At 68.3% G+C, this 57,182-nt stretch carries 51 protein-coding genes and 1 pseudogene (1 of these 52 running past the window's edge); 22 read left to right on the forward strand and 30 right to left on the reverse strand.

Annotated elements, in window-relative coordinates:
• A partial coding sequence (locus Tfont_RS14535) for a hypothetical protein (protein WP_221934277.1) occupies positions 1-223 on the reverse strand: 223 nt, incomplete at its 3' end.
• Positions 224-237: 14 nt separating this feature from the next.
• Here Tfont_RS14535 and tsaB point away from each other — a divergent pair.
• From tsaB to Tfont_RS07835, 3 genes are read left to right on the forward strand one after another with little or no spacing between them, the layout of a single operon-like run.
• Positions 238-1,008 carry a tRNA (adenosine(37)-N6)-threonylcarbamoyltransferase complex dimerization subunit type 1 TsaB gene (tsaB, locus tag Tfont_RS07825; RefSeq protein ID WP_068607774.1) on the forward strand — a complete coding sequence of 257 codons (771 nt, stop codon included), beginning with the start codon at positions 238-240 and terminating at the stop codon, positions 1,006-1,008.
• A gap of 11 nt (positions 1,009-1,019) precedes the next feature.
• Positions 1,020-1,604 (forward strand): GNAT family N-acetyltransferase, encoded by a 585-nt coding sequence (locus Tfont_RS07830; protein ID WP_143969017.1) that lies wholly within the window; start codon positions 1,020-1,022, stop codon positions 1,602-1,604.
• Positions 1,601-2,494, forward strand: coding sequence for a uracil-DNA glycosylase (locus Tfont_RS07835; protein ID WP_143969018.1), 894 nt, complete (start codon positions 1,601-1,603; stop codon positions 2,492-2,494). Before Tfont_RS07830 ends, Tfont_RS07835 begins: the two co-directional genes overlap by 4 nt.
• Positions 2,495-2,500: 6 nt before the next feature.
• Here the strand turns inward: Tfont_RS07835 and Tfont_RS07840 are convergent, their stop codons facing one another.
• The 7 genes from Tfont_RS07840 to mltA form a co-directional block, all read right to left on the reverse strand.
• A complete protein-coding gene (locus Tfont_RS07840) occupies positions 2,501-3,556 on the reverse strand; it encodes an ABC transporter ATP-binding protein (RefSeq protein ID WP_082955363.1) in 1,056 nt (351 codons plus the stop codon).
• Complete coding sequence (locus tag Tfont_RS07845) at positions 3,553-4,557, reverse strand: ABC transporter ATP-binding protein (RefSeq protein WP_068607777.1); 1,005 nt, start codon at positions 4,555-4,557, stop codon at positions 3,553-3,555. Before Tfont_RS07845 ends, Tfont_RS07840 begins: the two co-directional genes overlap by 4 nt.
• 16 nt (positions 4,558-4,573) lie before the next feature.
• Positions 4,574-5,485, reverse strand: a complete 912-nt coding sequence (locus Tfont_RS07850; RefSeq protein ID WP_068607780.1) for an ABC transporter permease — start codon at positions 5,483-5,485, stop codon at positions 4,574-4,576.
• A gap of 36 nt (positions 5,486-5,521) precedes the next feature.
• On the reverse strand, positions 5,522-6,502 hold the full coding sequence (locus tag Tfont_RS07855; RefSeq protein WP_143969019.1) for an ABC transporter permease: 981 nt from the start codon (positions 6,500-6,502) through the stop codon (positions 5,522-5,524).
• Between the two features lie 103 nt (positions 6,503-6,605).
• Positions 6,606-8,177 (reverse strand): ABC transporter substrate-binding protein, encoded by a 1,572-nt coding sequence (locus Tfont_RS07860; protein ID WP_143969020.1) that lies wholly within the window; start codon positions 8,175-8,177, stop codon positions 6,606-6,608.
• A gap of 128 nt (positions 8,178-8,305) precedes the next feature.
• Positions 8,306-9,412, reverse strand: a complete 1,107-nt coding sequence (locus tag Tfont_RS07865; RefSeq protein ID WP_068608271.1) for a 6-phosphofructokinase — start codon at positions 9,410-9,412, stop codon at positions 8,306-8,308.
• A gap of 27 nt (positions 9,413-9,439) precedes the next feature.
• Positions 9,440-10,537, reverse strand: coding sequence for a murein transglycosylase A (mltA, locus tag Tfont_RS07870; protein ID WP_390612393.1), 1,098 nt, complete (start codon positions 10,535-10,537; stop codon positions 9,440-9,442).
• A gap of 211 nt (positions 10,538-10,748) precedes the next feature.
• Between mltA and Tfont_RS14495 the strand changes: the two genes are divergently transcribed.
• The gene (locus Tfont_RS14495) at positions 10,749-10,919 is read left to right on the forward strand and encodes a hypothetical protein (protein ID WP_185974499.1); all 171 of its coding nucleotides are present in this window, start codon (positions 10,749-10,751) and stop codon (positions 10,917-10,919) included.
• A gap of 30 nt (positions 10,920-10,949) precedes the next feature.
• On the opposite strand, the gene Tfont_RS07875 is transcribed toward Tfont_RS14495, so the two are convergent.
• Both Tfont_RS07875 and Tfont_RS07880 read right to left on the reverse strand, forming a co-directional pair.
• Positions 10,950-11,756 (reverse strand): carbon-nitrogen hydrolase family protein, encoded by an 807-nt coding sequence (locus Tfont_RS07875; RefSeq protein ID WP_143969022.1) that lies wholly within the window; start codon positions 11,754-11,756, stop codon positions 10,950-10,952.
• Positions 11,753-15,895 (reverse strand): YhdP family protein, encoded by a 4,143-nt coding sequence (locus Tfont_RS07880; RefSeq protein ID WP_143969023.1) that lies wholly within the window; start codon positions 15,893-15,895, stop codon positions 11,753-11,755. The genes Tfont_RS07875 and Tfont_RS07880 overlap by 4 nt, the downstream gene beginning before the upstream one ends.
• Before the next feature lie 11 nt (positions 15,896-15,906).
• On the opposite strand from Tfont_RS07880, the gene glnE reads away from it, so the two are divergent.
• Positions 15,907-18,696 carry a bifunctional [glutamate--ammonia ligase]-adenylyl-L-tyrosine phosphorylase/[glutamate--ammonia-ligase] adenylyltransferase gene (gene glnE / locus Tfont_RS07885; RefSeq protein WP_260682314.1) on the forward strand — a complete coding sequence of 930 codons (2,790 nt, stop codon included), beginning with the start codon at positions 15,907-15,909 and terminating at the stop codon, positions 18,694-18,696.
• 39 nt (positions 18,697-18,735) lie between these two features.
• Positions 18,736-19,329: a glutathione peroxidase gene (locus tag Tfont_RS07890; protein ID WP_143969025.1), complete on the forward strand. Its 594-nt coding sequence runs from the start codon at positions 18,736-18,738 to the stop codon at positions 19,327-19,329.
• 6 nt (positions 19,330-19,335) lie between these two features.
• Here Tfont_RS07890 and Tfont_RS07895 read toward each other — a convergent pair whose 3' ends face one another.
• Positions 19,336-19,887 carry a C40 family peptidase gene (locus Tfont_RS07895; protein ID WP_068607804.1) on the reverse strand — a complete coding sequence of 184 codons (552 nt, stop codon included), beginning with the start codon at positions 19,885-19,887 and terminating at the stop codon, positions 19,336-19,338.
• A 50-nt stretch (positions 19,888-19,937) separates the two neighbouring features.
• Positions 19,938-20,993 (reverse strand): DNA polymerase III subunit delta, encoded by a 1,056-nt coding sequence (holA, locus tag Tfont_RS07900; RefSeq protein ID WP_143969026.1) that lies wholly within the window; start codon positions 20,991-20,993, stop codon positions 19,938-19,940.
• Between the two features lie 60 nt (positions 20,994-21,053).
• Between holA and rocF the strand changes: the two genes are divergently transcribed.
• On the forward strand, positions 21,054-22,010 hold the full coding sequence (rocF, locus tag Tfont_RS07905) for an arginase (RefSeq protein WP_143969027.1): 957 nt from the start codon (positions 21,054-21,056) through the stop codon (positions 22,008-22,010).
• Between the two features lie 12 nt (positions 22,011-22,022).
• Positions 22,023-23,111: pseudogene (locus Tfont_RS15025) on the forward strand (ATP-binding protein).
• Here the strand turns inward: Tfont_RS15025 and Tfont_RS07915 are convergent.
• From Tfont_RS07915 to Tfont_RS14725, 4 genes are all read right to left on the reverse strand, one after another.
• Complete coding sequence (locus tag Tfont_RS07915) at positions 23,069-23,608, reverse strand: LPS-assembly lipoprotein LptE (protein ID WP_260682315.1); 540 nt, start codon at positions 23,606-23,608, stop codon at positions 23,069-23,071. The pseudogene Tfont_RS15025 and the gene Tfont_RS07915 sit on opposite strands and share 43 nt — an antisense overlap.
• Before the next feature lie 2 nt (positions 23,609-23,610).
• A complete protein-coding gene (leuS, locus tag Tfont_RS07920; protein WP_143969028.1) occupies positions 23,611-26,313 on the reverse strand; it encodes a leucine--tRNA ligase in 2,703 nt (900 codons plus the stop codon).
• 99 nt (positions 26,314-26,412) lie between these two features.
• On the reverse strand, positions 26,413-27,228 hold the full coding sequence (dapB, locus tag Tfont_RS14720) for a 4-hydroxy-tetrahydrodipicolinate reductase (RefSeq protein ID WP_231960212.1): 816 nt from the start codon (positions 27,226-27,228) through the stop codon (positions 26,413-26,415).
• Positions 27,229-27,246: 18 nt separating this feature from the next.
• Complete coding sequence (locus Tfont_RS14725) at positions 27,247-27,828, reverse strand: outer membrane protein assembly factor BamE (protein WP_068607823.1); 582 nt, start codon at positions 27,826-27,828, stop codon at positions 27,247-27,249.
• A 130-nt stretch (positions 27,829-27,958) separates the two neighbouring features.
• Here Tfont_RS14725 and fur point away from each other — a divergent pair, with 130 nt between their 5' ends.
• Entirely contained in the window at positions 27,959-28,399 is a 441-nt protein-coding gene (fur, locus tag Tfont_RS07930; RefSeq protein ID WP_068607825.1) for a ferric iron uptake transcriptional regulator, read from the forward strand.
• 30 nt (positions 28,400-28,429) lie between these two features.
• Here the strand turns inward: fur and hprK are convergent, their stop codons facing one another.
• The 3 genes from hprK to hpf form a co-directional block, all read right to left on the reverse strand.
• Entirely contained in the window at positions 28,430-29,380 is a 951-nt protein-coding gene (hprK, locus tag Tfont_RS07935; RefSeq protein ID WP_068607827.1) for an HPr(Ser) kinase/phosphatase, read from the reverse strand.
• Between the two features lie 37 nt (positions 29,381-29,417).
• Entirely contained in the window at positions 29,418-29,888 is a 471-nt protein-coding gene (ptsN, locus tag Tfont_RS07940; RefSeq protein ID WP_068607829.1) for a PTS IIA-like nitrogen regulatory protein PtsN, read from the reverse strand.
• Positions 29,889-30,020: 132 nt separating this feature from the next.
• Positions 30,021-30,353 carry a ribosome hibernation-promoting factor, HPF/YfiA family gene (hpf, locus tag Tfont_RS07945; protein WP_068607832.1) on the reverse strand — a complete coding sequence of 111 codons (333 nt, stop codon included), beginning with the start codon at positions 30,351-30,353 and terminating at the stop codon, positions 30,021-30,023.
• 363 nt (positions 30,354-30,716) lie between these two features.
• Here hpf and corA point away from each other — a divergent pair, with 363 nt between their 5' ends.
• The 10 genes from corA to Tfont_RS07995 all read left to right on the forward strand — a co-directional run bounded on the left by corA (position 30,717) and on the right by Tfont_RS07995 (position 41,451).
• Positions 30,717-31,703 carry a magnesium/cobalt transporter CorA gene (corA, locus tag Tfont_RS07950; protein ID WP_143969029.1) on the forward strand — a complete coding sequence of 329 codons (987 nt, stop codon included), beginning with the start codon at positions 30,717-30,719 and terminating at the stop codon, positions 31,701-31,703.
• A gap of 223 nt (positions 31,704-31,926) precedes the next feature.
• A complete protein-coding gene (locus Tfont_RS07955; protein WP_143969030.1) occupies positions 31,927-34,386 on the forward strand; it encodes an adenosylcobalamin-dependent ribonucleoside-diphosphate reductase in 2,460 nt (819 codons plus the stop codon).
• Positions 34,387-34,397: 11 nt separating this feature from the next.
• Positions 34,398-35,396, forward strand: a complete 999-nt coding sequence (ubiU, locus tag Tfont_RS07960) for a ubiquinone anaerobic biosynthesis protein UbiU (RefSeq protein ID WP_143969031.1) — start codon at positions 34,398-34,400, stop codon at positions 35,394-35,396.
• Between the two features lie 3 nt (positions 35,397-35,399).
• On the forward strand, positions 35,400-36,317 hold the full coding sequence (locus Tfont_RS07965) for a U32 family peptidase (RefSeq protein WP_143969032.1): 918 nt from the start codon (positions 35,400-35,402) through the stop codon (positions 36,315-36,317).
• A 47-nt stretch (positions 36,318-36,364) separates the two neighbouring features.
• Entirely contained in the window at positions 36,365-36,847 is a 483-nt protein-coding gene (gene ubiT, locus Tfont_RS07970) for a ubiquinone anaerobic biosynthesis accessory factor UbiT (protein WP_185974500.1), read from the forward strand.
• Complete coding sequence (locus tag Tfont_RS07975) at positions 36,834-37,253, forward strand: putative zinc-binding protein (RefSeq protein ID WP_143969034.1); 420 nt, start codon at positions 36,834-36,836, stop codon at positions 37,251-37,253. Before ubiT ends, Tfont_RS07975 begins: the two co-directional genes overlap by 14 nt.
• A gap of 31 nt (positions 37,254-37,284) precedes the next feature.
• On the forward strand, positions 37,285-37,872 hold the full coding sequence (locus Tfont_RS07980; protein ID WP_313906461.1) for a UbiX family flavin prenyltransferase: 588 nt from the start codon (positions 37,285-37,287) through the stop codon (positions 37,870-37,872).
• Positions 37,869-39,356, forward strand: coding sequence for a UbiD family decarboxylase (locus tag Tfont_RS07985; RefSeq protein WP_143969036.1), 1,488 nt, complete (start codon positions 37,869-37,871; stop codon positions 39,354-39,356). Before Tfont_RS07980 ends, Tfont_RS07985 begins: the two co-directional genes overlap by 4 nt.
• 132 nt (positions 39,357-39,488) lie before the next feature.
• Complete coding sequence (ccoG, locus tag Tfont_RS07990) at positions 39,489-40,898, forward strand: cytochrome c oxidase accessory protein CcoG (RefSeq protein WP_143969037.1); 1,410 nt, start codon at positions 39,489-39,491, stop codon at positions 40,896-40,898.
• Positions 40,899-41,049: 151 nt separating this feature from the next.
• Positions 41,050-41,451, forward strand: coding sequence for a SirB2 family protein (locus tag Tfont_RS07995; protein WP_143969038.1), 402 nt, complete (start codon positions 41,050-41,052; stop codon positions 41,449-41,451).
• On the opposite strand, the gene Tfont_RS08000 is transcribed toward Tfont_RS07995, so the two are convergent.
• Complete coding sequence (locus tag Tfont_RS08000) at positions 41,412-41,909, reverse strand: Rrf2 family transcriptional regulator (RefSeq protein WP_260682317.1); 498 nt, start codon at positions 41,907-41,909, stop codon at positions 41,412-41,414. The genes Tfont_RS07995 and Tfont_RS08000 overlap by 40 nt on opposite strands.
• A 100-nt stretch (positions 41,910-42,009) precedes the next feature.
• On the opposite strand from Tfont_RS08000, the gene ytfE reads away from it, so the two are divergent.
• A complete protein-coding gene (ytfE, locus tag Tfont_RS08005; protein WP_143969039.1) occupies positions 42,010-42,672 on the forward strand; it encodes an iron-sulfur cluster repair protein YtfE in 663 nt (220 codons plus the stop codon).
• 61 nt (positions 42,673-42,733) lie between these two features.
• Here the strand turns inward: ytfE and Tfont_RS08010 are convergent, their stop codons facing one another.
• From Tfont_RS08010 to Tfont_RS08055, 10 genes are read right to left on the reverse strand one after another with little or no spacing between them, the layout of a single operon-like run.
• On the reverse strand, positions 42,734-43,303 hold the full coding sequence (locus Tfont_RS08010) for a hemerythrin domain-containing protein (RefSeq protein ID WP_143969040.1): 570 nt from the start codon (positions 43,301-43,303) through the stop codon (positions 42,734-42,736).
• Complete coding sequence (locus Tfont_RS08015) at positions 43,300-43,974, reverse strand: nitroreductase family protein (RefSeq protein WP_260682318.1); 675 nt, start codon at positions 43,972-43,974, stop codon at positions 43,300-43,302. The genes Tfont_RS08010 and Tfont_RS08015 overlap by 4 nt, the downstream gene beginning before the upstream one ends.
• Before the next feature lie 41 nt (positions 43,975-44,015).
• Positions 44,016-45,299 (reverse strand): NnrS family protein, encoded by a 1,284-nt coding sequence (locus Tfont_RS08020; RefSeq protein WP_260682319.1) that lies wholly within the window; start codon positions 45,297-45,299, stop codon positions 44,016-44,018.
• Between the two features lie 8 nt (positions 45,300-45,307).
• Positions 45,308-46,567, reverse strand: coding sequence for an NAD(P)H-dependent flavin oxidoreductase (locus tag Tfont_RS08025; protein WP_143969041.1), 1,260 nt, complete (start codon positions 46,565-46,567; stop codon positions 45,308-45,310).
• Positions 46,568-46,581: 14 nt separating this feature from the next.
• Positions 46,582-47,388: a peptidylprolyl isomerase gene (locus tag Tfont_RS08030; RefSeq protein WP_260682320.1), complete on the reverse strand. Its 807-nt coding sequence runs from the start codon at positions 47,386-47,388 to the stop codon at positions 46,582-46,584.
• A 22-nt stretch (positions 47,389-47,410) separates the two neighbouring features.
• On the reverse strand, positions 47,411-48,118 hold the full coding sequence (gene narI / locus Tfont_RS08035; RefSeq protein WP_143969043.1) for a respiratory nitrate reductase subunit gamma: 708 nt from the start codon (positions 48,116-48,118) through the stop codon (positions 47,411-47,413).
• A 21-nt stretch (positions 48,119-48,139) separates the two neighbouring features.
• A complete protein-coding gene (narJ, locus tag Tfont_RS08040; protein ID WP_143969044.1) occupies positions 48,140-48,817 on the reverse strand; it encodes a nitrate reductase molybdenum cofactor assembly chaperone in 678 nt (225 codons plus the stop codon).
• A gap of 27 nt (positions 48,818-48,844) precedes the next feature.
• Positions 48,845-50,377 (reverse strand): nitrate reductase subunit beta, encoded by a 1,533-nt coding sequence (gene narH / locus Tfont_RS08045; protein ID WP_068607855.1) that lies wholly within the window; start codon positions 50,375-50,377, stop codon positions 48,845-48,847.
• Positions 50,378-50,416: 39 nt separating this feature from the next.
• A complete protein-coding gene (locus Tfont_RS08050; protein WP_143969045.1) occupies positions 50,417-54,202 on the reverse strand; it encodes a nitrate reductase subunit alpha in 3,786 nt (1,261 codons plus the stop codon).
• Between the two features lie 25 nt (positions 54,203-54,227).
• Complete coding sequence (locus Tfont_RS08055) at positions 54,228-55,586, reverse strand: MFS transporter (RefSeq protein WP_185974501.1); 1,359 nt, start codon at positions 55,584-55,586, stop codon at positions 54,228-54,230.
• A gap of 257 nt (positions 55,587-55,843) precedes the next feature.
• On the opposite strand from Tfont_RS08055, the gene Tfont_RS08060 reads away from it, so the two are divergent.
• Both Tfont_RS08060 and Tfont_RS08065 read left to right on the forward strand, forming a co-directional pair.
• Positions 55,844-57,109, forward strand: a complete 1,266-nt coding sequence (locus tag Tfont_RS08060) for an MFS transporter (protein WP_231960213.1) — start codon at positions 55,844-55,846, stop codon at positions 57,107-57,109.
• A 3-nt stretch (positions 57,110-57,112) separates the two neighbouring features.
• Positions 57,113-57,182 carry the 5' portion of a sodium-dependent bicarbonate transport family permease gene (locus Tfont_RS08065; RefSeq protein ID WP_143969047.1) on the forward strand. It continues 878 nt past the right edge of the window, so only the first 70 of its 948 coding nucleotides appear in the window; the start codon lies at positions 57,113-57,115; its stop codon lies off the right edge, out of view.

A 57,182-nucleotide genomic window follows, 5' to 3' on the forward strand; every position in this document is an offset into this window, starting at 1 on the left:
CACGCTTGCGGGTGCGCTTGGCGCGCAGCTCAAAGCCCGTATACATCGGCGCCTCCAGACTCATCTGCTTCATGTCGCTATTGTCCCATCCCGGCAGTCTGGCAGGAAGGTTTTGCAGACCTTCCCTAGAAGCGGATACTCGCCCCCATGACTTTCCACGGCCGGAACGCTGACGGCCGCGGATCTTCAGCCCGGCCAGGTGCCACGGCGCCCGCCCCACCAAGGATAATCACCAGCATGGACAACGCCGCCACCCCGCCCCCGCGCCCCGGCCTGCAGCGCTGGCTGGCGCTGGACACGAGCGCCTCGGTGCTGAGCGTGGCCGTCGGCGCAGCCGGCGCCGCCGAGCCGCTCGCGTGGCACGAAGGCGAGGGCGGCGCGCAGGCCTCGGCCACCTTGCTGCCCGCGATCATGGCGCTGCTGCAGCGCGCCGGCTGGCGGCTGGCGGAGCTGGACGGCATTGTCTTTGGCCACGGGCCGGGCTCGTTCACCGGGCTGCGCACCGCGTGCGCGGTGGTGCAGGGGCTGGCCGCAGGGGCGCGGCCGGGCGGCGTGCCGGTGCTGCCGCTGAGCACCCTGCTGGCGGTGGCGGAGGCCGCGCGCGCGCGCCACGCGCCAACCGTCCCGCAGCTGACCGTGCACGCGGCGCTGGACGCGCGCATGGACGAGGTCTACGTGGCCCGCTATGCGTGGGATGCCGCGCAGGGCTGGCGCGAGCTGACCGCGCCGCACCTGCGCCGCCCCGAGGACCTGCCGCACGCGGACGGCGCGCTGCACGCCGGCAACGTCGCCGGCGTCTACGGCGAGCGGTTGCCCCCCGTCTGGCGCGCCGAGGCCGGTGGCGCGACGCTGCCGTGCGCCCGCGCCCTGCTGCGCCTGGCGGCCGCGGGCGTGGCGGCGGGGCAGTGCGTCGGCGCGCACGGGACGCAGCCGCTCTACGTGCGCGACAAGGTGGCGCTGACGGTGGACGAACAGGCCGCGCTGCGCGCCGGCCGCGCCGCCGGTTGACGGGGCGGGCGATGGACCCGGTGACGGACGACACCCGGCCGGCGGCCCCGGCCGACGCCGCGGAGTGGATCTGGCGGCCGATGACCGCCGCCGACCTGGACGTGGTCGCCGACGTGGCCAAGACCGCGCACGCGCATCCGTGGAGCCGGCGCCATTACGAGGATTCGCTGGCCGCCGGGCACTGGGCGCGCGTGCTGGCGCGCCGCCCGGATCCGCGCCACGACCCGCCGCACTGGGTGCACGCCCCGGTCACGCCCGAGGGCGACTGGCTGCTCGGCTTCCTGGTGGCGATGCCGGGGGTGGAGGAAGGGCATCTGCTCGACGTCACGGTGGCGCCGGTGCACCAGCGCCACGGCTGGGGCCGCTGGATGCTGCGGGCGCTGGCGGACTGGGGCCGCGCGCAGGGCTTTGCCCAACTGTGGCTGGAGGTGCGGCGCAGCAACGCCGCCGCGCGCGCGCTCTACGCCCGCTGCGGCTGGGTGGAAGCCGGCGTGCGCAAGGGGTACTATCCCGACACGGCGCAGCGCCGCGAGGACGCCATCGTCATGCGGCTCGACCTGTGCCCCGCGCCCGACGCCACCGCCCCGACCCGATGAACCTGCCGCGCGCCCTGCCCTGGCTCGACGAGCGCCGCTCAGCCCTGCTGGCCGAGATCGGCGTGCCCGCGTGGTGGCAGCCGCGCGCGCTGCTGCCGCGCCCGGCGGCACCGGTTGAAGCCCCGCCACCGGTCGAGCCCGCCCTCCCTGTCCGCACGGCGCCCCTACCCAAGATACCGACCCCGGAAGCGCCCGCTCCGGTACCGATCGAGCGCCCCGTCACTCAGCAACCCGCCACCGAACCCACCCACGCCGACATCGCCACACTCGATTGGCCCGAACTGGAAGCGGCGATCCACGCCTGCCAGCGCTGCGGGCTGGCCGCGTGCCGCCAGCGCGCGGTGCCGGGCGTCGGCGACCGCCGGCCCACCTGGCTGATCGTCGGCGAGGCCCCGGGCGAGGAGGAGGACCGCCAGGGCGAGCCGTTCGTCGGCCGCGCCGGGTGGCTGCTGGACCGGATGCTGGCGGCGCTGGACCTGCAGCGCGGCCACGGTGTCTACATCGCCAACGTGCTGAAATGCCGCCCGCCGCGCAACCGCAACCCGGAGCCGGAGGAGATCGCGCGCTGCGCGCCGTACCTGCTGCGCCAGATCGCGCTGCTGCAGCCGCGCATCGTGCTGGCGCTGGGGCGCTTTGCGGCGCAGACGCTGCTCACCGAAGGCGGCTGCCTGCCGCCGGCCGAAGCCGCGCGTGCGCCGCTGGGCCGGCTGCGCGGACGCGTGTTCCAGGCGCGCCTCGGGGAGCTCACGCTGCCGGTGGTCGTGTCCTACCACCCGGCCTACCTGCTGCGCAACCCGGTGGACAAGGGCAAGGCGTGGGCCGACCTGTGCCTGGCGGCAGAAACGCTGGCATCGGCCGACGGCGCTGCCCCGGGCGCACCGACGGCCTGACGCCGCTCAGATCCGCCCTTCCTGCACCGCGTGGCAGGCCACGCGCACGCCGCCGATCGTCTGCAGCGCCGGCCGCTCGGCCTTGCAGCGCGCATCCGCATGCGGGCAGCGCGGGTGGAAGGCGCAGCCGCTGGGCGGGTTGAGCGGGTTGGGCACCTCGCCCTGCACCGGCGTGCGCGCCTGGCCGGTGGCGTGCAGCTTGGGGATGGCCTCCAGCAGCATGCGGGTGTAGGGGTGGCGCGGCTGCGCGAACAGCGTGCGCTTGTCCGCCAGCTCCACCAGCCGCCCCAGGTACATCACGCCAACCTGGTCGCTGACATGGCGCACCACCGCCAGGTTGTGGCTGATGAACAGATAGGTCAGCCCCTGCTGGCGCTGCAGGTCCTTCATGATGTTGAGCACCTGCGCCTGCACCGACACGTCCAGCGCCGAGGTCGGTTCGTCGCAGACCAGAAAATCGGGCTTGGTGGCCAGCGCGCGCGCGATCGAGATGCGCTGGCGCTGCCCGCCCGAAAACTGGTGCGGATACTTGACCATGTCGTGCGGGCTCAGGCCCACCGAGCGCAGCAGCTCGCCGACGCGCTCGCGCAGGGCCGCGGCGTCACTCAGCAGCCCGTGCTCGCGCAGCGGCTCGGCGATGATGTCCTCCACCCGCCAGCGCGGATTGAGGCTGGCGTAGGGGTCCTGGAAGATCATCTGGATGCGCCGGCGCAACTGCCGCCCCTGGGCGCTGCCATAGGCGGCGTGCGCGTCCTGCCCGTCGAAGACGAAGCGCCCGCGCGTCGGGCGGTACAGCCCCACCAGCAGGCGGGCGACCGTGCTCTTGCCACAGCCCGACTCGCCCACCAGGGCCAGCGTCTGACCGCGCGGGATGTCGAAGCTCACCCCGTCCACGGCGTGCAGCCATTGGCGCGGCTTGCGCTCCAGCACGCGGTTGAGCCACGGCGCCGACACGTCGAATGTTCGGGCCAGATCCTCCACCACCACCAGCGGGGTGGCCGGGGTCGGGGACGCGGCGTGGGACGGCGCCGTGCGCGCCGGGTCGATGACCGGGGTACTCATCGGGGGACCTCCGCCGTGGCCGGCACCTGCGCAATGGGGGCCTCGGCATGCAGCCAGCAGGCGGCGCGGGTGGCGCCGGCGGGCATCAGTTCGGGGCGCTGGTCGTGGCAGCGCAGCATGACTTTTTCGCAGCGCGGGTGGAAGGCGCAACCGCGCGGAATCTCGTTGAGGCGCGGCATGGCGCCGTCGATCTGGTGCAGCCGTTCGCGCTCCATCTCCATGTCGGGGATGCAGCTCATCAGACCAGCGGTGTAGGGGTGCGCGGGGCGGTGGATGACCTCGTGCACCGGACCGATCTCGGCCACCCGCCCCGCGTACATGACGGCCACGCGGTCGCAGGTCTCGGCGATCACGCCCATGTCGTGCGTGACCAGCATCACCGCCGCGCCGCGCTGGCGGCAGATGCGCTTGAGCAGCGTGATGATCTGTGCCTGGATCGAGACGTCCAGCGCCGTGGTCGGCTCGTCGGCCACCACCAGCTGTGGCTCGGCCGCCAGCGCCAGGGCGATGACGACGCGCTGGCGCATACCGCCCGAGAACTGGTGCGGATAGTGGTCGATGCGCTCCTCCGCGGCCGGAATGCCGGTGTCCTTGAGCAACTGGATGGCGCGCTGCCGCGCCTCGGCCGGCGAGACGTCCAGGTGCGTCAGGATGGTCTCGGTCAACTGGCGACCGATCGAGTACAGCGGGTTGAGCGAGGTCAGCGGATCCTGGAAGATCGCGCCGATGCGCCGGCCGCGGATGCGGCGCATCTGCGCCGGCGGCAGGTGGTCGATGCGCTCGCCTTGCAGGCGGATCTCGCCGCCGGCAATGCGCCCCGGGGGCTCCAGCAGGCCAATGATGGCCGCGCCGGTGAGCGACTTGCCGGCGCCGGACTCGCCTACCACGCCCAGCACCTCGCCAGGGGCGATGTCGAACGAGACGCCGTCGAGCGCGCGCAGCACGCCGCGGCGGGTGGGAAACTCCACCACCAGGTCCTTGACTTCGAGCAGTTTGTCCATGGGTGGGGCCTTTCGGTCAGCGCAAGCGCGGGTTGAGGGCGTCGCGCAGCCAGTCGCCCAGCAGGTTGACCGACAGGGCGATGATGACCAGCATCACCCCGGGGAAGATGGTGATCCACCACTCGCCGGAGAACAGGTAGTCGTTGCCGATGCGAATCAGCGTGCCCAGCGAGGGCGAGGTGGGCGGCGCCCCCACGCCCAAAAAGCTCAGCGTCGCCTCGGTGATGATGGCGGTGGCCACTTGGATGGTCGCCAGCACCAGCACCGGCCCCAGCACATTGGGCAGCACATGCCGGCGCATGATGCGCAGCGGCGCCACGCCGATCACGCGCGCGGCCTGCACATACTCCTTTTGCCGCTCCACCAGCGTGGAGCCGCGCACCGTGCGCGCATACTGCACCCAGCCGGTCAGCGTGATGGACAAAATCAGCACGCCAAAGGCCAGCGTCTCGTGCGCATTGGGGAACAGCGCCCGCCCCACACCCGCGATCAGCAGCGCGATCAGGATGGCCGGAAACGACAGCATCACGTCGCACAGGCGCATCAGCAGGGCGTCCACCCAGCCCCCCAGAAAGCCCGCCAGCAGCCCCAGCGTGACGCCCAGCAGCACCGACAGCACCACCGACGCCAGCCCGACGAACAGCGAAATGCGGGCCCCGTAGATCAGCGCCGACAGAATGTCGCGCCCCTGGTCGTCGGTGCCCAGGGGAAAGGCCCATCGGCCCTCGTCGTACCACGCGGGCGGCAGCCGGGCATTGCCCAGCTCCAGGCTGGCCAGATCGAACGGATTGTGCGGCGCCACCCACGGCGCCAACAGGGCGGCGAGCGCGCACACCAGCGCGATCAGCGCCGCGACGATCGCCGTGGGCGACGCGCGAAAGCTGTAGCCGATGTCGCTGTCCCACCAGCGCATCCACCAGGATTTCATGAGTGTGTCCTTCCTTTTTGGGGAACGGGTCCGCCGTCAATGGCCGCCGGCCTTGTCCAGGCGCAGGCGCGGATCGACGGCGAAATACAGCAGATCGACGATCAGGTTGATGACCACGAAGATCAGCGCGATCAGGCACAGGTAGGCCGCCATCACGGGGATGTCGGCAAACGTCACGGCCTGGATGAACAGCAGCCCCATGCCGGGCCACTGAAAGACCGTCTCGGTGATGATGGCAAAGGCAATCAGGCCACCGAGCTGCAACCCGGTGATCGTCATCACCGGCACCAGCGTGTTCTTCAGCGCATGGCCGAAGTGCACCACGCGATCGCTCAGGCCGCGCGCGCGCGCGAACTTGATGTAGTCGGTGCGCAGCACCTCCAGCATCTCGGCGCGCACCAGGCGCATGATGAGCGTGAGCTGGAAGATCGCCAGCGTCACCGCCGGCAGCACCAGGTGGTGCCAGCCCTTGGCGGTCAGCAGGCCCGTGGTCCAGCCGCCCAGATGCGTCACCTCCCCCCGGCCGAAGCTGGGGAACCACCCCAGATGCACCGCAAACACCAGGATCAGCACGATGCCGATCAGAAAGGTCGGCAACGACACGCCCAGCAGCGACAGCGTCATGAACACCTGGGCCAGCCACGTCCCGCGGCGCAGCGCGGCATACACCCCCATGGGAATGCCCACCGCGAGCGCCAGCGCCGCGGCCACCAAGGCCAGCTCCAGCGTGGCCGGGAAGCGCTCGGCGATCAGCCGCGCCACCGGCACACCCTGGTGGATGCTCATACCGAAGTTGCCCTGCACGGCATGCACCACGAACTGCCAGAACTGCACGAAAAAGGGTTGGTCCAGCCCCAGTTCGGCCCGCACGGCGGCGACTTGCTCGGGCGTGGCGTCCTGCCCCAGGATCTGCAGCACCGGATCGCCCACGTACTGGAACAGCATGAAAGCGACGAAGGCCACGGCCAGCATGACCAGCGCCGCCTGCGCCAGGCGTCGCAAGATGAAGGCAAGCATGCAAAAACTCCTGCGGGCGGCACTGCCGTGCCGCCCGCGCATCACAGGTTGTCGTCGGACACGACCGCTCGGCGTCAGGCCGTGGGCCGCTCGCCGGGGACGATCAGTTGACCTTGACCAGACGCCAGTCGATGCGGTTGTCGGCGCGGTGCACCACGTCGATCGACTTCTTCATCGCCCAGGGGATGATCTGGTTGTGCAGCGGGATGTGCACCACATCGTCGTTTTGCAGCTGCAGCGCCTCGGTCAACAGCCGCGGACGGATGAAGGGATCGGTCTCGGTCTTGGCGCGATCGATGATCGCGTCCATCTTGGGGTTGCTGTAGCGGCCGAGATTGTAGTTGCCGTCACCGCCCTGGCCGACGGTGCGCACCAGCGACTGCAGGCTGTAGAGCGCGTCGAACGTCGGCACGCCCCAGCCCAGCATGTAGATGCTCGCCTCGTAGCGCTGGATCATGGGGAAGTACGTCACCAGCGGCAGGGTGCGCAGCTTGGCCTTGACGCCCACCTTGGCCCACATGGACGTGATAGCCTGGCAGATCTGCTCGTCGTTGATGTAGCGGTTGTTCGGGCAGGCGAAGTCCACCTCGAAGCCGTCCTTGTAGCCGGCTTCGGCCAGCAGCCGCTTGGCGGCCTCGACGTCATACGGGTAGCGCTTATGCACCGACTCGCTCCAGCCAGCGACCTGAGGCGCCACCAGCGCGCCGGTGGGCTGGCTCAGCCCCCGCATGGTGACGCGGTGGATGGTGTCGATGTCGATCGCCTGGTACAGCGCCTTGCGCACCCGCACGTCCTTCAGCGGGTTCTTGCCCTTGATGTTGCTGCCGACCAGCTCGTCGCGGTGCTGGTCCATGCCCAGGAAGATGGTGCGGTTTTCGACCCCGTCGATGACCTTCAGGTTGGGGTTGTTGCGCAGGCGCGGCAGGTCCTGCGGGGTGGGGTCGAGCACGAAGTCCACCTCGCCCGACAGCAGCGCGGCCATGCGGGTGGCGTCGGCCTTGATCGGGGTGTAGACGATCTGGGTGACGTTGCTGTTGATCTTGCCCCAGTAGTTGGGGTTGCGCTCGAACACCATGCGCTGGTCGGGCACCCATTCCTTGAGGATGTAGGGGCCGGTGCCCATCGCGTTGCGGTGGGCGAACGTTTCTTCGGTGGCCTTGATGTCCTTGGGTTCGACCGACTTGTTCTTCTCCGCCCAGGCCTTGCTCATCATGCGCAGCTCGGTGAGCTGGTTGAGCAGCACCGGGTTGGGCCCCTTGGTGAAGATGTCGATCGTGTTGGCGTTGACCTTGACCACGCGGTCGATGCCCTGGGTGTAGATGGCAAAGTTGGAGGTCTTGGCCATCGCGCGCTGGATGGAGTAGACCGCGTCGTCGGCCGTGAACGGCGTGCCGTCGTGGAACTTGACCCCTTCGCGCAGCGTGATGCGCAACTGCGTCGGGCTGACCTCGCGCCAGGCGGTGGCCAGCACCGGCTCGATCTTGAACGTGCGGCTGTTGTAGTAAACCAGCGACTCGTAGACCGCCGCATGGATGCCGTTTTGCAGCGCGTTGTTTTGGGAGTGGATGTCCCAGGTGGAGATTTCGCCGGCGCTGGCCCATTTGAACGGCTTGGCCTGGGCCACCGACACACCAAGGGCGAGCACCGCACCGAGCGCGAGAAGCTTGAGTTTCATGCTTGACACCTAAAAAGGTGGAACGTGCCGTAACTATGCACGAGTCGTGCCAGCCCGCCGGCCGGGGTTTACCCGCAACCGTGGCGCCGATGGGGGGATGCGCGCCGAACCGCCGACGGACCTGTCGGTCAGCCGACACCTGACCCAATACCCGCCCCGGCATCGGTCCCGCCGACGCGGCCCGCCTCGCCCAGCGAGACGCCGATCTGCCGCGCGGCGCGCAGCAAGGGATGGTCCAGCGGCACGCGGCGGCTGCCGTGCACCACCTCCGCCAGCGCAATGCTGCCCAGCCGCCCGTCCTGCAACGTGACCATGCGATCGAACGCCCCGCGCATGACGAGCTGGGCCGCCTCGTTGCCAAACTGGGTGGCGAGCACGCGGTCGAACGGCGTGGGTGAACCGCCGCGCTGCACATGGCCGAGCACGGTGGCCCGCACCTCCGACGCCAGCCGCGGCTGCAGCGCCGCCGCCAGCGCATGGGCGACGCCGCCCAGCCGGATCGGGTCGGGGCTGTCCGCGATGCGCTGCTGCACCGTCAGCGTGCCGCCGATGGGCTTGGCCCCCTCCCCGATGCAGACGATGGTGTAGCGCTGGCGCCGCTCGCGCTCGCGGCAGACCGCGGCGACGGCCTCGATGTCGAAGTCGATCTCGGGCAGCAGGATGACGTCCGCCGCCCCGGCCAGCCCGGCCTCCAACGCAATCCAGCCCGCATAGCGGCCCATGGTCTCGACGATCATCACGCGCCCATGGCTCTGGGCGGTGGTCTGCAGACGCTCGATCGCCTCGGTGACGGTGGCCACCGCGGTGTCGAAGCCGAAGCTGCGCTCACAGCCGGGGATGTCGTTGTCGATGGTCTTGGGCACGCCGACGATGGGCAGGCCGCGCTGGCTGAGGCCGTGCGCGATGGCCATGCTGCCGTCGCCGCCGATCACCACCAGCGCCTGCAACCCCAATGCCCGGGCGTGGGCCAGGGCGCGCGCGGCCTCGGCCTCGCTGCGCAAGGGGTTGGCCCGGTTGCTGGTGCCCAGGATCGTCCCCCCCTGCATCAGGATGCCGCTCACGCTCGCCCAATCGAGCGGGCGCACGCGCGGGGCCTCGCCCATCAGTCCGCCAAAGCCGTCTTGGATGCCGATCACCTCGGCCCCGCACTGCCGCAGCAGCGACTTGACGACGGCGCGGATGACGGCGTTCAGGCCGGGGCAATCGCCCCCGCCCGTCAGGATGCCGATGCGCAGGCTCATGAATCGCATTCCTCCATCGGTTCAGGGCTGCTCGCGCGGCCACAGCGCCCAGAGCTGCAGCGGCTGCTTCAGACCGGCGGCCAAGGCATAGGCGCCTTCGCCCCAGCCCGCAAAAAAATCCGCCCGCACCGCCCCGACGATGGCGTTGCCGGTGTCCTGCGCCAGCACCAAGCGCTGCAACTGCGCCACCGGCCCGCTGGAGGCCAGCCACAGCGGGGTGCCGTAGGGGATGGCCTCGCGGTCCACCGCGACGGAGCGCGCCGGCGTGAGCGCCACCCCCTGCGCCCCCCGCGGGCCGAACTGGGTGTCGAGGGCGGACAGCGCCTCCTCGCGAAAGAACACCACGCGCGGATTGGTCCACAGCAGCTCGTCGATGCGCTGGGGGTTGGCCGCCGCCCAGGCGCGGATCGCCTCCCAGGTGCCCTCGCGGATCTCGCGCCGCTCCAGCAGCCAGCGCCCGACGCTTTGGTACGGGTGGCCGTTGTGCGCGGCATAGGCCAGCCGCGCCAAGGTGATGCGCCCGTCCGGCTCGAGGATGCGCAGCCGCCCCGATCCCTGGATTTGCAACAGCAAAGCGTCCAGCGGATCGGCCAGCCAGGCCAGCACGCGCCCCTCCAGATGGCCCTGAACCTGGGGGTCGCTGTCGATCTGCTGGCGGCTGAACCAGGGGCGGCCGGGCGCGGCCGCCAGGGCGGGCGGCGGGGCGTACAGCGGCACGCGGTAGGCCCCCTGCCGCACGCGGCTGGCCTGCAGCTCCGGCTCGTAGTAGCCGGTGAGCAGACCCGGGCGGTTGCCCCCGTCGGGGGACAGCACCCGGTAGGGTTGCAGGCGCCGCATCATCCAGGTGTGGCGCTCCAGCGCGTCGGCCAGGGTCAGCCGGCGCACCTCGGCACACACGGGGCCCCAGGGCGGCGCCGGACGCTCGCAACTGCGCAGCCAGGCATTCCATGCCTCGTGCAGGGCGTCCCGGCCCCAGCCGGGCAGCTCGCTCCAGCGCACCGGCTGCCACAAGGCCCCGCCTCGGCGCACCGGCGCGGGCAGCGGCGCGGCATCGGCCGCCTGCCAGGCGGCGTCGCTGGGTGTCAGCACCGCCGGGCCCTGCCCGTCGACCAGGGGCACCGGAGCGGCAACCGAGCCCGATGGCGGGGCCGGGGGAACCGGCGCGGGTGTCGGCGCCTCCATGGCCACAGGCGCACCGGGCGAACCGCCCCCCGTGGGTACGGCTGGCGGCGCGCTGCCGCAACCCGCCAGCGTGCCTAGAATTCCCCAGGCCAGCAGCCGGGCCACCCGACCGGCGCCCCATCCCGTCCCCGTCGATTTCGTTGCCCTCATGACCCTATTGCTGCTCGAAGCGCTCGGCGCGCTGCTGCTGTTCGTCTTCATCGTGTGGTGGACCATGTTCGCCGGCCGCAAGCGCGGCGAACCGGCGGATGCGGATCCGCCCGCGTCCCCCACCGACACGGCCACGGACACCCCCCGGCCGGACGAGCCGCCGCGCTGAGCGCTCCCGCGCACCCACCCGCGCATCGCGTCACAGGCGGCGGTGCTGCAATGCCGGCAGGCGGCGGCGCACCTCCTCCAGCCGGGCGCGGTCCAGCTCGGCCATGACGACGCCGGCGCCGGTGGCCTGCTGCGCCAGCACCACGCCCCAGGGGTCGATCACCATGCTCTGACCCCAGGTCTGGCGGCCGTTCTCGTGCACGCCGCCCTGCGCGCTGGCGATGACGTAGGCCTGGTTCTCGATGGCGCGCGCGCGCAGCAGCACCTCCCAGTGCGCCTGGCCGGTGACGTGGGTGAAGGCCGCCGGCACCACCAGCACGTCGGCCGCCAGCTGGCGGTACAGCTCCGGAAAGCGCAGGTCGTAGCACACGCTCAGGCCCACGCGCCACGCGGTGCCGCTGCGATCGGTCAGCGTGAAGGTCACCGGCCGCTCGCCGGCCTTGAGCACCGCGGCCTCGTCGTAGCCCTGCTGGCCGTCGTGGAAGCGGAACAGGTGGATCTTGTCGTAGCGCGCCACGCAGCGGCCCTGCGGGTCGTAGACCAGCGAGGCGTTGGCGGCGTGCTGCGGATCGTCGGTGGCCAGCGGCACGGTGCCGCCGATGATCCACATCCCCAGCTCGCGCGCGGTGTCGGACAGAAAGTCCTGCATCGTACCCAGGCCCGGCGGCTCGGCGATCAGCAGCTTGTCGGTGTCACGCCGGCCCATCAGGCAGAAGTACTCCGGTAACACCGCCAGCTCGGCGCCGGCGTGGCGCGCCTGGTCCAGCAGCGCGTGGGCCTGGGCAAGGTTGGAGTCGAGGCTGGCGCCCGACACCATCTGAATGGCGGCGACTTTCATGGGGTGCGGTCCGGGTTGACGTCGGAAGGGTCGGAGGCAGGTATCGTACGCCGGATGCGCTCGACCTGGGGGTCGGCCCACGCACCGGTGATGCGAAAGGTCTGCGTGGCCGCCGCCTGCAGCGGCTCGCGCAGCAGCCATTGCGCCAAAAAGGTGCCCAGCCCGGTGACGGGGTTGATCATGGTCGCCACCAGCGAGGCGGTGCCCGCGTTCAGCTCGGGCACCACCACGACCGTCAGGTCCTGGGTCTCGCGCACCAGATCGGCCTGACCTTCGATGAGCACGGCCGCGCTGACACCCTTCATTTGCAGGTTGTTGGTGCTGGCCACGCCGCGCGCGATGCGGGCGTTGCCGCGCACGAAATCGAACGCGAACCCCTCGCTGAACACATCGCGAAAATCCAGCGTCAGCCGCCGCGGCAGGGATTGCAGGCTCAGCACCCCGAGCAGCTTGGCGATGCCCGGGTCGGCCTTGAGGAACTGCCCGCGCTGCACGTCCAGCAGCAGCTCGCCCGACAGGCTGGGCATGTGCAACCCCAGGGGCGAGCCCAGCCAGCCCAGCGTGCCTTCCAGACGCCCCCGTCCGCCGCGCAGCGTGCCGGCAAACCCAAAACGCTCCAGCAGCGCGCCCGCGTCGTCGATGTCCAGCCGCACTTGCAAGGCGGTGCGGCGGGCGCTGGCCGCCTGCCCGGGGCCGGTCACGGCCGCGGTGGGGGCCCAGTTGCCCGACGCGCTCAAGCGCGCCTCCGGCACGGTCAGGCGCAGCGATTGCAGCCGCCATTCGCGCAGCACCTCGCCCCCCTGCCCGGCGTCGCGGTTGACCGCCTGGACCTCCAGCCGCCCCAGCGGGCGGCCGGCCAGCTCGAAGGCGTCCACCTCCACATCCAGCGCGGGGACCGAGCGGGGCTGGCTGGCCAGCCGCTCGACATCGGCCGCAGCGCTGCGCGGCAGCTCCAGCCGGGCCAGCCGGGCCAGCAGCCGCTCCTGCGCGCCGCCCCGGTACTCCAGATAGCCATCCAACTGGCGGGCCGCCACCGTCAGCCGCCACAGATCCCCCTCGCGCGAGCCGCCGGCCGTCAGCGCGTCGAACGATCGGCCCCCGACCACCAGCCGATCCAGCGTGACCCCCAGCCGGCTGGGCCAGTAGGCGTCGCTGCCGCGCCAGTCCAGCCCCGCCGCCGCGCTGGCACCACTGGCGCCACTGGCGCGCGGGTTCACCGGCGTGGGGTCCGGCTCCAGCAGGGCCAGCCACGCATCGGCATCGAGCGCGCGCAGGCGCGCCACGCCGGCCACGCCGGCGGCGGGCCAGTCCGGCAGCTCGGCGCCCAGCGCCAATCGCCCGCGGCGCACGGCGGTGCGCGGGCCAGTGTGTTCGCGCTCGTATTCGGCGCGCAGCGGCACTGCGTCGCCCGAGGGCTCGACGGTGAGGCGCAGGCGGTCGCGGGTGACGTCGGCCGCTGGGTCGGGGCGCGGCCGGGTCTCCATCGCCACCTGGACGCGCCAGGCGGCGTCCGCCGGCTTGGCCAGCGGCGCGGGCAGCGCCACCCCCAAGCCCCGCAAATCGCTGTCGAACTGCAGATCCATGCCGTCCGGCCCAAACGCCAGGCCCAGCGCATACCGGGTGGCCCCCTGGGCGCGCGCGCCCAGCCAGCGGGCCCAGCCCCATTCGCGACTGGCCGCCAGCCCGGCGGCGCTCACCGTCCCCTGCCCCTGAAAACGCACCACCGCGGCACCGTCGCGCCGGCCCATGCCGCCGCTGAAGCGCAGCTCGCCGCCCAGCACGCGCGCGCTCGCCTGCGCCACCTCGAAGCCCTGTTCCGTGAAGTCGAGCGCCCCGCGCACGCCCTGCAGGGGGGGCACGTCCGGGCGCATCTGCACATCGTTGCCGGCAAAACGCATCTGTCCGCGCACCTGGGTGCGGTCGGTGTGGTTCAGGGGCATGCGCAGATCCAACGCCACGTCCAACGCACCGGTCGCCCGCGCGGTGTCGAGCACCCCGCCGGTGAAGTCGCGCAGCGGCGATGCGGCCACGAAGCGCAGCGCATCGTCGCCCGCCCCCCGGATCAGCCCCTTGACCTGCAACTGCGGCTCGTCGGCCATGTAGTCGGGAATGACGGCCTCGGCCTGCAGCACCCGCAGCGCCGGCTGCCCCACGACGCTGCCCCCGGCGCGCAGGATCTGCAAGCGTCGCCGCTCGATCAGCAGCTCGCCCGCCACGCGCTCCAGCGCCGGCCAGGGGGCGCTGCCCGCCGGCAGCAGGTGCCGCGGGGCGTAGTCGAAGGCCACGTCGTGCAACTGGGCCCGCACCTCGAAGGTGCCCTGCTGGGCGTCGGTAAAGGGAAAGTCCCACAAATCCCCATCGATGCGGAAGGTGGCGCTGCTCGCCCGCCCGGCGCGAATGGCGGTCTGCAGATACTGCCGCGCGCTGGCGCCCACCGTGACCGGCAGGTAGCGTGCCACGCGCGCGCCGTCGGCACGGGTCAAGCGCACGTCCAGCGTCATGCGCCCGGGGAAGCGGTCGCGCACCGCGCTGTGGGCGGGGTCGGCCGTGCGCCAGCGCACGCTGCCGCTGCCCGCGGCGTCGGCATTGGCAAAGCTCAGGCGGCTGACGTCCAGCGTGATCGCCGGGCCCTCGATAGTCCAGCGGGCGTCGGCCGACAGCTCGTCGAACGTCAGGCGCGGGTCTTCGAACACCCCGGGAAAGACCAGCGCCCCGTGGCGCAGCGCCAGCGTCGCCCGGCCGCCCCGCTCATCCAGCGCAAACTCGACGTCGGCCCCCTCCAGCCCCGGGCGGCCGAAAGCCGTCTCCCCCGGCACCGCGCCGGCCCGCAGGCCCAGCCCGCGCACCCGCCCGCGCGCCTCCCAGTGCTCGGACGCGCCGGGCTTGGGCGGGGCGCTCCAGCGCACCGCCAGCCCCTCGGCCACGCCGGCCGGCTGTGTCTGCTCCGCCCAGTGGTTGACCGCCTCGCCCACGGGCAGCACCCGCGCCAGGCGCTGGACCACGCCCAAGTCCAGCCGGTCGGAGGACAAGGCCCAGCTCCGCAGCGCCCCGTCCGGCGCCAGGGCGTACTCGAAACGCACATCCCCACGCGGCCAGTCGCTGCCGTCGCCCGTGGTGATGGCCAGCCCCTGGGTAGTCCAGACGGTGGTGTCGCCATCGCGCTCCAGCCCCAGCCGCCCGCCCAGGTGGGCGACGCGCAAGGGCTCGACCCGCGCCTGCGCACTCGGCGCCCAGACGACATGGACATCGCTCCACTGCACATCCGCGGTGGCGGCGCGCCATTGCGCGCGGCGCACATCGGCCCACAGCCGCAGGGCGCCGGTGGCGCGCAGCTCGCGCACCCCCCACAGGGCGGCGGTGTCCACATACGCCCCCAGGCGCTGCGCATCCAGCCGCGGCGCCTGCACGAACAATTCGCCCGACCACTCGCGCCAGCGCCCAGGGTGGGTCTGCCAGAACGGCCGGGCAAAGCGGCCCCGCACGCTGAAACGGTCGCCCCACTCCGCCGGGGGCGTGGCGTCGAGCCGAAACTCGTGCCGCAGGCCGGGGTTGCGCACCACAAGATCCACCGCCGTGAGCGCCAACGGGGGGGCGTTCGGGCGTTGCTCGTCGATCCAGCGCAACACCCCGGCACGCAGGGCAAATTCGCGCTGGCCAAAGAACCAATCGGCCGCGGGACTGTGGCCGCCCGTGCTCGCCAGCTCCAGCCCGGCGACCTGCAGACGCCCGTCGGCCAGCCGGCGCACCTCAAGCGTCGGGCCGTCGATCACGATCTGGTCGAAGCCCAGCCGCCACAGCGAGGTCACCGACAGCGCCGCCAGCACTTGGGGCAGGTGCAGGGCTTCGTGGCCGCGCGCGTCGTGCAGGCGCACATCGCGCAGGGTCAACGTGGCGACCCCGGCGGCGGTCGCGGCCTCGATGGCTCCGACAGTCACGCGCACCCCCAGCGCGCGTGTGGCCACCGATTCGAGGGTCGGCCGCCAGGCTTCGGCGCGCGGCACAATCCAGAATTGGAGAGCCCCCCACGCCACGATCAGCAACGCCCAGACCGCCACCGCCAGCCCGAGCGCGACACGGGACGCCAGCGTCAGCGTGCGCAGGTGCCACGGGGGGCGGGAAGGGGTCGGGGTTGGAGCCACACGAAATTATGATGTCGAGCGTTTGCGTTGGTTCGGCCCGCGCCGACCACAGCCGCTTCGTGCAACGCGTGCGCCGCCGCTACGACGGCGAGCGTGCCTTGCTGCCCCCGGGCGCCCCCACCGCCGACACCTTGCGCACGGCCCTGGGCGCCCTGCGCGAACGCGGATACGCGCTGGATGCCGCGCTGCGGGTGCTGCGCCACCTGACGCTCGAACGACTGGCCGTGCTGGACTGCGAGCAGGCCGCCCCGCTGGAAGCGGTCACGCGCGGCGTCACCGCCCTGGCCGAACTGGCGCTGGACGAAGCCGCCCGCGCCGCCTGCGCCGAGCTGGACGCACTGCACGGCCGGCCCATGGCACCGCCCGGCGAGCCCCCAGGGCCCCTGCCTCCCGGCGAAGGGAGCGACGGGAGCGAAGGGGGCGCGGCCCCCGAGGGGCGGCGCTGCGCGTGGTGGATCGTCGGCATGGGCAAGTTCGGCGCGCGCGAGCTCAACGTCTCCAGCGACATCGACCTGATCTACGTGTACGAAGGCGAGGGCGAGACCGCCGGCAATGCCGAAGGGCGCAACCGCATCAGCAACCACGAGTATTTCGGCAAGGTCGTCAAACGCATCCACACGCTGGTGGGCGACGTGACGGAGCACGGCCAGGTGTTCCGGGTGGATCTGGCCTTGCGGCCCAACGGCAATTCCGGGCCGCCCGCCGTGTCGCTGGGCGCGCTGGAGGATTATTTCCAGGTCCAGGGCCGGGAGTGGGAGCGGTTTGCCTGGCTGAAAAGCCGCGTGGTCGCCCCGGCCGAAGGTGCGCGCCGCGATGGCACCGGCCAGTGGCTGCGGCCCATCGTGTTGCCGTTCGTCTTCCGCCGCTATCTGGACTACGGCGTGTTCGAGGCGCTGCGGCGGCTGCACCGCCAGATCCGCGAACATGCGGCGCGGCGCGCCGCCGGTCACCCGGAGCGCGCCAACGACGTCAAGCTCTCGCGCGGCGGCATCCGCGAGATCGAGTTCATCGTGCAACTGCTGCAGGTGGTGCGCGGCGGGCAGTTTCCGGAGCTGCGCACCCGCCCGACGCTGCAGGCCTTGCAGCGCGTGGCCCAGGCCGGTCTGATGCCGGCCGACAAGGCGCGGCAACTCGCCGACGCCTACGTCTTTTTGCGCCGGGTGGAGCACCGCATCCAGTACCTGGACGACCAGCAGACCCATGTGCTGCCCACGCGCGACGACGACCTGGCCTGGATCGCCGCGACGCTGGGCTTCGACGGCGCGCCGGCTTTTCTGCGCGCGCTGGATGCGCACCGCGAGGTGGTGGCGCAGGAGTTCGACACCCTGCTGGGCGGCGACGGCCACGGCACGGGCTGCAACGGCAAAGGCTGCCACGGGCAGTCCCGCTCGGCGATGGAAGATTTGCAGGCCGTGCTGCCGCAGTTGCCGGCCGGGTTTGCCGAGCGCGTGGCGACTTGGTGCGACCATCCGCGCGTGCTGGCGCTGCGTGAGGACGCGCGGGTGCGCCTGGCGCGGCTGGTGGAGCGCACCGGGGCGTGGATCGAGGCGGGCCGCGTCAGCGAAACCGCCGCCGTGCGGCTGGCGGACTGGATCGAGGCGCTGCTGCGCCGCGAGAGCTACCTGGCGCTGCTGCAGGAGCGCCCCGCCGTGCACGAGCGGCTGCTGCGCGTGCTGGGCGCGGCGCGCTGGCCGGCGCGCTACCTGATGCGCCACCCCGGCGTGATCGACGAGCTGGCCAGCGCCGAGCTGTACGAGACCCGCTTCGACCCCGCGGCCTTCAGCGCCGAGCTGGAGGCGCGGCGCTGGTCGCTGCACAAGACCGGCGAGGACGACGACGAGGCGCTGCTGGACCTGCTGCGCCGCGCCCACCACGCCGAGGTGTTCCGCACGCTGGCGCGTGACGTCGAGGGGCTGCTGACGGTGGAGCAGGTCGCCGACGACCTGAGCGCCCTGGCCGACGCGGTACTGGACGTCACCGGTCGCTGGTGCTGGCAGCGCTTGAAGCAGCGCCACCGTGACGAGCCGCGCCACGCCATCATCGGCTACGGCAAGCTCGGCGGCAAGGAGCTCGGCTACGGCAGCGATCTCGACATCGTCTTCGTCTACGACGACGACGACGAACGCGCACCCGAGGCCTACGCCGCCTTCGTGCGCAAGCTGATCAACTGGCTCACCGTCAAGACGGGCGAGGGCGACCTTTTCGAGATCGACACCGCGCTGCGGCCCAACGGCAACTCCGGGCTGCTGGTCACCACCTTCCAGGCCTACGCCGACTACCAGCAAAACCGCGGCAGCAACACCGCCTGGACGTGGGAGCACCAGGCGATGACGCGCGCGCGCTTCGTGGTCGGCAGCCCCGATCTGCGCGCGCGCTTCGACGCTGTGCGCGAGGCCGTCATCACCGCCCCGCGCGACCCCGCGGCGCTCGCGGCCGAGATCCGCGCCATGCGCCAGCGCCTCTACGGCGCGCACCCGGTGCGCGCCGGCCGCTTCGACCTGAAGCACAGCCCCGGCGGCATGATCGACGTGGAGTTTGCCGTGCAGTACCTGGTGCTCGCGCACAGCGCGGCGCACCCGCCGCTGCGCGCCAACGCCGGCAACATCGCCCTGCTGCAACGCGCCGAGGCCACCGGCCTGCTGCCCGCGGGCGTCGGCCACGCCGCCGCCGACGCCTACCGCCACCTGCGCCAGCTGCAGCACCGCGCGCGGCTGGACGAGGCCAGCACCCAGATCGACCCCGCAGACGTGGCCGGCGAGCGCGATGCCGTGCTGGCGCTGTGGGCGCAGGTGCTGGGCTAGGCCGGGGAACACACCGATCCACCCACGCCTCTGACGCCCATGAAAACCCGGTCCCGCCTGCACACCCTGGCCGCCGCGGCGCTCGCCGTCGCGGCCCTCGCACCCATGAACACCCCCAGCCACGCCGCCCCGGCCACGCCCGCCACCGCCTCCTGCCCCGCCATCCTGCAACACCGCTTCGACCGGCTGCAGGACGAAAAACCGCAGGATCTGTGCCAGTACGCCGGCCAGGTGGTGCTGGTGGTCAACACCGCCAGCTACTGCGGCTTCACGCAGCAGTACAAGGGGCTGGAAGAGCTCTACCGCCGCTACCGCGACCGCGGGCTGGTGGTGCTGGGCTTTCCGTTCAACGACTTTGGCCAACAGGAGCCCGGCAGCAACCAGCAGATCGCCGAGTTCTGCGAGAACACCTTTGGCGTGCAGTTCCCGATGTTTGCCAAGAGCCACGTGCGCGGCCCGCAGGCCAATGCCCTGTTCCGGCAGCTGGCCGAACGCACCGGCACGACGCCGAAGTGGAACTTCTACAAGTACCTGATCAGCCGCGACGGCCGCACCGTGCTGGCCTACAACAGCCTCACCGCGCCGGACAGCGGCTCGCTGCGGCGGGACATCGAGCGGCTGCTCGGCTCCTGAGCGGAATCAGCGGACCAGCGGCAGCGACGTTTCCGCGGCATCCACCCGGCGCGCGCCGTTGAAGCGCCGCGCCCAGTAGCGGTCGTTCATGTCGCTGATCTTGACGCTGTCGCCCTTGCTGGGGGAGTGGATGAACTTGCCATCCCCCAGGTAGACGCCCACATGGCTGAACGCCCGGCGCATGGTGTTGAAAAACACCAGATCGCCGGGGCGCAGGTCGTCCTTGGCGATGGGGGTGGTGGCCTGCGCCTGCTCGGCCGCGCGCCGCGGCAGCACCAGCCCGAGCGTGTTGGCATACACATAGCGCACGAAGCCGCTGCAGTCGAAACCGGTCTCGGCGGTGCTGCCCCCCATGCGGTAGGGCACGCCGATCAGGCCCAGCGCGGTGTTCATCAGCTGGCTGGCCATCAGGCCCGTTTCGGTGCCGACCGATTGCAGCTGGCCCAACAGGCCCTCCGCGGCCGGCGCACCGACCAAGGGAGCGCCCGGCGCCGGGGGCGCGGCATGGGCGGCCACGGTCAGCAGCGCAGACAGAACGAAGGCGGCGATTCGACGCATAACCGCGGATGCTAACAGAAGCCGCGACCGCCCCCCGAGCACCGCACGGCTTAGCGTGCGGCGGCACACCCGGCCGCCACGGCAAAGGCTAGGCGTTGCAGCGCCAGCCACGGATCGGCCGGCCAGTCGGGGGCGGTCAACCCCTTGACGATGCCATCCACCGTCTGCGCCTCGGCCAGCCAGCGCCCGGTCTGCGCCGCCCGCAGCCGGGGCAGCAGGCGCTCGTAGCGCTTCTCGCGCGGGCCCCAGACGCGCTGTTCGCGCAGCACCAGCGGCAGGGGTTGCCGGCGGTCCATCGCCAGCCGCACCCGGTGCAGGGTGCGCAGCTCCTCGGCCAACGCCCAGTGCACAGGCACGGGCGCCACCCCTTCGGCGCGCAGCCCTTCCAACATGCGCTGCACGCGCGGCAGCGCCCCGTCCAGCACCGCCTCGGGCAGCCGGAAGGGGTCGTAGCGCGCCACGTCCAGCACCGCCGTGCGCACCTGCTCGAACGACAGCTCGCCCGGCGGATACAGCAGGCCCAGCTTGGCGACCTCCTGATGCGCCGCGAGCAGGTTCCCCTCCACCCGATCGGCCATGAAGGCGAGGGTGCGCTGCCCCTCCTCCCCCGCAGCGACATGCTGCCCCTGCTGCCGCAGGCGCTGCGCGATCCAGTCAGGCAGTTGCGCGCGCTCCACCGCGTCCAGGCGGACCACGACGCCATGCGCCGACAGCGCCGCCCACCACGCGCTCTTGAGGGCGGTACCGTCCAGCCGGGGCAGCAGCACCAGGGTGACGGTGTCCGCCGAGGCGGCGGCGGACTCGGCCAGGCGCTGCAGCGCCTCGGCCCCGTCCTTGCCCGGTTTGCCCGACGGAATGCGCACTTCGATCAGGCGCTTGTCGGCAAACAGGCTCAGGGCCCCGCCGGCAGCCAGGATACCGCTCCAGTCCGTGTGCGCACCCGCCACGGTGAACACGCTGCGCTCGACGTGCCCCGCCGCGCGCGCGGCCGCGCGGATGGCGTCCGCCGCCTCCTGCACCAGCAGGGCCTCGTCGCCATGCACCACATACAAGGGCGCCAGCGCACGCTGGAGCTGGGCGGGCAATTGGGCGGCGCCGATCTGCATGGCGGGGATTCTAGGCGGCATGCCACACTATTCGCTTCGTCACCACCCACACCGTCCGCCATGAGCACGACTTCGTTTCCCCCCGTCGCCCTCGTGGGCGCCCCCACCGACATTGGCGCCGGCGCGCGCGGCGCGTCCATGGGCCCGGAGGCGCTGCGCGTCGCCGGCCTGCAAGCGGCGCTCGAATCCCACGGCCTGCAGGTGGAAGACCGCGGCAACCTGAGCGGCCCGGCCAACCCCTGGCGCCCGGCCGTGGACGGCTACCGCCACCTGGACGAGGTGGTGGCGTGGAACCGCGCGGTGCACGACGCCGTGTATGCCGAGCTGACGAAGGGCCGCCTGCCCATCCTGCTGGGCGGGGACCATTGCCTGGCCATGGGCTCCATCAGCGCCGTGGCGCGCCACTGCCGCGCCACCGGCCGCAAGCTGCGCGTGCTCTGGCTGGACGCGCACGCGGACTTCAACACCTCGGCGCTCACCCCCAGCGGCAATTTGCACGGCATGCCGGTGGCGTGCCTGTGCGGCTTTGGCCCCGAGGCGCTGGTGCGCCTGGGTGGCGAGGGCCCGGCGCTGCGGCCCCAGCAGGTGCGCCAGATTGGCATCCGCAGCGTCGATGCGGGGGAGAAGCGCTTCGTCCACGAGCAGGGCCTGGAGGTGTACGACATGCGCTACATCGACGAAATGGGCATGCGCCACACGATGGAGCAAGCCCTGGCGGGCCTGGACGCCGACACCCACTTGCATGTCAGCTTCGACGTCGATTTTCTGGACCCCGACATCGCGCCGGGTGTGGGCACGACCGTGCCCGGCGGCCCCACCTACCGCGAAGCCCAGCTGTGCATGGAGATGATCGCGGACACCGGCCGCCTGGCCAGCCTGGACGTGATGGAGCTGAACCCGGCGCTGGACGAGCGCAACCGCACCGCGCTGCTGGCGGTGGATTTGATCGAGAGCCTGTTTGGCAAAAGCACCTTGATGCGCGAGCACCAGGTGCGCAAATCCACGTTTCAAACGTAAACTTGCAAGACCATGATCCCGCGCGACGCCCACTCCACGCTGCTGCGGCTGGCGCGCGGCTTTCCGGTGCTGGCCATCACCGGGCCGCGCCAGTCGGGCAAGACCACGCTGGCGCGGCACACGTTCGCCCACCTGCCCTACGTCTCGCTGGAAAACCCCGAGGAGCGCGAGTTCGCCCTCACCGACCCGCGCGGCTTCCTGGCCCGCTTTCCCGATGGCGCGGTGCTGGACGAGATCCAGCGCTGCCCGGCCCTGCTGTCGTGGTTGCAGGGGCTGGTGGACGAGCGCCGGCGCATGGGCGACTTCGTCCTGACCGGCTCGCAGCAGTTCGAGCTGGCCCACGGCCTGACGCAGACGCTGGCCGGGCGCGTCGGCCGGCTGGAGCTGCTGCCGCTGTCGGCCGGCGAGCTGCGGCAGGCCGGCCGGCTGCCGGCCTCGCTGGAGGCGCTGCTGTGGCGCGGCGGCTACCCGCCCCTGTACGACCGGCCGCTGGAGCCGACCGACTGGCTGCCCGCCTACGTCGCCACTTACGTCGAGCGCGACGTGCGCCAGCTGCTGGAGGTGCGCGACCTGACGCTGTTCCAGCGCTTCGTGCGCATGTGCGCCGCGCGCACCGGGCAGCTGCTCAACCTGACGGCGCTGGCGGCCGACTGCGGCGTGTCGGCCACCACGGCGCGGCAGTGACTGTCGGCGCTGGAGGCCAGCTACCTGGTGCTGCGGCTGCCGCCCTACCACCAGAACATCGGCAAGCGGCTGGTCAAGACGCCCAAGCTCTACTTTCTGGACGCCGGGCTGGCGGCGTGGCTGGCGGGCATCCGCGCGCCGGCCCAGCTGCACACCCACGCGCTGCGCGGCGCGCTGTTCGAGACCTGGGTCGTCTCCGAGGTCGTCAAGGCGTTCGCCCACTGCGGCCGGTCCACGCCGCTGTTCTTCTGGCGCGACAGCACCGGGCTGGAAGTCGACCTCGTCTGGGAGACCGCCGACGGGCTGCAGGGGGCGGAAATCACATGGCGGCCTGACCGGTCCTGGACGGACTTGGCCAGATATCCGGGTCGCCCTCAGTTCAGCGACGCCACGGCCGCCAACCGCACCAGCAACTGACGCACGACTGCTGCGCGCATGTCGTCGAACAGCAAGGCCTCTTCGGTCTCTTTGCCGAGCACCACGGTTTCGGAGAAACTCAGCTCGCGCTCCTGCAGCAGCTCGGTGGGGGGGATCAGCTCGCGCCCGCTCGGTGTGCGCAGGGCGAACCGGAAACGCCGCCGCAACGCCAGCTCGCGCACCTGGCCGGCGGCCGTGGTGCCGACCACGACGCGCTCGCGCTGGTCCTGCAGCACCTGCAACACCACCTCCGCAGCCGGCGCCGGCCCAGGCCCCGGTGCGGATGGCACCAAGGTGTCCAGCACCCCCACACCGGCCGCTTGGAGCTGGGCGCGCAGGCTCTCCAGCACGTCGGAGTCGGCGGCCGCCTGCAGCCGCAGCGTGCGGAACGCAAAGCGCAGGCCCGTCCCCCGCAGCTGGAAGCCGCAGCCCGCCAGGGCCGTGGCCGCCCAGGCCCCGACCGCCAGCCCGCGCATCCAGGCACGCCGCGTCGCCACGCTCAGACCACCACGTTGACCAGGCGGCCCGGCACCACCACCACCTTGCGGGCGGGCTGACCGTCGCTGAATCGGGCAAATTCCGGCGAGGCCAGCGCCGCCGCCTCGATGGCCGCCCGGTCGGCATCGGCCGGGACGGTCAGGCTGCCGCGCAGCTTGCCGTTGATCTGCAGCACCAGCTCCACCTCGTCGCGGCGCAGCGCCGCCTCGTCCGCCTGCGGCCACGGCGCATCCAGCAGATCACCCAGCGCGCCGGCGTAGCCCAGCGACTGCCACAGGGCGTGCGTCAGGTGCGGCGTGGCCGGGTACAGGCAGCGCAGCAGGATGCCGAAGCCCTCGATCAGCGCCACGCCGCCGCCGGGCTCGTCCGCCGGGTCGAACGCCTCCAGCGCGTTGAGCATCTTCATGCAGCCCGACACCACGGTGTTGTACTGCATGCGCTGGTAGTCGTAGTCCACCTGCTTGAGCACGGTGTGGATCTCGTGGCGCAGCGCCTTGGCGCGCTTGCCATAGGCCACATCAGCCAGCGATGCTGCGCCCTGCGCGGCCTGTGCCGCGCCGGCCCAATCGGCCTGCGCGAGCCGCTGGCCAAACGCCCAGACGCGCTTGAGGAAGCGGTAGCTGCCCTCCACCGCGGCGTCGTTCCACTCCAGCGTCGCCTCCGGCGGCGCGGTGAACATGGTGTAGAGCCGCGCGGTGTCGGCGCCGTAGCGCTCGATCAGGTCCTGCGGATCGACGCCGTTGTTCTTGGACTTGGACATCGTGCCGACGCCCTCGTAGTCGATCGGCGTGCCGGCTGGCAGCACGCCGTCGCTGCTCGCCACGTCGCGCTTGAGGCGCGCGCCGACGATCTTGCCGCCCTCATCCAGCACATGTTCCACATCGTGCGGCCAGAAGTACTCCTTGGCCCCCTTGGCGGTGCGGCGGCTGTAGATGTGGTTGAGCACCATGCCCTGTGTGAGCAGGCGCTTGAACGGCTCGTCCACCTGCACCAGCCCCAGGTCGCGCATCACCTTGGTCCAGAAGCGCGCGTACAGCAGGTGCAGGATCGCGTGCTCGATGCCGCCGATGTACTGGTCCATCGGCATCCAGTAGCGGGTCCCGTCGGCCACCATCGCATCGGCATTGGTCGGGTCGCAATAGCGCATGAAGTACCAGGACGAATCGACGAAGGTGTCCATGGTGTCGGTTTCGCGCCGCGCGGGCTTGCCGCACTTCGGGCAATCGACCTTCAGGAACGCCTCGCACTTGGCCAGCGGGTTGCCGCTGCCGTCGGGGATCAGGTCTTCCGGCAGCACGACCGGCAGGTCCTCATAGGGCACCGGCACCGGGCCGCAGTCGTCGCAGTGGATGATCGGGATCGGCGTGCCCCAGTAGCGCTGGCGGCTGATGCCCCAGTCGCGCAGGCGGTAAGTGACTTTTTTCTCGCCCAGGCCCTGGGCGGCCAGCAGCTCGGCTGCTTTGTCCACCGCAGCCTGGAAGGGCAAGCCGTTGAGCGGGCCAGAGTTGACGCAGCGGCCCCGTTGCTTGTCGGCGTACCACTCGGCCCAGGTATCGGCGGAGAACGTCTCCCCCTCCACCGCAATGACCGGCTTGATCGGCAGGCCGTACTTCTTGGCGAACGCGAAGTCGCGCTCGTCGTGCGCCGGCACGCCCATCACCGCGCCGTCGCCGTAGCCCATCAGCACGTAGTTGCCGACCCACACCGGCACCGCCTCGCCGGTGAGCGGATGCGTGACGGTCAGGCCCGTCGGCATGCCTTCCTTTTCTTTGAGCGCCAGCTCGGCCTCGGTGGTGCCGCCGAGCTTGCAGCGCTCGATGAAGGCCGCAAGCGCCGGGTTGCCGCGCGCGGCGTGCGCCGCCAGCGGGTGCTCCGGCGCCACGGCGCAGAAGGTCACGCCCATGATGGTGTCGGCGCGGGTGGTGAACACCCACAGCCGCCCGTCCTGGATCGGCTGCCCCTGCTCGTCGCGGATGTCGTGCGGAAAGGCGAAGCGCACGCCCTCGCTCTTGCCGATCCAGTTCTCCTGCATCAGCCGCACGCGCTCGGGCCAGCCGGCGAGGAAATTCGGATCGTCCGGGTTGGCCACCGCCGACAGCAGCTCCTCCGCGTACTTCGTGATCGCCAGGTAGTAGCCGGGGATCTCGCGCTTTTCCACCAGCGCGCCGGTGCGCCAGCCGCGCCCGTCGATGACCTGCTCGTTGGCCAGCACGGTCTGGTCGACCGGGTCCCAGTTGACCACCTGCGTCTTGCGGTAGGCGATGCCCTTTTCCAGCATCTTCAGGAACAGCCACTGGTTCCACTTGTAATAGTCCGGGCTGCAGGTGGCGATCTCGCGGCTCCAGTCGATGGCCAGGCCCATCGCCTGCATCTGCCGCTTCATGTAGGCGATGTTGTCGTAGGTCCACTTCGCCGGCGGCACGCCGTTTTTGATCGCGGCGTTCTCGGCCGGCAGGCCGAAGGCGTCCCAGCCCATCGGCATGAGGACGTTCCAGCCCTTCATGCGCAGCTGGCGCGCCATCATGTCGTTGATGGTGTAGTTGCGCACATGCCCCATGTGCAGCTTGCCGCTGGGGTAGGGCAGCATGGAGCAGGCGTAGAACTTGGGCTTGGTCGCGTCTTCGGTAACGCGGTAGGCGTCGCGCGCGGCCCAGTGGGCCTGGGCGGCGGCCTCGACGTCGCGGGGGGAGTAGGTGTCTTGCATGGCGCAGGGTCGACAACGAGGGGGCGGACCGCGCCCGGTGCGCGGCCCAATGTTGCGCGACATTGTAGGTGGAGCGCCCCCGCCGGCGCCCGCGCCACTTCAGCGCAAGCCGAGCACGTCCGCCATGTCGAACAGCCCCTGGCGCCGCCCGGCCAGGAAGCGCACCGCGCGCAGGCTGCCCTGGGCGTAGGTGGCACGGCTGCTGGATTTGTGGGTGATCTCGATGCGCTCGCCCGTGCCCAGGAACATCACCGTGTGGTCGCCCACGACGTCGCCACCGCGCACCGTGGCAAAACCGATGGTGGACGGGTCGCGCTCGCCGGTGTGGCCATGGCGCTCGTAGACGGCGCAGTCCTTGAGGTCCCGCCCCAGGGCCTGGGCGATGACTTCACCCATCTTCAGGGCCGTGCCGCTGGGGGCATCCACCTTGTGGCGGTGGTGGGCCTCGACGATTTCGATGTCGTAGCCGGTGGACAGGGCGCGCGCGGCCATCTCCAGCAGCTTGAGCGTGACGTTGACGCCAACACTCATGTTGGGCGCCAGCACGATGGGAATGCGCTGCGCGGCCTCGGCGATGGTGGTCTTTTGCGCCTCGGTAAACCCGGTGGTGCCGATGACCATGGCCGTGCCGTGGCGCACGCACGCGGCCAGGTGGGCCAGGGTGCCCTCCGGGCGGGTGAAGTCGATCAACACATCGCTGGCGGCCACGGCAGCATCCACGTCGGCCCCGATGGCCACACCCGCGGGCTGCCCCAAAAAAGCGGCGGCGTCTTGCCCCAGGGCCGGGCTGTCGGGGCGGTCGAGCGCGGCGGACAGCACGCAGTCGTCGGCGGCTTGCACGGCCTCGATCAGCATGCGGCCCATGCGGCCGCTGGCACCGGCAATGGCAACGCGGTGGGGGGTGGAAACGGTCATGGCAACGGGCGGGGGCGTTCAGCGCGGCTCGAGCGGCGGATAGCTCGGCGCCGCGGCGGGGGCGGGGCTGGCGGCGGGTTCGGCGGCAGCGGGCACGGGGCTGGCGGTGCGGGGGGCGGGCGCCTTGGCCTCGAAGGCCTTGAGCTGCTCCTCGGTCGCCTCGAGCACCGGGGGCTGTGCGGCCTTGCGGCGCACGTCCAGGGAAGAGACGAACTCCTCCTCGGTGGGCAATTCATCGGCCTGCACCCGCTCCAGCCGGTCGCCCTGGAAGAACACGCTGACCACGCGGCGCTGCGGGGCCTGGCCCTGGCGCTGGAAGGTGAAGACGTAATCCCAGCGGTTCGCGTGGAAGACGCTGGCCACCAGCGGCGTGCCAAGAATGGCCTGCACCTGCTCGCGCGTCATGCCGGGCTGCAGGGCTTGCACCTGCTCGCGCACGACCACGTTGCCCTGCAGGATGTCCATGCGATAGGGGGTGACCAGACCGCCGATGGTGGACAGCCGCGACGCGGCCCCGTCCAGGGCGCTGCAGCCGGCCAGGGCCAGCAGCGGGGCGAGCCAGACAGCCCGGCGCACCAGGCGCCGCGGGGTCGAGGGCATCGGGGGGGCGGCAGGTTTCATGGCGTGGGACGAATGGGCACACGGGCGCGCAGGACTCGGCGCGAGGTTATATCATCGGGCCCATTGTAGTGGCGCGCGCCCCGGGCCGCCCGCATCCCCCCCCGCACGCATGACCGGCATCGAAGAACTCAAGAACACGGGGCTCAAGGCCACGTTGCCGCGACTGAAGATCCTGGAGATCTTCCAGTCGGGGCGCCAGCGCCACATGACGGCCGAGGACGTCTTCAAGGTGCTGCTGGACGAGCAGTCCGACATTGGCCTGGCCACCGTGTACCGGGTGTTGATGCAGTTCGAGCAGGCCGGCATTCTGGTGCGCAGCAACTTCGAGTCTGGCAAGGCGGTCTACGAGCTCAACGAAGGCCAGCACCACGACCACTTGGTGTGCCTGGATTGCGGCCGGGTGGAGGAGTTTTACGACGCCGAGATCGAGCGGCGCCAGCAGGCCATCGCGCAGGAACGCGGCTTTGCCCTGCAGGAGCACGCGCTGTCGCTGTACGCCCACTGCCAGCGGACCGACTGCCCCCACCGCAGCCGGCCACGGCGGGGCTGACGGGGCAAACCGGGCAGGGACACCCCTGGATCAATCGTCGCGCAGCATGGCGGCGCGCTGGCGTTGCACGAATTCCTGGTAGGTGTCGATGCCGCGCAACTGCAAAATGGCGTTGCGCACGGCGGCCTCGACCAGCACGGCGATGTTGCGCCCCGCCACCACCGGAATGACGGCCTTGCGGATGGCGACACCGAGCACGTCCTGGTAGATGGGCTCGCTGGGCAGGCGCTCGTAGTCGCGCTCCAGCGTCGCCTGGCGCACCAGGTGGACGATCAGGCGCAGCCGCATCTTGCGGCGCACCGCCGTTTCGCCAAAGATGGCCTTGATGTCCAGCAGGCCGATGCCGCGCACTTCCAGCAGGTTTTGCAGCAGATCGGGGCAGCGGCCTTCGACGATGGTCTGGTTGACGCGGTAGACATCGACCGCGTCATCGGCCACCAAGCCGTGGCCGCGCGAGATCAGCTCCAGGCCCAGCTCGCTCTTGCCCAGGCCGGATTCGCCGGTGATCAACACGCCCAGCCCCAGAATGTCCATGAAGACGCCGTGCATCGTCGCCCGCTCGGCGAAGTGGCGCGACAGGTAGGCGCGCAGCACGTCGATCACGAACGCCGCCGACGCCGCCGTGGCAAACAGCGGGATGTGCGCGCGCTCGCACATCGCCACCAGCTCGGCCGGCGGCGTCTGGTCGTCGGCGACGACGAGCAGCGGCGGCTCCAGCGTGACGATGCGCGCGACACGGCGGCGGCAGTCCTCCGCCGTGGAATTGAGCAGGTAGGCGACCTCGCGCACGCCCAGCACCTGGGCGCGGTAGGGGTGGATGTAATTGAGGTGTCCAACCAGATCGGCGCCCGAGCGGGCCTCGGACACCGCCTTGTCGTGAAAGCGCCGCTCGGACGCCGTCTGCCCCGCGACCCACTGCCATTTGAGGGTCTCGCGGTGGTCCTCGAACAGGACGTCGGCGCTGACGGCGCTGGGCTTCATGATGGACTTGCCGGCGGCGCACGGCCGCCGGGCGCGATCAGGCGGCCGCGTGCGCGGACTGCCAGCCCGCGATCAGGCCGTGCAAGGTGGCGGCATTGTCGGCGCTGCGCAGCTTCTCGCGCAACGCGGCGTCGCTCAACAGCTCGGCGATTTCGGACAGGATCTCCAGATGCTTCTGGGTGGCCGCCTCGGGCACGAGCAAAAAAATCAACAGGTTGACGGGCTGCTCGTCCGGCGCGTCGAAGCCGATCGGCTGGGCGAGCTGGAACACCGCCGCCATGGGTTGCTTCAGGCCCTTGATGCGCCCGTGCGGGATGGCCACGCCATGCCCCAGCCCGGTGGAGCCCAGGCGCTCGCGCGCAAAGAGGCTGTCGGTGACGAGCGCGCGGTTGAGGCCATGCAGGGATTCGAACAGCAGACCGGCCTCCTCGAACGCGCGCTTCTTGCTCGTGGCCTCGACGGCCACGAGCACGTGTTCGGGCGGCAGGATCGCAGAGAGTCGGTTCATCGGGGTATGCCTCGAAACGAGGGGGCCATTATGCCCCCATCGCCGCCGCGCTGCCGTGGCCCGAAAACGACAAACCGCTTGACGGCAGCCAAGCGGTTTGCGGCGGGGCAGCAGCGGCTGCCCAGAAAACACTCAGACGACTTCGCGCTTGAGCGGCAGGTGGTGATGCTCCTGCGCCTTGTCCTTGTAGCGCAGCACCTGGCGATCGAGCTTGTCGGCCAGCTCATCGACCGCCGCGTACAGGTCGGCGTGCGTGCTTTCGGCGTAAATGTCCTTGCCCTTGACGTGTATGTTGCACTCGGCCTTCTGACGGTGATCCTTGTCCTTGATTTTGTCGACGGTGAGCAGGACGCGGATGTCCACCACCTGATCGAAATGGCGCGAGATGCGCTCCAGCTTGCTCGCCACGTAGCTGCGCAGTGCCGGGGTGACGTCGAGGTGGTGTCCGCTGATGGTCAGGTTCATGAAGAGCCTCCTTTCGCTCCGGGGAATGGTTCGGCTGCCGAGGGCCGAACGGCGGGGCCGGACGGGCCGACCCCTCGCCTCTACTATGCCTGTTTGAAGCGGGCGTGACAAGCGCAGTTCCCGGCCTGCGAGCGCGCCGCCACCGTCCCCACCGCGCGCACGGTGCGATAATCCGGGCCGTACTTTTTTGTTGGAGTCCCCGCCGTGGAAAGCAGCCCTAGTCGCGTGCTTTCGACGCCGGAGCGCCAGGCCTGAGGCACCGCCCCACCCTGTGTGGCACGGGCGCCCGCACCGGGGCCGGCGGCCGGTGATCGAAAGCACCCCCCGATCATCGTCGCCCCACCCCCCAGCCGGAAGCGCCCCATGCTCAACGTCTTCACGCTCGTCAACGGCCGCCTGTTCCAGGAAGAAATCGATTCCCTGGAGGATCTGGCCCGCTTCAAACCCATCTGGGTCGACATGGAGTCGCCCACCTCCGAGGAGCGCCGCTGGGTGCGGCAGCACTTCGGCCTGTCCATCCCCGAAGACGCCATCGACGACGACATCGAGGAGTCGGCCCGCTTCTTCGAGGAGGACAACGGCGAGCTGCATGTGCGCTCGGACTTCCTCATCGACGACGAGGACGATCCGCGCCATGTGCGGGTGGCCTTCATTCTGAACGACCGCAATCCGGACCTCAAAAGCCACGGGGTGCTGTTTTCCATCCACGACGAGGACGTGCCGGTCTTTCGCCTGCTGCGGCTGCGGGCGCGACGCATGCCGGGCCTGATCGACGACGCCAAGGACGTGCTGCTGAGCCTGTACGACACCGACGCGGAGTACTGCGCCGACACGCTCGAGGACATTTACGAGGACCTGGAGCGCATCAGCACCAAAGTGCTGTCCGGGCAGGTGACGGACGACATCGCAACCGAGGTGCTGGCGGCCATCGCCCGCCACGAGGACATGTCGGGCCGCATCCGCCGCAACATGATGGACACGCGGCGCGCGGTCAGCTTCATGATGCGCTCGCGCATGCTGTCGGCCGAGCAGTTCGAGGACGCCCGCCAGATTCTGCGCGACCTGGATTCGCTGGACAGCCACACCGCCTTTCTGTTCGAGAAGATCAACTTCCTGATGGATGCCACGATCGGCTTCATCAACATCAACCAGAACAAGATCATCAAGATCTTCTCGGTGGCGTCGGTCGCGCTGCTGCCGCCGACGCTGATTGCCAGCATTTATGGCATGAACTTCCAGTTCATGCCCGAGCTCGAGTGGCGCTTGGGCTACCCGTTCGCCTTGGCGTTGATGGTGGCCAGCGCCCTGGGGCCCATGTGGTATTTCCGCCGGCGCGGCTGGTTGAAGTAAGTTCGGCATCCCAATCAGCGGGATGTGGCCGTCGCCTCCCGCCGTGTGCTCATCGGCCCGCCGTTGCCCGTGGACCGGGTATGGCAGCGCGTGGATATGCGCGCGCAGGCGCGACTGACCATCCCCCATCGGGACTACGCCATCGGAACGATGAAACGACGCGCGCGGCGGCGGCGCTTGGGTGTCCAATTACGCTCGTCAATCCACACCGCCCCCGCCCGCCATGGACCGAGCTCTACCGACCGACCCCCTGCCCGCGCTGCCCCCGCAGCCGATCAGTCTGGACGTGCTGCGCGAAAAATACCTCAAACCCGGCGAGCAGAGCGTGGACGATTTGTTCGACCGCGTGGCGCGCGCCGTAGCCGACGCCGAGGCACCCGAGCAACGCGCCCTGTGGGCAGCGCGTTTTCGCCAGCATCTGGCTGCTGGCGCCATTGGTGCCGGACGCATCATGAGCGCGGCGGGCACGGGCATCCAGGCCACGCTCATCAATTGCTTCGTGCAGCCGGTGGGCGACTGCATTCAAGGCAGCGACGAGGACGGTTACCCCGGTATTTATGAGGCGCTGCGTGAGGCGGCCGAGACCATGCGCCGCGGTGGGGGTGTGGGCTACGATTTTTCGCGCATTCGCCCGCGTGGCGCGCGCGTGCACGGTACGGCCTCCACCGCCAGTGGACCGTGCAGCTACATCAACGTATTCGACCAGTCGTGCGCCACCGTGGAAAGCGCCGGTGCACGCCGGGGCGCCCAGATGGCCGTACTGCGCATCGACCACCCCGACGTACTGGACTTCATCACCGCCAAACGCACGCCGGGGCGCTGGAATAACTTCAACGTTTCGGTGGCGGTACCGGATGCCTTCGTCGAGGCGGTGCAAGCCGACGCCGCGTGGGAGTTGGTGCACCGCGCCGAACCCGGCGACGAGCTCAAAGCCGCCGGCGCCACCCAGCGCGCCGACGGTCTTTGGGTATACCGGCGCTTGCCGGCGCGCGAGCTGTGGGACACCATCATGCGCTCGGCCTACGATTTCGCCGAGCCGGGCGTGTTGTTCATCGACGCCATCAACCGTGACAACAATCTGCGCGCCCTCGAACACATCGAGGCGACCAATCCCTGCGGCGAGCAACCCCTGCCGCCTTATGGGTGCTGTTGCCTGGGTCCTCTGATCCTGCCGCGCTTCGTACGGCATCCGTTCGGACACGGCGGCCCTGCGACGTTCGACTTCGACGCCTTTGCGCAGGCGGTGGCGGTACAGGTGCGGCTGCTGGACAATGTACTGGACATCACCCACTGGCCTTTGCCGCAACAGCGCGCCGAAGCGCAGGCCAAACGCCGCATCGGCGTGGGCTTCACGGGGTTGGGGGACGCCTTGATTTTGCTCGGGCTGCGCTACGACCGTGCCGAGGGGCGGACGATGGCGCAGCGCATCGCGCGCACACTGCGCGACGCGGCTTACCATGCCTCGGTGGAGCTGGCGCGCGAGAAGGGCGCCTTCCCATGCTTCGACGCCGACACGTATCTGGCCGAGGGGACTTTCGCCAGCCGCCTGCCCGAAGCACTGCAAGCGGCGATTCGCACGCACGGTATCCGCAACAGCCACCTGCTGTCGATCGCGCCCACCGGCACGGTCAGTCTGGCTTTTGCCGACAACGCCTCCAATGGCATCGAGCCGGCGTTTGCGTGGACGTACACGCGCCGCAAGCGCCAAGCCGATGGCAGCCATAGCACTTACGAGGTGCAGGATCACGCCTGGCGCCTGTACCGGGCGCTTTTCGGATCGCACGCATCACTGACCGAGGCCTTTGTTGGCGCGCTGGAGATTGCTCCGGCCGACCATGTCGCGATGATGGAGGCAGTGCAGCCATTCATCGATTCGGCCATCTCCAAAACCGTCAACGTACCCGCGGACTGCCCCTACGACGCGTTTCGCGACTTGTATTTGCACGCCTGGCGCGCCGGCCTCAAGGGGCTGACCACCTATCGGCCCAACGACATCGTCGGCTCGGTGTTGAGCACCGCGGCAGAGCCGGCGAGAGCCAAGGACGCCGCGCAAGCCGCTGCCGCCGACCCGATGCGCGCCGTCATCGAGAAGCGTCCGCGCGGCGCGCTGGATGCCGTGGCGGAAAAAATCGAGTACTGGACCGCCGAAGGCCCCAAGACCCTATATCTGATCGTGTCGTTTCTGCCGGTGCGCTTGCCCGACGGCAGCGTCGCGCAGCGCGCCATCGAGTTCTTCATGCCGGTTGGGCAAAGCGGCGAGTCCCAGCAGTGGATCTCGGCCAGCATGCGCCTGCTGTCACTGGCGGCGCGTGGTGGGTTCTTGGAGCGGGCACTGGCCGACATGCGCAAGGTGGTGTGGGATCGCGGTCCGGTGCGACTGGGTGAACGCCTGCGCAGCGACGGCACTCGCGTGCCCTTGTGGGACGACTCGGAAGTGGCCGCCATCGCCTATGCCATTCAGCAGATCATCGAGCGCAAAAGCGCCGGCCACGCCGCTGGCGCGGACCCGACAGCGGCAGTACCTGCCCCGACCGAGGGCGGAGATGCCGAGCCCAACGGCAATCCGCTTGCCCACACACCGTTGGCTGGCCGCAAGTGCCCGGAATGCGGCGCCCGCGCCCTCATCCGCCGCGATGGCTGCGAATACTGCACCGCCTGCGGCCACATCGGGGCCTGCGGTTGAAGGAGCACACGATGGATCTCGTATGTCCCGCCGGGACTCTGCCAGCCCTCAAAGAAGCGGTCAACCACGGCGCCAACGCCGTCTATCTTGGCTTGCGTGACGACACCAACGCACGCAATTTCGCTGGGTTGAACTTCGACGAACCGGCGTTGCGCGAGGGCATCGCGTACGCGCATGCCCGCGGGTGCCAAGTGTTCATCGCCATCAATACGTACCCACAGGCCGCCGCGCCACAACGCTGGCAACAGGCCGTCGACAAAGCCGTGCAACTCGGTGCCGATGCCGTGATTTTGGCCGATCCGGGCTTGATGCAATACGCGCGCCTCCACCACCCGCAGTTGCGCCTGCATTTATCGGTACAAGGATCCGCCACCAACGATGAAGCCATCAACTTCTATCACCGGCAATTCGGTATCGCGCGCGCCGTTTTGCCGCGCGTGCTGTCTTTGGAGCAAGTACGTCACGTCGTGCAACGCACGCCGGTAGAAATCGAAGTATTCGGATTTGGCAGCCTCTGCGTCATGGTCGAAGGCCGCTGCGCGCTGTCGTCTTATGTCACGGCGGAAGCCCCCAACACACATGGGGTGTGCTCGCCCGCCAAAGCGGTGCGCTGGCAACAAACCCCACGCGGGCTCGAATCACGTTTGAACGGCGTGCTCATCGACCGCTACGACGCCACGGAAAACGCTGGCTATCCCACGTTGTGCAAAGGCCGCTTCGCCGTCGAAGATCAAGACGCCAGCTATGCCATCGAGGAGCCGACCAGCCTCAATACGCTGACGATACTGCCGCAGTTGCTGCAAATCGGGGTCAAGGCGATCAAGATCGAAGGCCGTCAACGCAGTCCGGCCTACGTCGCCCAAGTCACGCGCGTGTGGCGCGAAGCTATCGATCACTGCCGCGCACAGCCCTTGCATTTCGCACCACGCGGCTCCTGGATGGCCGCACTCGACGCGCTAGCCGAAGGCCAGCAGCACACCCTCGGCGCCTACCACCGCCCCTGGAAGTGAACCATGAAACTCGCCCTTGGTCCTCTGTTGTATTACTGGCCGCGTCAGACGGTTTTCGATTTCTACGAGGCCGTGGCGCACACGCCGATCGATTTCGTCTATCTAGGCGAGGTGGTGTGCTCGCGCCGACACGAAGTGCGCTGGGAGGACTGGCTCGACATCGCGCGCCTGCTGCAAGCGATGGGTAAGACGCCGGTACTGTCCAGTCTGGTGTTGCTGGAGTCGGGTTCGGACGTGGCCATGATGCGCAAAATCATGAACAACGGTGCCTACCTGGTCGAGGCAAACGACATGGGGGCGCTGGGTGTATGCGCTGGCCACATCCCCTTTGTTGCCGGTCCGCACCTCAATGTCTACAACATCCCGACCTTGCACTGGGTCGCTTCACTGGGTGCGACGCGCTGGGTGGCTCCGTTGGAAATGCGGCGCGACGACTTGGCACTGCTGTGTCAACAACGCCCGGCCGACCTGCAGACCGAGGTTTTCGTACACGGGCGCTTGCCGCTTGCTTTTTCCGCGCGCTGCTTTACCGCCCGGCACCGCGGCTTGCCCAAAGACGACTGCCGATTTGGCTGCCAAGACTATCCCGACGGCTTGTTGGTACGAACCCGCGAGGGCAGCCCATTTCTGGTGCTCAACGGCATTCAAACCCAGTCAGCCGCGGTTCACAGCCTGATCGATGCGTGGCCGCAATTGTTGGCACTGAACATCGATGTCGTGCGCATCAGCCCACAGTCGCACCACACGATCGATATCGTGCATCTGTATGACATGCTGCGTCGCGGTGAGACCACTCCGCAAGCAGCACGCGCACGGCTGCAGGACTGGCTCCATGCCGACGAGTGCAACGGCTACTGGTACGGCCACCCTGGCATGGCGCGGGTGAACGACGCCGAACCCACCATTCCGACCTGCACGTGATCCGCCTGCCCATGTCGTCCCCCTCCCCACCAGCGCCTGTCGCCACCATGCCCGCCCCACTGCGGGCGCTCGTGCGTCGCCTGCCCGGGCTACCGGGCAGCGTTGCCTTAGCCTTGGCACTCAATGCGGCGCTACGGCCACGCATACCAAGCGAGGTGTTGACCACTTTGTGCGGCCGGCGAATTCGGCTGCTGGTGCAAGACATCGATGTCCGTTTCGACGTCACAGTGCACGATGGCCTATTTCGCCCCTGCACCGGGAACGGCGCCGCGGACCTGACCATCGGCGCCAAAGCAATCGATTTCATTCGCCTGGCGCGCCGCGAAATCGACGCCGACACCCTCTTTTTCAATCGGCGGCTACACATGGAAGGCGACACGGAACTCGGTTTGTTGCTCAAAAACACCCTCGATACCGTTGAGCTACCTTCCTTCTGGCAAGCCCTGCCGCCGCCCGCGCAGTGGCCTTCGCTGGTGCGCCATACCCTCCCTCCATTGTCTTGCGCTGACCACCGCCATGAACACTCTTGACCGTCATCGGTTGCCGTTGGTTTATGCCTGTTCGGGTTGCTCCAACGTCGCTCAGTTGGCCAATTACATCGCCGTGCGTCTGGACCGCGAGGGTGAGGCCGAGATGTCGTGCATCGCAGGCGTAGGGGGCGATGTCGCGCCTTTGGTGCGGCTGGCACGTTCTGGCCGTCCGATCGTCGCCATCGATGGATGTCCGCTGGCCTGCGTGCGCCACTGCCTGCAGCGACATGGTGTCGAACCCACGCAGTACCACATGCTGTACGAGCACGGATTGCGCAAGCGCATGCACGAAGACGTTTCGCCACAGCAGGCGCAAATGCTGCTGCAGCGCGTACGCGCGCAGGTGCGCGAATTGCACCTTGCACCGACACCCGCCCCGGCAAGCATAGCAGCGCATGCCGGCTGAGCGAAGGAGAGATGACGTGTCACCTCGACGCGTGCTCATTGCGCTGACCGGTGCCAGTGGTGCGATTTACGGGTGGCGTCTGCTGCTGGCGTTGCGTGACTGCCCGGGACTGGAGCGACACCTGGTGGTGTCGGCTGCGGGTGTGAGCACGCTGCGCCACGAGTTGCAGCGCGATGTGGGCGAACTGGCTGCCCTGGTCGACGTCGTCTACGACGTCGATGCCATCGGTGCAGCGCCGGCCAGCGGTTCATTCCGCTGCGATGCGATGGCCATCGTGCCTTGCTCGATGCGAACCGTTGCGGCCATCGCCCACGGTCTGAGCGACAACCTGATCACGCGAGCTGCCGATGTGATGCTCAAGGAACGGCGACGCTTGGTGCTGGTGCCGCGCGAGACCCCATTGCATCTCGGACATCTGCGCCGCTTGAGCATGCTGGCCGAGCTCGGGGCGGTGATCTGTCCACCGATGCCCGCGTTTTACCTGCATCCACAAACCATCGACGATGTGGTCGACGCGACCGTGGCGCGTGTGCTGGACTTGCTCGGCATCGAGTACGCTGCAGCGGCGCGCTGGACGGGATTGCACACCGCTGCGTCGTCTGCTCGCCCTGTCGCATGAAAGCACCTGATAGTCTGCGCGCATTCGCCGCCGAGCTCGAGCGCTGCGGGCAGTTGCGCCGCATCCAGGAATCGGTGTCCCCGCACCTGGAGATGACCGCCTTGTGCGACCGTGTCCTGCGCCGTGGCGGACCCGCATTGCTGTTCGAGCGCCCCCAAGGCTACACCATACCGGTGCTGGCCAACCTGTTTGGTTCCTCCGAGCGCATCGCACGCGCCCTGGGGTTGGAGCATGTATCGGAGCTTCGCCGGCTCGGACAGTGGCTGGCTGACCTCAAAGAGCCACGCATACCGGAGAACTGGGGTGAAGTCGCCGGCTTGGGGCGAACCGCGCGTGCGCTGTGGCACATGCGCCCGGCCACGGTACGCGATGCCCCTTGTCAAGAAGAGGTACTGGAAGGTGCGGCAGTGGACCTGGAGGCACTACCGTTGCAACACTGCTGGCCTGGCGATGCCGCTCCCCTGCTGACGTGGGGCGTGGTCATCACCCGTGGCCCGCTGCAACGGCGCCAGAACCTGGGCATTTACCGCCAGCAGCGATTGGCGCGCCATCAGCTCATCATACGCTGGTTGGCGCACCGCGGCGGCGCACAAGATTTTCTGGCGCATACCCGGCTGCACCCCGGGCAACCGTTTCCAATGGCCGTGGCCATCGGCGCCGATCCGGCAACCCTCCTGGCGGCGGTCATGCCCGTGCCCGATGCGCTGTCTGAGTACCACGTCGCTGGGCTTTTGCGCGGCGCGCGCACCGAAGTGGTACCCGCTCTGAGCGTGCCCCTGGAAGTACCCGCCCAGGCCGAAATCGTACTCGAGGGTCACATTTACCCCGACCCCGACCACCCCAGCGGCTGGCAACACGCACCCGAGGGCCCTTTTGGCGACCACACCGGCTACTACAACGAGGTGGCCGAATTTCCGGTATTGACGGTCGATCGCATCACGCGGCGCCGCGCCCCCTGGTACCACTCTACCTATACGGGTAAGCCGCCAGATGAACCGGCGGTGTTGGGCATGGCGCTCAACGAGCTGTTCATCCCCTTGCTCCAGCGCCAATTTCCCGAAATCGTAGACTTTTACTTGCCGCCTCAGGCGTGCAGCTACCGTCTGGCCGTCGTCAGTATTCGTAAAGGCTACCCGGGGCACGCACGACGCATCATGATGGGCATCTGGGGTTGCCTGCAGCAGTTCTCGTACACCAAATTTATCATCGTCGTCGATGACGATATCGACATCCGTGACTGGGGCGATGTGGTGTGGGCGCTGACCACCCGCTGTGATCCGGTCCGAGACTGCGTACTCATCGAACGAACGCCCATCGATTATCTGGACTTCGCCTCGCCCGTGAGCGGACTGGGTGGCAAGATGGGATTGGACGCCACCCACAAATGGCCTGGCGAGACATCGCGTGAATGGGGGCGTTCCATCGCGATGGATACCGCCGTACAAGCTCGCATGGACGCTCTTGCCAGCAAGCTGGGCCTGTGACCGGCTGCCAAACGGCTTGACCGGGCGCTCGCGCGGGGTCTGCGCCAGGCCGCTTGCCATTCCTATCCACGCGGCGCTTGGACCGCGCCCTGCGGCACCACAAAAGATGTATATAGAATGCATAATATATGGATGGACCGCCCCCCCAATCCTGCGCCCAGCCGCGTCGTTGGCGTACTGTACGAGTCACCCGTCAAAATCTACCCCCGTACAGTGCGTGGGCGCTTCGATCGTTGGCGGCGAGCGATGGTGGTTCTGACCCAGCTGGTGTTCCTGGGCCTGCCCTGGTTGACCTGGAATGGCCGGCCGGCACTACTGTTCGACTTGGAAGCCCGGCGTTTTTACGTCTTCGCCTGGATTTTGTGGCCACAGGATCTGATCTATCTGGTTGGCCTGCTGGTGGCCGCTGCGCTGGCCTTGTTTTTATTCACGGCTGTTGCGGGGCGGCTGTGGTGTGGCTACGCGTGTCCGCAGACCGTCTACACCGAAATGTTTTTGGCGATCGAGCGCTGGACCGAGGGGGATCGGCACGCCCGCATGCGGCTGGATGCCGCCCCATGGGGTAGCGGCAAACTGGCACGCAAGATCGCCAAACATCTGCTGTGGGGCACGCTGGCCGTCATCACCGGCGTCAGCTTCGTTGGCTACTTCACCCCCATGCGCGAGCTCCTACACGCGCTGGCCACCTTCAGCCTCGGTCCGTGGGAGACATTCTGGATAGCGTTTTATGCCTTCGCGACCTATGCCAACGCGGGCTGGCTGCGCGAGCAAATCTGCAAAACCATGTGCCCTTATGCTCGCTTCCAAAGTGCGCTGATCGACAGCGACTCGCTCATCATCGCCTACGACAGTGGGCGCGGTGAACCGCGTGGCGCGCGCTCGCGCCAAGCCGATCCACGTACACTCGGGTTGGGCGACTGCGTGGATTGCACCTTGTGTGTGCAGGTCTGTCCCACCGGCATCGATATCCGACACGGCCTGCAAAACGAATGCATCGGCTGTGCCGCCTGTATCGACGCTTGCGATACGGTCATGGACAAGCTAGGCTACGCGCGCGGCCTGATCCGCTACACGACGGCGCGCGGCCTCGGCACTGGTGGCGGCTGGCGGGGGATGCTGGCGCACCTACTGCGCCCGCGGGTAGTGGCCTACAGCGTGTTGTTGATCGGCACACTGGCAGCAATCGCCGTGTCGCTGACTGGACGGCCCAGCGTCGCCGTCGACGCGCTGCGTGACCGCGGCACGCTGGCTGCCCTCAGCGCTGCAGGCGTGGAAAATACCTATCAACTCCTGATCACCAACCGCACCGAACGCACCATCGGATTCACGGTATCAGCCAGTGGATTGCCCCAACTGCACGTCGACAGCGAAGTGCCCTCGCACTGGCTGCCCGCCGCCGCGCAGTCGCGGGTACCGGTGCGCTTGGTGCTGCCGCACGCACAGGCGGCGCAACTGGCACCTGGGGCGTACCCGGTGACGTTCACCGTCCACGCCGACGCCGAAACCGTGCACGCCAGCGCGACCTTTTTGTTGCAGCGCTGACGAAAACGCTGCGCAACGCCGCACACACCCTACCATGCACGGTCCACGCAGCACAGCCACTCAGACATCGAACGGCACTGGGCAGGACAGCGTGCACGGCAGCCATGCGCCTGCTCGGCGTCGACTGCCGAAACTTCCCTGAATATCGCCCATGACGCTCCCTCTTTTTTGGTTTTGGGTCCATGTGAGCGCGGTGATCATCAGCCTGAGCCTGTTTACCGCGCGCTGGTTGGGCAGACTCGCAGGAGCGGCTTGGCCGCTGCGCGCCGGCGTGCGTGGCCTCAGCATCGTCATCGACAGCGTGCTGTTGGCCGGCGGGGTCGGTCTGCTGTTGAGCGCAGGCTGGGTCCACGCCATCCCGGTGTGGCTGTGGACCAAGTGGGCACTGTTGGTGCTATACGTCGTCTGTGGTACCTGGGCCCTGCGACGCGCTCAGACCCAAGCTGCTCGCGCGAGCGCCGGCATCCTGGCGCTACTGGTGGCGGCGCACATCGTCGGCGCCGCTCTTTGGCGTCATCCGGCCGGTTTCTGGAGCACCCTGATCGGCAACTGATGCGTCCCCGCTGGCGACAACCCACTGGCTGCCAAATCGGCCAGCGTGTAGCTATCCAAGACCCCTAGATAGGCTTGCAAGGCCACTTGCAAGGCGTTGCGCAACCGGCATCCAGGCATCAGCAGACACGCTTGCGGCGCTTGCGCAGCGCCGGGCGCCATGCAGGCGACGAGCTGAAAATCACGTTCGGCCCAGCGCACCACGTCACCCAGACGAATGTCGTCGGCGGCGCGCGCCAGGCGCAACCCACCGCCGCGGCCACGCTGTCCCTGCAGCCAACCACCGTGTACCAGCGCCATCACGACCTTGGTCAGGTGATGGCGCGAAATGCCGTGCAAACGGGCCAGCTCGGCGATCGTGGCGCGGCGGCCGGTCGCCTGGCACGCCGCGCAATGCATCAACACGCGCAAACTGTAGTCGGTCCAAAGTGTCAGTCGCATGGGTCGATTGTCCGTCATGGTGGACCAGTACATCGGCCGATATGAGGATAGCGGTGGGTGGCTAAAAGGTTCATAATATGCATCCCATATACACTTTTTGTGCACCATGACGACCACGATGCCCCTCGACCTCGACCACTGCACCGTCGGCGAGATTGCCGCACGGCTGCCCGGCGCCACCGACATCCTGCGGCGCTATCGGATCGATTTTTGCTGCGGTGGCCAACGCAGCCTGCGCGAAGCCTGTGCGCAACGCGACACGGATCCCGCCCGCGTCATCGAAGAACTGCAGCGTCTGGCAACCGGTATGCACACCGCCGTGGCGCCTGCCGAGCCGACCGACCTGATCGAACACATCCTGCAACGCTACCACGAGGTTCACCGACAGCAATTGCCAGAGCTGATCCGATTGGCCAACAAAGTGGAAGCCGTCCACGCGGGGCATGCCCTCGTGCCGGCCGGACTGGCGCAGCATTTGCAGACCATGCAAGCCGAATTGCTGGCCCACATGGAAAAAGAAGAGCAGGTCCTGTTTCCACTGCTGGCGGCCGGCGGCTCACCCATGGCGCGCTTTCCCATCGGCGTCATGCGCCAGGAGCACGACATGCACGCCGCGCAATTGCGCCGTCTGCACGAGTTGACCCATGACTTGACGCTGCCTGAAGACGCCTGCCACACATGGCGTGCCCTGTATCGCACCCTGCAGCAGTTCGTCGATGATCTGATGCAGCATATCCACCTGGAAAACAACGTACTGTTCCCCCGTTTCGAGGCGGCCTGAGGCTGCTGCGGCGCGGCTGCGGGACGCGGAACGGGAATCGGGATGAGCGCAAGACCGCGCCTCAGGTCACGCCGCGGCTGCTGCCAATGGCGCGCCGCCGCATCATGTCCTCGCTCATCTCGACCCGCTGCGCCGGCGTCATGAGGTGCTCGGCCATCGCGAACACTTCGCCTTCTTCGGCTGCGATGTGACCCTCGTAGCGCAGGGCAAAGCGTGCCAGCACGGCGCGTTCGTCATCCGTCCAACGCCACGCCGCATCACCCTGCGCTGCCTGCAAGCGCAGCAATGCCTGCCGCACCCGGCTCCAGTCGGCAGCCATCGCCGTGTGGTCACTCTGCAGTCTCTGCACGAGGCCCCGCAGCCGCTCATCCCCGCGTTCGAGCAGACGCGGAAAAACATGACGCTCCTCGTCTTCGTGGTGCTGCGGTGCGGCCAGATCGAAATAGCGCAGCACCTGCTGCGCCGCCTGCGCCCCTTGTTCGTCGGCGCCGTGTCGTGCCACGTGGTCCTGTAAGCGCTGCAACAGCTCCAGCATGCGCTCGACCCGGTCGTGGCAGGCGCGCAGCCACTCGAACGGTTGCTCGTGATCCGCTTGCGGCCCCTTCGATGGTGACCATGAACCGTGATTCATACCGTGATCTCCAGATCTGCAGGGGGCATCCAAATGGAATAAAAACGCGCAGGCTCGGGGCGTGACCGCACCGGTCGCGCCTGCGTAACGGTGCCGATACTCAGAAAACACACCGGCAGTTCGTATTCGTTCAATGCAAACGCGTCGCGCAACAGCGTGGCGTCGAGCGCCTTGCCACTGGTCAGGGCCGATCCGTACCCCATGGCGGTGGCCAGCAGCAGCACATTTTGTACCGCACAGCCGGCGCTGAGAATGCGCTCGCGCACGGGAACGGACGCCTCTGTAGTGAGCGCGGGATTGGCATTGACCACCAGCAACCACAACAAGGGGGCGCGGCGCGCCTTTTCGCGCGCCTGCTGCAGCTGCTGCGGTGTGGCGCTGGGATCGCGTTCACTCAGGGCGCGGACAAAGATTTCCCCGAGGGCTGCGCGCGCCGTGGCGGGAATATCGATGAAACGCCACGGCACCAGTTGACCGTGATCAGGGGCGGCTGCCGCTGCCCGCAGCAGGGCTTGCTGTTGCGCTTCATCGGGGCCGGGGGGGCCCAAGCGCTTGGGCAAGATCGTTTGACGTCGTGCAATCCACTCCTGCGCCCACGCTGCACTCGCCCCGGTCGTTGGCATGGTGAGCAGCGTCGCACCATCTGCGACCCCATCGCCGGCACACTTCATGGTCCTCATCCTTGGGTTGCGGCTGAATTGGGCACCGTGGCTCACCCCGGACGGCCGTCCGGACGGGGGCGTCCGTACCATGACAACAGGCGCAGCCCCCACGGCACGATGGCCAGCAGCCACACGGCGGCCGTCAATGCCAACGCCGCTGACTCATTCGGCCACAGCGCCGATGACACCCGCAGCAGCACCGCTGCCTGCAGCGCCCAAAACCCCCACCAAGTGGCCTGATCGGCCAGCAGCTTGCGCCCACCATGGCCGCACGACACGCGCGTGACCATGGCGTACAGAATGGAGCCCAAAAAACCCATCGTCAGCGCGTGCCAGGCACCCAAGCCGAGCAGCGGCCACCCTTGACGCAAACCCAGCAGTTGAGAGGCGCCCAGTAAACAAAACGCCAAGCCAAGCCACAGCACGCCCAAGTGCAGCATGGCCAGTAACCGGATGCTCAGTGCCTGCACCAGGCCCCACACCAAGGCCAACCACAGCACGATGGCCCCCACCACCAGTTCGAACAGCCCGCGCCCCAGCATCAACGCTCGCGGTGGACCGCCTTCACGCCATCCTGCCCCCACCTCGAACAGGGCCTCTACCGCCGCCGCCGTCAACAGCACGATCAATACCCACCACGGACGCCACAGCTCGACCATGGGCAACGCGTTGGAGGTAAAAAACGGCACCAACCGGTGCAAGGCCGCGACGAATGTGGGCACCAGGCACAGCCACACTGCGGTGCGCACCAGCAGCAGGGCCAACGCGATATCCTGTGCCCACACGGCGCCGGCCAACGCCAGCAGGTGCGCCACACCCGACCAGCCGGCCGCGGCAATGATGGCGGCATGCCAGCGATCGGTCGCGCGACTGCGCCAGCACAGCCCGGTAAAACGGACCATCTGCCACGCCTGTCCCGTCGCGGCGGCGAGCAACCCGAGCAGCGCCCACACAACGCCGCTGTGCGCGCCGATCAGCCACGCCACCCAGCCGACCAGCTGCAACACCACGGGGCCAAGCAAGGCCTGAGCCGGCAGCGGTGGCATGGCCAACCATTTGGGACCGGCGGTAAACGTGAAGCCGGCCACGAACAGCGGCATGAAGCCCAGCGTCATGACGACGCCGTGCACCAAAATCGGGGCCAGTGCCAGCGGCGGCGGTGCCAGCGGCCACACACGCTGCATCAATATCCAGCTCCACCACACGGACGCCGACAGCAACACCGCCATTGCCGCGGCAAACCCCAAGCGGTGGGGAGCGGCCAACAGCCAGCGTCCGTGCCACGCGGCAGCGTCCGGACGCAACGGCGGATGGGGCGAAACCTTGGTATTCACGCGCACCCTCACGCTCCCCCGGCTCCAGGCACTGGTTGGCCCAGTAGCCAGCGCAGCAAATCCTGCACTGGTCGAATCGCTTCTCCAAACGGCAAGCGCCCAGCACCCCGAAAAAACAACCCGCGCTGCACGTCGCCTTCCAAGGCGTGGCCCAGTTGTTGGTCGATGCAAAACTGACCCATGTCGGCCACACCATCGCGCAAACCACACCGTGCCAGACAGTCGAAACCCATATTGCAGCGCCGCTTGGGGTGGGCCATGGCCTGCAAACGCCCTTGCAGCCGCAGGTATTTATCCAACCATGGGGTACGCACCGCGCGCGCCGGCAATCCGGCCACACTGGTGAATTCGACCAGGTCTTGCGGCCGCGCCGTTGCCAGCACACGCTTGAACGCCTCGGCGGCGTCGCACTCAGCGGTCACCGCAAACGCAGTGCCGAGCTGCACTGCCGCTGCTCCGAGCGCCTGTAGGCGCTGGATGTCGCCGTGACTCGAAATACCGCCGGCTACGATCAAGGGGATATCGCGCTCGATACCCTCGCGGGCCAAAAAGGCCTGGACTTCGGGCACGACGACGTCGAAGTCGAAACGCCGATCGTTCAAATCCGCTACCTTCGCTGCCCCCAAGTGTCCGCCGGCCAGCCGGGGGTGTTCCAGCACGATGGCATCGGGCAGCCGCGCGCGCTTCATCCAACGCCGCACCACCACCTGCACCCCGCGTGCGTCGGAGAGGATCGGTATCAGCGCCACCCGCGGATGATCCTGCGCCAACTCGGGCAGATCGAGCGGTAGACCGGCCCCGACGACCAGGGCATCGGCACCGCTGTCCAGCGCCTGTTCCACATAATCCGCGTAGGCCGACAGTGCGCGCATGATGTTGACGGCGATCAAGCCGTACCCCTGACTGAGCGCACGCGCCCGACGGATTTCACGATCAAGCGCCTGTCGGTTGGCGCGGTCGATGCGCGCCCGCGTGTTGGGGTCACGGGTGTCCAGCGTCGCAGTGGCCGCCATCAGATCCGGATGGAGGCGACGCAAATCCACCGATGAAATGGTGCCCACCGCCCCCCATGACGCCACCGTGCCAGCCAAGCCGCCGGCCGAGATACCGACGCCCATCCCCCCTTGCACGACGGGCAACAAGGTACGCCCGGCCAGACGCAGCGGCCGCAAACCGCTGTCGGCCAACCAGCGGTGCGCTGGCGGCGGCACGCCGTCGCGCACCGTCTGCTCGTTCGAGTTGTCTGGCACTTCCCGCGCGCCGTCCATGGTCTACTCCGTTGTCACTGCAACAAGCCGCCGTCTTTGACACCGAGATCGACGCCTCTGACATCCGCCTCCTGCGCTAAACGGATCAAATAGTGGCGTAGGGCGACGGTGCGCGCGCGCAAGTTCAAGTCACGCTCGATGCGCTCACGCACCTCCTCAAAGGGCGGCGTGACCCCGGCGCGTCGGCCAACCACCTTCACGATGTGCAGCCCGAAACGGGTGCGAATCAGTCGCGGATGGATCCCCAGGCCGAGCTGCGAATCCTGTTGGTAGAACAGCTCGTTGGCAAGCTCGGGAGCACAGTCGCCCGGCTCCAACCACCCCAAGTCGCCGCCTTGCGCGCCGCTGGGGCAATTCGACAGCTCGCGGGCCATGGTTTCGAAACGCTCGGGCGGCGTCTGGGGGCGCAACAATTCCAACAACGCCTGCTCGGCGCGTCGCGCCAGCGCATACACGTCCACCCGCGGTGTGACCGCAAACAGGATGTGTTTGACATGCAAGCGCTGGCCGCGTGTGAAGCGGGCCCGGTGCGCTTCATAGTGACGTCGGCACTCCTGCTCGGTGGGCACCGGCGTCACCACATCGAGCTCCAGCAAGCGCTCGATGGCTGCATGCTCCGGCGCACCCAGCGTCGGGGCCCAAGGTGACGCGTTGGGTGCAAGCAGCCCACGCGCCACCGCGCGTTGCCGCAACAATTCGGCCCAGGCACGCTCGCGCAGCGCATCGTCCTCGACGCTCTCGCCGGGGCGCAGGAGCGCAACGCCATTGACGGCTGGAATCGACGCATCAGACTCGGCCGACCGCTGCGTCGAGGCGTTCACGGATGATGGGGGCAGGTTCATCTCAACGCCCCGCTGCGGTGCTGCTCAGCCGGCGGCTACGCACGATCTGATACGGCCGCCAGACATAGGCCACAGAGGCGAACCCGCTCCACACATGCACCAACCGCGTGAACGGGAAGATCAGAAAGATCGTCATGCCCAGAACCATGTGGACCTTGAATACCCATCCGACGTCGGCCATCAGCTCGGCCGTGCCGGAACGGAAAGTCACGATGCGCTGCGCCCACTCGGCCAGCATCAACATCACGCTGCCGTCCAGATGCTGGGCCGAGAAGGGGATGGTTGCCAGACCGAGGGCAAACTGCGCCCACAACAACCACAACAACACGATGTCGCTGGTGCGCGAGGTGGCGCGGATACGGGGATCGGTCAACCGACGGTGCAGCAGCAGCGATACCCCCACGAACCCCAACACCCCAAAGAGCCCACCCGACACCATGGCCAGCACCTGCTTCGTGCCCGCGCTCATGAACGGCTCGTAGACGAAGTGCGGAGTCAGCATGCCCACCGTGTGCCCGAAGAACAGGAACAAGATGCCGACATGGAAGAGGTTGCTGCCCCAGCGCAATTGCCCGGCGCGCAGCAACTGCGAGGAATCGCTCTTCCAGGTGTACTGGTCGCGATCGAAGCGCAGCAGACTGCCAAGCAGAAAAACGGTCAGACAGATGTAGGGATAGACGCTGAAGAAAAAGGCATTGAGCGCGTTCATGGCCTGCTCCGCTGAAAGACATCACACGACGGACGCCGTCGCCTCGGATCGACGGCGAACGAATCGAATCGGCCGCTCGCTGCCCGACGCGGCCGAGCTGGGACAACCGCCAAAAGCCTGGGGTTCGGACCAACTCGCATCCAACGCCGGCTCATCATCCGGCTCGGCGGGCTCGACCCGCTGGCCACACGCTTCCAGCACCGCGATCAACACGTCCGCATAGGCGCTGCGCCGGCGTTGCAGAGCGCCGATCAGGGCATTGACGATGTGCGCCACCTCGCCGACCAGGCCACGGGCGACGTCGGCTGGCTGCGTCGAGGCAAACTCCAGCAACACGGGCAAATGGTCCGGCAACTCGTGGCTGTGCAGGCGCAGACCGGCCGCCTCGTAGGTCTGCAACAGATCGATCATGGCCGGCCCCCGCTCGCGCGAGTCGCCATGCACATGCTCGAACAGATGCAGCGACGTGCTGCGCCCGCGATCGAAAGTCTCGACGTACTCCGCCTCGACTTCGTAGCCGTCCCTGTGCAGCCATGCGTCCACCCAGGCCCGCAGGCGCCGCAACCGCTCGGTGGGCACGACGCCCTCTGCGGCGAGGGCTTGCACGGCTTGGGGCGCAAGAGCACGGGTCTCCTGATCGGGATAGCGCAACAAGAAGGCCAGCGCACGCAGGGTATAGGTCAGTCGTGGGGTTTTCATGGTCGTCTCACTCCGTGGGGGGCGGGCTCAGGCCTCGACCTTGATGGGGATGGTGCGTTTGCGCTGACCACCGAACAGACTGGTCTCGGTCTGCCCCTCGGAGCAGCCGTTGCCAAACGAAAAGCCACAGCCGCCTCTCAGGTCGAAGGCGTCCTCGGCGTATTCGCGGTGGGTGGTGGGGATGACGAAGCGGTCCTCGTAGTTGGCGATGGCCATGATGCGGTACATCTCCTCCACCTGGACGGGGGTCAGATCCGCCTCGGTCAGCACGAGGCGGTTTTCCACCCCCTCGACGTGCTTGGCCCGCTGGTAAGCCCGCATGGCCAGCATGCGCCGCAGCGCCAGCACCACGGGGCGTGTATCACCCGCCGTCAGCAAATTGGCCAGGTACTGCACGGGGATGCGCAGCTGCTCGACGTCCGGCAGCTCGCCATGGGCCCCGATATGCCCGGCATTGGCCGCGGCCGAGATCGGTGACAGCGGCGGCACGTACCACACCATCGGCAGTGTGCGGTACTCGGGGTGCAGGGGCAGGGCGACCTTCCAATCGATCGCCATCTTGTAGACCGGGCTGCGGCGCGCCGCCTCCAGCCACGCCTCGGGCACACCATCGGCCCGCGCCTGCGCGATCACCTTCGGGTCGTTCGGGTCCAGAAAGATGTCAAGCTGCGCCCGGTACAGATCGCGCTCGTTCTCGACGCTGGCGGCCTCGGCGATGCGGTCGGCGTCGTACAGCATCACCCCCAGGTAGCGGATGCGGCCGACGCACGTCTCCGAACACACGGTGGGCTGCCCGGCCTCGATGCGGGGATAACAAAAGACGCATTTCTCGGCCTTGCCGCTTTGCCAGTTGTAGTAGATCTTTTTGTACGGACAGCCCGAGACGCACATCCGCCAGCCGCGACACTTGTCCTGATCGATCAGAACGATGCCGTCCTCCTCGCGCTTGTAGATCGAGCCGGAGGGACACGACGCCACGCAAGCCGGGTTGAGGCAGTGCTCGCACAGCCGCGGCAGGTACATCAGGAACGTGTTCTCGAATTGGCCGAGCATGTCCTTCTGCACCTGATCGAAACCGCTCAGATTGGCGTCCTTGCTGCGTTTGGCAAACTCGCCACCGAGGATTTCCTCCCAGTTCGGCCCCCACTCGATCTTGTCCATGCGCTGGCCGGTGATCAGGCTGCGCGGGCGCGCGGTGGGTGCCGCCTTCGACGACGGTGCATGGTGCAGATGCTCGTAGTCGAAGGTGAACGGCTCGTAGTAGTCGTCGATCTGCGGCAGGTTGGGGTTGCTGAAGATCTTCATCAACAGCGACCATTTGCCGCCCTGGCGCGGCACGAGTGCGCCATCGGAACGGCGCTTCCAGCCCCCGTTCCAGCGGTCCTGGTTCTCCCATTCCTTGGGATAACCGATGCCGGGCTTGTTCTCGACGTTGTTGAACCAGGCATATTCCATCCCGGGACGGTTGGTCCACACGTTCTTGCACGTCACCGAACAGGTGTGGCAGCCAATGCACTTGTCGAGGTTGAGCACCATTGCGATCTGGGCGCGCACTTTCATGGTGGTTCTCTCCTGGGTTCGTTGCGCGGGAATGGCGCTTCAGGCCTGCACGGCGTCGCGACGCTCACCGTCGAGCCAGTCGATGCGGCGCATCTTGCGCACGATGACGAACTCGTCGCGGTTGGTGCCGATCGTTCCGTAGTAGTTGAAGCCGTAGCTGAACTGGGCGTAGCCGCCGATCATGTGTGTGGGCTTGAGCACCACGCGCGTGACCGAGTTGTGGATGCCACCGCGGGTGCCGGTGATCTCGGAGCCCGGGGTGTTGATGATCTTTTCCTGCGCGTGGTACATCATCACCATGCCCGGCATGACGCGCTGACTGACGACGGCGCGCGCGGCGATGGCCCCGTTGACGTTGAACAGCTCCACCCAATCGTTGTCGGCAATGCCCGCACGGCGGGCATCGTCCTCGGACAACCAGATGACCGGCCCGCCGCGGTTGAGGGTGAGCATCAACAGGTTGTCGCTGTAGGTGCTGTGAATGCCCCACTTTTGGTGCGGCGTGATGAAGTTGAGCAAGATCTCCGGATGGCCGTTGGATTTGCGCGCCATCAGCTCGTCTACCGCCTTCATGTCCACCGGCGGACGGTAGCTGCTGAAGTTTTCGCCAAACGCCGTCATCCAGGGGTGGTCGAGGTAGAACTGCTGGCGACCGGAGAGGGTGCGCCATGGGATCAGCTCATGCACATTGGTGTAGCCGGCGTTGTACGAGACCTTCTCGCTCTCCAGTCCAGACCAGATCGGCGAGCTGATGATCTTGCGCGGTTGCGCCTGGATGTCGCGGAACCGAATCTTCTCGTCCTCCCGATGCAGCGCCAGGTGGGTGTGGTCGCGCCCGGTCACCCTGGACAGCGCCTCCCACGCCTTCACCGCCACATGGCCGTTGGTTTCGGGCGCCAGTTGCAGCACCACCTCGCAAGCGTCGATATCGGTGTCGATGCGCGGGCGGCCCTGGGTCGGGCCGTCGGCCTGTACGGCACCGTTGAGTTCGGCAAGCTGGCGCACCTCCTCCTGCGTCGGCCACGCCATGCCTTTGCCGCCGTTGCCCAGTTTGTCCATCAGCGGGCCCAAGGCCGTGAAGCGCGCGTAGGTGTTGGGGTAATCGCGCTCGACGACTTGGATCTGGGGGGCCGTCTTGCCCGGCACCAGCTCGCATTCGCCACGCTTCCAGTCGCGCACATCGAAAGGCTGCGCCAGCTCCGCCGGTGTGTCGTGCAGCAGGGGCAGCAAAACGACCTCCTTCTCCACCCCCAGGTGTCCCTGGGAAGCCTCGCTGAATGCCTTGGCAAATCCCTTGAAGATCTCCCAGTCGCTGCGGCTCTCCCAAACGGGATCGACCGCCGCCGACAACGGATGGATGAAGGGGTGCATATCGCTGGTGTTGAGGTCGTTCTTCTCGTACCAGCTCGCCGTCGGCAGCACGATGTCCGAGTACAGACAAGTCGTACTCATGCGAAAGTCCAGCGTCACCAACAGATCCAGCTTGCCCTCCGGGGCCTGGTCACGCCAGACGACCTCCCGCGGGCGTGCAGCGGGATCCGACAGCTCGCCCCCTTGCACACCATGCGTGGTGCCCAGCAGATGCTTCAAGAAGTACTCGTGCCCCTTTCCACTGGAGCCGAGTAGGTTGGAGCGCCAGACGAACAGGTTGCGCGGCCAGTTGTCCGGGTGATCCGGGTCCTCCCAGGCCATGCGCAGCTTGCCGGTGCGCAGCCCCTGCGCCACGTAGTCCTTGGGATCCATTCCCTGCGCGGCCGCATCGCGGGCCACCTGCAGCGGATTGGTCTGCAGCTGCGGATTGGCAGGCAGCCAGCCCATGCGGGCCGAGCGCACGTTGTAGTCGATGAACGAACCCTTCCACTGCTCGCGATCCGCCAGCGGCGACAGAATCTCGTCCACCCCCAGGCGCTCGTAGCGCCACTGATCGGTGTGCACATAAAAGAAGCTGGTGCTGTTCTGGTGGCGCGGTGGCCGCACCCAGTCCAGCGCGAAGGCCAGCGGCGTCCAGCCCGACTGCGGGCGCAGCTTCTCCTGCCCCACATAATGCGCCCAGCCACCCCCGCTTTGCCCGATGCAGCCGCACAGCATCAGCATGTTGATGATGCCGCGGTAGTTCATGTCACTGTGGTACCAGTGGTTCATGGCCGCACCGATGATCACCATCGACTTGCCGTGCGTTTTGTCCGCGTTGTCGGCGAACTGGCGTGCCACGGCAATGGCCTGCTCGCGCGGCACACCCGTGATGCGTTCCTGCCACGCCGGGGTGTAGGGGGCGTCGTCGTCGTACGAGGCGGCGCCCGTGTCGCCCGGCAGGCCGCGCGGCACGCCGTAATGCGCCGCCGTCAGGTCGAACACGGTGGCGACGAGGGCGTGGCGCTCCTCGCCCGCCTTGCCGAGCTTGATGCGACGCAAGGGCACCGTGCGCAGCAGCACATCGCCGTCCTGCGGATTGGCGGCAAAGTGCGGGTTGTGCACCCCGCCGAAGTACGGGAATGCCACCTGCCCCACGTCGTATTGCGCCCCCTGGCCCTCCATCACGCTGAGCTTGAGGCGCACCTCGCGGCCGTGGAGGGCCTCCTTGTTCTCCAGGTTCCACTTGCCCAGATCGCTGCGCCCCTCCGGCCCCCACCGGAAGCCGACCGATCCGTTGGGCAGCACGACCTTGTCCGCCTCGTCGAAGGCGACCGTCTTCCACTCGGGGTTGTTGTCCTGGCCGAGCTTGCCGTTGAAGTCGCTGGCGCGCAAATAACGCGCCGGCACCAAGGCCCGGCGTCCGTCGGGCAGGCTGTGCTCTTCCAGCAGCACCAGCAGCGGCAGGTCGGTGTAGCGGCGCACATAGTCGTCGAAATAGGTGCTGCGCCGCTCGACGTGGAATTCGCGCAGGATGACGTGGCCCATCGCCATCGCCAGCGCCGCGTCCGTGCCTTGCTTGGGATGCAGCCACAAATCGCAAAGCTTGGAGATCTCGGCGTAGTCGGGCGTGATCGCCACCGTCTTGGCGCCCTTGTAGCGCACCTCGGTGAAGAAGTGGGCGTCCGGCGTGCGCGTCTGCGGCACATTGGAGCCCCAGGCGATCAGGAAGGTGGAGTTGTACCAGTCGGCACTTTCGGGCACATCGGTCTGCTCGCCCCAGATCATCGGGCTGGCAGGCGGCAGGTCGCAGTACCAGTCGTAAAAGCTCATGCACACGCCACCGATGAGCGACAGATAGCGCGTACCCGCGGCATAACTGATCATCGACATCGCCGGAATGGGCGAGAAACCCACCACCCGGTCCGGGCCGTAGCGCTGGATGGTGTAGACATTGGCCGCGGCGATGAGCTGGTTGACCTCCTCCCAGGTGCTGCGCACGAAGCCGCCCAAGCCGCGCTGGCTCTGCCACTCGCGGCGGGCATCGGGGTTCTGCACCACGCTGGCCCAGGCATCGACGGGGCTTTTGGCCACGGTGAGCGCCGCGCGCCAGTGTTTGAGCAGCGCGCCGCGCACCATGGGGTACTTGACCCGGTTGGCGCTGTACAGGTACCAGCTGTAGCTGGCCCCACGCGCACAGCCGCGAGGCTCGTGGTTGGGCAGATCTGGCCGGGTTCGGGGGTAGTCGGTCTGCTGCGTCTCCCACGTCACGATGCCCCCTTTGACATAGATCTTCCACGAGCACGACCCGGTGCAGTTCACCCCATGCGTGCTGCGGACGATCTTGTCGTGCGCCCAGCGGTCGCGATAGGCGGCCTCCCAGGTGCGATCCTCGGCGGTGGTCACGCCATGCCCATCGGCGAAGGACTGGGTCGGCAGCGCAAAATGCGTCAGGCGGTCGAGAAAGTGACTCATCGGTGTGCTCCTGGTTATCCTGGGCTCAGCAGGGGTTGGCGGCGCCACGGCGGGCATACATCCACCAGTTGAGCGCGACGTTGAAGGCGAAGAAGGCCGCCAGTCCCCAGAACACCGGTGTGGCGGCTTTGTAAGTGGCAAAGGCCCAAGCGAACAGCATTCCGAACAAGAAGGGCCCATAGGCCGCCACGGCGGCGGTGAAGCCGATCACGCCACCGGCCTGACGGGGCGCAAACAGCATCGGCATCTGCTTGAAGGTCGAGGCGTTGCCCACCCCGGCAAAGAAGAACAGGGTCAACATGCCGGCGACGAACATCGGGAAGCTCTCCAGCCCCGTCGGCTGCGTCAAGGTGGTCACCCACAGGGCCGCGCCCAGCATGCCCAGACCGGCCCAGTGCGTCACCCGCGCCCCGCCCAGCTTGTCGGACAGCGGCCCGGCCACCACGCGCGAGGCCGAACCCACCAGCGGCCCCCAGAACGCCCAGGCGAGCGGATCGGGCGCCCCGGGAAACTGACCATAGATCTGCTTGATGAGCAGGGGAAACGTCGCCGACAGCCCCGAAAAACAGCCGAACGTCATGATGTAGAGCGACGTCATGGACCAGGTGTGGCGGGAGCGGAAGATGTCGAATTGCTCGGCGAAGTTGGCCTTGACCGGCACCGACTTGAGCAGCAGCCACGCCGTGATACCGAAGACGGCGACCACGGGGATCATGACGGCGGGCGCGTTTTGCAACCAGACCTGGCTGGTCACCCCGCCCTTGACCAGCGTCTGGCTCCCCCCCATCCAGGCCGCGCCCCCCAACAGCGAGAAGCTGATCACCCACGGTGTCAGAAACTGCACGATCGACACCCCGAAGTTGCCGATGCCCGCCTGGATGGCCAGGGCCGTACCTTGCAGCCGTTTGGGGAAAAACAGACTGGTCGAGGGCATGAAACTGGAGAAGTTGCCCCCGCCCAGCCCGGCCAGAAACGCCAGCGACATCAGCACCCAGTACGGCGTGGCCGGGTTTTGCACGGCGTAAAACCAGCCCACCAGCGGGATCAGCAGCGACAGCGTGGACAGGCTCACCACGTGGCGCGTGCCCACCATCGGCGTCAAAAACATGTGCACCAGGCGCAAGGTGCCCCCGGCCAGACCCGGCATGGCCGCCAGCCAGAACAACTGGGTGGCGGTGAACTGAAAGCCGATCTGCGGCAGGCGCACCACCAGTGCCGACACCAGAAACCAGGCCATGAAGGCCATGGTCAAGCACAGGGTGGTAACGGTCAGTGTGCGCCAGGCCAGGCCGGAGCCGCCGTTGCGCCAGAACGCGTCGTTCTCGGGCTCCCAGCGCTCCAGCCAAGTGCCATCCCGGGTGGTGGGACCGGTCGTCGTGGTCATGGACATTCCTTCTCGGGTCGTATCAGGACATCGCCCACTGTGCCTGCGTCGGCCAGCCCTGCCTATCCACCGATCGGCACCCGCCCCCGCTTCCGATGGGCGATGCCCATCCGCCGCGCATCCTCCGTTCGGACGATGGCGATGGCCAGGCCCGTCCTCCGGATGACCGTCCGTGCCTCCCCGTCCGGCGGATAGGCAGCCCGCCATCGGCTGCCTACAGTGCCTGCCATCCCTACACGGTATGGAGGATGCTTGTCATGACCCCCTCACCCACCCCCCACAGCCGCCAGGCCTGGTCGGTGCTCATCGTCAGCACGCTGGCCTTTACGGTGTGCTTCATGGTCTGGATGATGTTTGGCGTCATCGGAATTCCGCTGAAAAAAGAGCTCGGACTCAACGCCACCCAGTTCGGGCTGCTCACCGCAACGCCGGTGCTCACTGGCTCGCTGGTGCGGGTGCCGCTGGGCATCTGGACCGACAAATACGGCGGGCGCATCGTCTTCACCCTGTTGATGGCGGTGACGGTGCCGGCCATCTGGCTCATGGCTTATGCGACCGAGTTCTGGCACTTTCTGGTGATTGGCCTGTTCGTCGGTCTTGCGGGCGGGTCGTTCTCGGTGGGCACCCCTTACGTCGCGCGCTGGTTCCCCAAGCAGCGTCAAGGCATGGCCATGGGCATCTTCGGTGCCGGCAACTCCGGGGCGGCGGTCAACAAATTCGTTGCCCCGGCCCTGGTGGTGGCCTTCGGTTGGACCATGGTGCCGCAGGTGTACGCCGCCGTCATGCTGGGTACGGTCATCCTGTTCTGGCTGTTCAGCCACCACGATGCATCCCACCTGGTCCCGAGCCACACACGCTTCGTCGATCAGCTCAAGGCCCTGAAAGACCCGACCGTGCTCAAGTACTGTCAGTACTACAGCATCGTGTTCGGTGGCTACGTGGCACTGTCGCTGTGGATGGTGCAGTACTACGTCGGTGAATACGGACTGGACATCCGTGTCGCCGCGCTGTTGGCGGCGTGCTTCTCGCTGCCGGGCGGCGTGCTGCGCGCCATCGGCGGCTGGCTGTCCGACAAGTACGGCGCCCACACCGTAACGTGGTGGGTCATGTGGGTGAGCTGGATCTGTCTGTTCCTGCTCAGCTACCCGCAGACCGATTTCACCATCCAGACAGTGGAGGGTCCGAAGACCTTCCACATCGGGCTCAACGTCTACGCCTTCACCGCGCTGATGTTCGTGCTGGGCATCGCCTGGGCATTTGGCAAGGCCAGCGTGTTCAAGTACATCTCGGATGAATATCCCAAGAACATCGGCACCATCTCCGGCATCGTCGGGCTGGCCGGCGGCATGGGTGGCTTCATTCTGCCGATCCTGTTCGGCGCGCTGCTCGATGTGACGGGCATCCGCTCCAGTGCCTTCATGCTGATGTATGGCGTGGTCTGGGTTTCGCTGATCTGGATGTACCTGACCGAGGTGCGGCGGCACGATGTCCTGAAGCACAACCCCGACACCCGGAGTGCCTGAACCATGGCGGTCGTGGACCCGGTGGTGGGTTTCTTCGTGCTGGGCCTGATCGCGGGCCTGCTGCGCTCGGATC

This window comes from Tepidimonas fonticaldi (genome assembly GCF_007556755.1).
In the GTDB taxonomy this organism is placed as follows: domain Bacteria; phylum Pseudomonadota; class Gammaproteobacteria; order Burkholderiales; family Burkholderiaceae_C; genus Tepidimonas; species Tepidimonas fonticaldi.

Bases quoted from the DNA above. Each gene is read 5' to 3' on its own strand.
- Tfont_RS07985 (WP_143969036.1), top strand. From the start codon at position 37,869: ATGAAAGCACCTGATAGTCTGCGCGCATTCGCCGCCGAGCTCGAGCGC.
- Tfont_RS07860 (WP_143969020.1), bottom strand. From the start codon at position 8,177: ATGAAACTCAAGCTTCTCGCGCTCGGTGCGGTGCTCGCCCTTGGTGTG.
- Tfont_RS07995 (WP_143969038.1), top strand. From the start codon at position 41,050: ATGACGCTCCCTCTTTTTTGGTTTTGGGTCCATGTGAGCGCGGTGATC.
- tsaB (WP_068607774.1), top strand. From the start codon at position 238: ATGGACAACGCCGCCACCCCGCCCCCGCGCCCCGGCCTGCAGCGCTGG.
- Tfont_RS14495 (WP_185974499.1), top strand. From the start codon at position 10,749: ATGACCCTATTGCTGCTCGAAGCGCTCGGCGCGCTGCTGCTGTTCGTC.
- Tfont_RS07835 (WP_143969018.1), top strand. From the start codon at position 1,601: ATGAACCTGCCGCGCGCCCTGCCCTGGCTCGACGAGCGCCGCTCAGCC.
- Tfont_RS07855 (WP_143969019.1), bottom strand. From the start codon at position 6,502: ATGCTTGCCTTCATCTTGCGACGCCTGGCGCAGGCGGCGCTGGTCATG.
- Tfont_RS14725 (WP_068607823.1), bottom strand. From the start codon at position 27,828: ATGCCCTCGACCCCGCGGCGCCTGGTGCGCCGGGCTGTCTGGCTCGCC.
- dapB (WP_231960212.1), bottom strand. From the start codon at position 27,228: ATGACCGTTTCCACCCCCCACCGCGTTGCCATTGCCGGTGCCAGCGGC.
- Tfont_RS07875 (WP_143969022.1), bottom strand. From the start codon at position 11,756: ATGAAAGTCGCCGCCATTCAGATGGTGTCGGGCGCCAGCCTCGACTCC.
- holA (WP_143969026.1), bottom strand. From the start codon at position 20,993: ATGCAGATCGGCGCCGCCCAATTGCCCGCCCAGCTCCAGCGTGCGCTG.
- Tfont_RS07850 (WP_068607780.1), bottom strand. From the start codon at position 5,485: ATGAAATCCTGGTGGATGCGCTGGTGGGACAGCGACATCGGCTACAGC.
- ytfE (WP_143969039.1), top strand. From the start codon at position 42,010: ATGCCCCTCGACCTCGACCACTGCACCGTCGGCGAGATTGCCGCACGG.
- Tfont_RS08015 (WP_260682318.1), bottom strand. From the start codon at position 43,974: ATGAAGTGTGCCGGCGATGGGGTCGCAGATGGTGCGACGCTGCTCACC.
- Tfont_RS08050 (WP_143969045.1), bottom strand. From the start codon at position 54,202: ATGAGTCACTTTCTCGACCGCCTGACGCATTTTGCGCTGCCGACCCAG.
- narJ (WP_143969044.1), bottom strand. From the start codon at position 48,817: ATGAAAACCCCACGACTGACCTATACCCTGCGTGCGCTGGCCTTCTTG.
- narI (WP_143969043.1), bottom strand. From the start codon at position 48,118: ATGAACGCGCTCAATGCCTTTTTCTTCAGCGTCTATCCCTACATCTGT.
- Tfont_RS08000 (WP_260682317.1), bottom strand. From the start codon at position 41,909: ATGACGGACAATCGACCCATGCGACTGACACTTTGGACCGACTACAGT.
- glnE (WP_260682314.1), top strand. From the start codon at position 15,907: ATGTCGAGCGTTTGCGTTGGTTCGGCCCGCGCCGACCACAGCCGCTTC.
- rocF (WP_143969027.1), top strand. From the start codon at position 21,054: ATGAGCACGACTTCGTTTCCCCCCGTCGCCCTCGTGGGCGCCCCCACC.
- Tfont_RS07890 (WP_143969025.1), top strand. From the start codon at position 18,736: ATGAAAACCCGGTCCCGCCTGCACACCCTGGCCGCCGCGGCGCTCGCC.
- Tfont_RS07840 (WP_082955363.1), bottom strand. From the start codon at position 3,556: ATGAGTACCCCGGTCATCGACCCGGCGCGCACGGCGCCGTCCCACGCC.
- corA (WP_143969029.1), top strand. From the start codon at position 30,717: ATGCTCAACGTCTTCACGCTCGTCAACGGCCGCCTGTTCCAGGAAGAA.
- Tfont_RS08010 (WP_143969040.1), bottom strand. From the start codon at position 43,303: ATGAATCACGGTTCATGGTCACCATCGAAGGGGCCGCAAGCGGATCAC.
- ubiU (WP_143969031.1), top strand. From the start codon at position 34,398: ATGGATCTCGTATGTCCCGCCGGGACTCTGCCAGCCCTCAAAGAAGCG.
- Tfont_RS07830 (WP_143969017.1), top strand. From the start codon at position 1,020: ATGGACCCGGTGACGGACGACACCCGGCCGGCGGCCCCGGCCGACGCC.
- hprK (WP_068607827.1), bottom strand. From the start codon at position 29,380: ATGAAGCCCAGCGCCGTCAGCGCCGACGTCCTGTTCGAGGACCACCGC.
- Tfont_RS07955 (WP_143969030.1), top strand. From the start codon at position 31,927: ATGGACCGAGCTCTACCGACCGACCCCCTGCCCGCGCTGCCCCCGCAG.
- ccoG (WP_143969037.1), top strand. From the start codon at position 39,489: ATGGACCGCCCCCCCAATCCTGCGCCCAGCCGCGTCGTTGGCGTACTG.
- Tfont_RS07965 (WP_143969032.1), top strand. From the start codon at position 35,400: ATGAAACTCGCCCTTGGTCCTCTGTTGTATTACTGGCCGCGTCAGACG.
- Tfont_RS07845 (WP_068607777.1), bottom strand. From the start codon at position 4,557: ATGGACAAACTGCTCGAAGTCAAGGACCTGGTGGTGGAGTTTCCCACC.
- Tfont_RS08055 (WP_185974501.1), bottom strand. From the start codon at position 55,586: ATGACCACGACGACCGGTCCCACCACCCGGGATGGCACTTGGCTGGAG.
- narH (WP_068607855.1), bottom strand. From the start codon at position 50,377: ATGAAAGTGCGCGCCCAGATCGCAATGGTGCTCAACCTCGACAAGTGC.
- leuS (WP_143969028.1), bottom strand. From the start codon at position 26,313: ATGCAAGACACCTACTCCCCCCGCGACGTCGAGGCCGCCGCCCAGGCC.
- Tfont_RS08060 (WP_231960213.1), top strand. From the start codon at position 55,844: ATGACCCCCTCACCCACCCCCCACAGCCGCCAGGCCTGGTCGGTGCTC.
- Tfont_RS07895 (WP_068607804.1), bottom strand. From the start codon at position 19,887: ATGCGTCGAATCGCCGCCTTCGTTCTGTCTGCGCTGCTGACCGTGGCC.
- ptsN (WP_068607829.1), bottom strand. From the start codon at position 29,888: ATGAACCGACTCTCTGCGATCCTGCCGCCCGAACACGTGCTCGTGGCC.
- Tfont_RS08025 (WP_143969041.1), bottom strand. From the start codon at position 46,567: ATGGACGGCGCGCGGGAAGTGCCAGACAACTCGAACGAGCAGACGGTG.
- ubiT (WP_185974500.1), top strand. From the start codon at position 36,365: ATGCCCGCCCCACTGCGGGCGCTCGTGCGTCGCCTGCCCGGGCTACCG.
- fur (WP_068607825.1), top strand. From the start codon at position 27,959: ATGACCGGCATCGAAGAACTCAAGAACACGGGGCTCAAGGCCACGTTG.
- hpf (WP_068607832.1), bottom strand. From the start codon at position 30,353: ATGAACCTGACCATCAGCGGACACCACCTCGACGTCACCCCGGCACTG.
- Tfont_RS07975 (WP_143969034.1), top strand. From the start codon at position 36,834: ATGAACACTCTTGACCGTCATCGGTTGCCGTTGGTTTATGCCTGTTCG.